Source organism: Pseudoalteromonas obscura, from assembly GCF_030135505.1.
Classification (GTDB): domain Bacteria; phylum Pseudomonadota; class Gammaproteobacteria; order Enterobacterales; family Alteromonadaceae; genus Pseudoalteromonas; species Pseudoalteromonas obscura.
This window is the reverse complement of record NZ_JASJUT010000002.1, coordinates 572,386-630,056: the sequence shown is the minus strand read 5'-3', so window position 1 is coordinate 630,056 and position 57,671 is coordinate 572,386. Positions and strand designations below refer to the sequence as shown.

The 57,671-nt window shown below is 43.3% G+C and carries 43 protein-coding genes and 7 tRNA genes (2 of these 50 only partly in view); 34 read left to right on the top strand and 16 right to left on the bottom strand.

The window, feature by feature from the left end; translation table 11 throughout:
* Positions 1 to 285 carry the 3' portion of an H-NS histone family protein gene (locus QNM18_RS06990; RefSeq protein WP_023400905.1) on the top strand. 21 nt of this gene lie to the left of the window's left edge, so 285 of the gene's 306 nt are visible here — the last part of the coding sequence; the start codon falls outside the window, past its left edge; it ends in the stop codon at positions 283 to 285.
* A 347-nt stretch (positions 286 to 632) separates the two neighbouring features.
* Positions 633 to 2,375 (top strand): DNA repair helicase RadD, encoded by a 1,743-nt coding sequence (locus QNM18_RS06985; protein WP_284136829.1) that lies wholly within the window; start codon positions 633 to 635, stop codon positions 2,373 to 2,375.
* A gap of 48 nt (positions 2,376 to 2,423) precedes the next feature.
* Here QNM18_RS06985 and QNM18_RS06980 read toward each other — a convergent pair whose 3' ends face one another.
* A complete protein-coding gene (locus QNM18_RS06980; RefSeq protein WP_211009887.1) occupies positions 2,424 to 2,753 on the bottom strand; it encodes a ribonuclease E inhibitor RraB in 330 nt (109 codons plus the stop codon).
* A gap of 204 nt (positions 2,754 to 2,957) precedes the next feature.
* Here QNM18_RS06980 and QNM18_RS06975 point away from each other — a divergent pair, with 204 nt between their 5' ends.
* Genes QNM18_RS06975 through QNM18_RS06960 form a run of 4 tightly spaced genes read left to right on the top strand, consistent with a single transcriptional unit; the run spans position 2,958 to position 10,063 of the window.
* Positions 2,958 to 4,643 carry an autotransporter assembly complex protein TamA gene (locus QNM18_RS06975; RefSeq protein ID WP_284136742.1) on the top strand — a complete coding sequence of 562 codons (1,686 nt, stop codon included), beginning with the start codon at positions 2,958 to 2,960 and terminating at the stop codon, positions 4,641 to 4,643.
* Complete coding sequence (locus tag QNM18_RS06970) at positions 4,640 to 8,365, top strand: translocation/assembly module TamB domain-containing protein (protein ID WP_284136741.1); 3,726 nt, start codon at positions 4,640 to 4,642, stop codon at positions 8,363 to 8,365. Before QNM18_RS06975 ends, QNM18_RS06970 begins: the two co-directional genes overlap by 4 nt.
* The gene (locus tag QNM18_RS06965; RefSeq protein WP_284136740.1) at positions 8,365 to 9,198 is read left to right on the top strand and encodes a type 2 periplasmic-binding domain-containing protein; all 834 of its coding nucleotides are present in this window, start codon (positions 8,365 to 8,367) and stop codon (positions 9,196 to 9,198) included. The genes QNM18_RS06970 and QNM18_RS06965 overlap by 1 nt, the downstream gene beginning before the upstream one ends.
* Positions 9,188 to 10,063 (top strand): peptidylprolyl isomerase, encoded by an 876-nt coding sequence (locus QNM18_RS06960; protein ID WP_417714794.1) that lies wholly within the window; start codon positions 9,188 to 9,190, stop codon positions 10,061 to 10,063. The genes QNM18_RS06965 and QNM18_RS06960 overlap by 11 nt, the downstream gene beginning before the upstream one ends.
* 37 nt (positions 10,064 to 10,100) lie before the next feature.
* Here QNM18_RS06960 and queF read toward each other — a convergent pair whose 3' ends face one another.
* Positions 10,101 to 10,946, bottom strand: coding sequence for an NADPH-dependent 7-cyano-7-deazaguanine reductase QueF (gene queF / locus QNM18_RS06955; protein WP_284136738.1), 846 nt, complete (start codon positions 10,944 to 10,946; stop codon positions 10,101 to 10,103).
* 60 nt (positions 10,947 to 11,006) lie between these two features.
* Here queF and syd point away from each other — a divergent pair, with 60 nt between their 5' ends.
* Entirely contained in the window at positions 11,007 to 11,555 is a 549-nt protein-coding gene (gene syd / locus QNM18_RS06950; RefSeq protein ID WP_284136737.1) for a SecY-interacting protein, read from the top strand.
* On the opposite strand, the gene QNM18_RS06945 is transcribed toward syd, so the two are convergent.
* The 3 genes from QNM18_RS06945 to QNM18_RS06935 all read right to left on the bottom strand — a co-directional run bounded on the left by QNM18_RS06945 (position 11,549) and on the right by QNM18_RS06935 (position 12,902).
* Positions 11,549 to 12,322: a Zn-ribbon-containing protein gene (locus QNM18_RS06945; RefSeq protein WP_211009880.1), complete on the bottom strand. Its 774-nt coding sequence runs from the start codon at positions 12,320 to 12,322 to the stop codon at positions 11,549 to 11,551. The two genes, syd and QNM18_RS06945, sit on opposite strands and share 7 nt — an antisense overlap.
* Position 12,323: 1 nt before the next feature.
* The gene (locus tag QNM18_RS06940) at positions 12,324 to 12,587 is read right to left on the bottom strand and encodes a hypothetical protein (protein WP_211009879.1); all 264 of its coding nucleotides are present in this window, start codon (positions 12,585 to 12,587) and stop codon (positions 12,324 to 12,326) included.
* Positions 12,588 to 12,674: 87 nt separating this feature from the next.
* The gene (locus QNM18_RS06935) at positions 12,675 to 12,902 is read right to left on the bottom strand and encodes a DUF2789 domain-containing protein (protein ID WP_211009878.1); all 228 of its coding nucleotides are present in this window, start codon (positions 12,900 to 12,902) and stop codon (positions 12,675 to 12,677) included.
* 138 nt (positions 12,903 to 13,040) lie between these two features.
* Here QNM18_RS06935 and QNM18_RS06930 point away from each other — a divergent pair, with 138 nt between their 5' ends.
* Positions 13,041 to 13,706 carry a GNAT family N-acetyltransferase gene (locus QNM18_RS06930; RefSeq protein ID WP_284136736.1) on the top strand — a complete coding sequence of 222 codons (666 nt, stop codon included), beginning with the start codon at positions 13,041 to 13,043 and terminating at the stop codon, positions 13,704 to 13,706.
* Between the two features lie 1,019 nt (positions 13,707 to 14,725).
* Here the strand turns inward: QNM18_RS06930 and QNM18_RS06925 are convergent.
* Both QNM18_RS06925 and QNM18_RS06920 read right to left on the bottom strand, forming a co-directional pair.
* Positions 14,726 to 15,031 (bottom strand): DUF3301 domain-containing protein, encoded by a 306-nt coding sequence (locus QNM18_RS06925; RefSeq protein ID WP_211009876.1) that lies wholly within the window; start codon positions 15,029 to 15,031, stop codon positions 14,726 to 14,728.
* The gene (locus QNM18_RS06920; protein WP_284136735.1) at positions 15,032 to 16,057 is read right to left on the bottom strand and encodes a DUF3549 family protein; all 1,026 of its coding nucleotides are present in this window, start codon (positions 16,055 to 16,057) and stop codon (positions 15,032 to 15,034) included.
* A gap of 163 nt (positions 16,058 to 16,220) precedes the next feature.
* On the opposite strand from QNM18_RS06920, the gene QNM18_RS06915 reads away from it, so the two are divergent.
* Genes QNM18_RS06915 through QNM18_RS06905 form a run of 3 tightly spaced genes read left to right on the top strand, consistent with a single transcriptional unit; the run spans position 16,221 to position 17,722 of the window.
* Positions 16,221 to 16,541: a YqcC family protein gene (locus tag QNM18_RS06915; protein WP_211009874.1), complete on the top strand. Its 321-nt coding sequence runs from the start codon at positions 16,221 to 16,223 to the stop codon at positions 16,539 to 16,541.
* A 3-nt stretch (positions 16,542 to 16,544) separates the two neighbouring features.
* A complete protein-coding gene (gene truC, locus QNM18_RS06910; protein WP_211009873.1) occupies positions 16,545 to 17,279 on the top strand; it encodes a tRNA pseudouridine(65) synthase TruC in 735 nt (244 codons plus the stop codon).
* Positions 17,279 to 17,722: a flavodoxin gene (locus tag QNM18_RS06905; protein WP_023399624.1), complete on the top strand. Its 444-nt coding sequence runs from the start codon at positions 17,279 to 17,281 to the stop codon at positions 17,720 to 17,722. The genes truC and QNM18_RS06905 overlap by 1 nt, the downstream gene beginning before the upstream one ends.
* A 43-nt stretch (positions 17,723 to 17,765) precedes the next feature.
* On the opposite strand, the gene QNM18_RS06900 is transcribed toward QNM18_RS06905, so the two are convergent.
* Together QNM18_RS06900 and gloB are read right to left on the bottom strand one after the other, a co-directional pair.
* Positions 17,766 to 19,331, bottom strand: a complete 1,566-nt coding sequence (locus QNM18_RS06900; RefSeq protein ID WP_284136734.1) for a lytic transglycosylase — start codon at positions 19,329 to 19,331, stop codon at positions 17,766 to 17,768.
* A 204-nt stretch (positions 19,332 to 19,535) separates the two neighbouring features.
* Positions 19,536 to 20,303 (bottom strand): hydroxyacylglutathione hydrolase, encoded by a 768-nt coding sequence (gene gloB, locus QNM18_RS06895; protein ID WP_284136733.1) that lies wholly within the window; start codon positions 20,301 to 20,303, stop codon positions 19,536 to 19,538.
* Positions 20,304 to 20,355: 52 nt separating this feature from the next.
* On the opposite strand from gloB, the gene QNM18_RS06890 reads away from it, so the two are divergent.
* Positions 20,356 to 21,105: a class I SAM-dependent methyltransferase gene (locus QNM18_RS06890; protein WP_284136732.1), complete on the top strand. Its 750-nt coding sequence runs from the start codon at positions 20,356 to 20,358 to the stop codon at positions 21,103 to 21,105.
* A gap of 4 nt (positions 21,106 to 21,109) precedes the next feature.
* On the opposite strand, the gene rnhA is transcribed toward QNM18_RS06890, so the two are convergent.
* Together rnhA and QNM18_RS06880 are read right to left on the bottom strand one after the other, a co-directional pair.
* Positions 21,110 to 21,580 (bottom strand): ribonuclease HI, encoded by a 471-nt coding sequence (rnhA, locus tag QNM18_RS06885; protein WP_284136731.1) that lies wholly within the window; start codon positions 21,578 to 21,580, stop codon positions 21,110 to 21,112.
* Between the two features lie 166 nt (positions 21,581 to 21,746).
* Positions 21,747 to 23,798 carry a winged helix-turn-helix domain-containing protein gene (locus QNM18_RS06880; RefSeq protein ID WP_284136730.1) on the bottom strand — a complete coding sequence of 684 codons (2,052 nt, stop codon included), beginning with the start codon at positions 23,796 to 23,798 and terminating at the stop codon, positions 21,747 to 21,749.
* A gap of 425 nt (positions 23,799 to 24,223) precedes the next feature.
* On the opposite strand from QNM18_RS06880, the gene QNM18_RS06875 reads away from it, so the two are divergent.
* Complete coding sequence (locus QNM18_RS06875; RefSeq protein ID WP_284136729.1) at positions 24,224 to 25,231, top strand: metallophosphoesterase; 1,008 nt, start codon at positions 24,224 to 24,226, stop codon at positions 25,229 to 25,231.
* A 107-nt stretch (positions 25,232 to 25,338) separates the two neighbouring features.
* Here the strand turns inward: QNM18_RS06875 and QNM18_RS06870 are convergent, their stop codons facing one another.
* A complete protein-coding gene (locus tag QNM18_RS06870; RefSeq protein ID WP_284136728.1) occupies positions 25,339 to 27,891 on the bottom strand; it encodes a PKD domain-containing protein in 2,553 nt (850 codons plus the stop codon).
* A gap of 188 nt (positions 27,892 to 28,079) precedes the next feature.
* Here QNM18_RS06870 and QNM18_RS06865 point away from each other — a divergent pair, with 188 nt between their 5' ends.
* From QNM18_RS06865 to QNM18_RS06820, 10 genes are all read left to right on the top strand, one after another.
* Positions 28,080 to 28,649, top strand: a complete 570-nt coding sequence (locus QNM18_RS06865) for a hypothetical protein (RefSeq protein WP_284136727.1) — start codon at positions 28,080 to 28,082, stop codon at positions 28,647 to 28,649.
* Between the two features lie 270 nt (positions 28,650 to 28,919).
* Positions 28,920 to 29,630: a DNA polymerase III subunit epsilon gene (gene dnaQ, locus QNM18_RS06860; RefSeq protein WP_284136726.1), complete on the top strand. Its 711-nt coding sequence runs from the start codon at positions 28,920 to 28,922 to the stop codon at positions 29,628 to 29,630.
* A 13-nt stretch (positions 29,631 to 29,643) separates the two neighbouring features.
* A complete protein-coding gene (locus QNM18_RS06855; protein ID WP_211009864.1) occupies positions 29,644 to 31,011 on the top strand; it encodes a TIGR03503 family protein in 1,368 nt (455 codons plus the stop codon).
* 221 nt (positions 31,012 to 31,232) lie between these two features.
* Positions 31,233 to 31,309 (top strand) — tRNA-Asp (locus tag QNM18_RS06850).
* A 26-nt stretch (positions 31,310 to 31,335) separates the two neighbouring features.
* Positions 31,336 to 31,412: transfer RNA gene (locus QNM18_RS06845), tRNA-Asp, on the top strand.
* 31 nt (positions 31,413 to 31,443) lie between these two features.
* Positions 31,444 to 31,520, top strand: a tRNA-Asp gene (locus tag QNM18_RS06840).
* A gap of 29 nt (positions 31,521 to 31,549) precedes the next feature.
* Positions 31,550 to 31,626, top strand: a tRNA-Asp gene (locus QNM18_RS06835).
* A 49-nt stretch (positions 31,627 to 31,675) separates the two neighbouring features.
* Positions 31,676 to 31,752 (top strand) — tRNA-Asp (locus QNM18_RS06830).
* 24 nt (positions 31,753 to 31,776) lie between these two features.
* A tRNA-Asp gene (locus QNM18_RS06825) sits at positions 31,777 to 31,853 on the top strand.
* Positions 31,854 to 31,887: 34 nt separating this feature from the next.
* Positions 31,888 to 31,964 (top strand) — tRNA-Asp (locus tag QNM18_RS06820).
* 227 nt (positions 31,965 to 32,191) lie between these two features.
* Here QNM18_RS06820 and QNM18_RS06815 read toward each other — a convergent pair.
* From QNM18_RS06815 to QNM18_RS06805, 3 genes are all read right to left on the bottom strand, one after another.
* Complete coding sequence (locus QNM18_RS06815; RefSeq protein WP_284136725.1) at positions 32,192 to 33,925, bottom strand: HEAT repeat domain-containing protein; 1,734 nt, start codon at positions 33,923 to 33,925, stop codon at positions 32,192 to 32,194.
* An 11-nt stretch (positions 33,926 to 33,936) separates the two neighbouring features.
* A complete protein-coding gene (locus QNM18_RS06810) occupies positions 33,937 to 35,862 on the bottom strand; it encodes a hypothetical protein (RefSeq protein WP_211009862.1) in 1,926 nt (641 codons plus the stop codon).
* A 138-nt stretch (positions 35,863 to 36,000) separates the two neighbouring features.
* On the bottom strand, positions 36,001 to 38,094 hold the full coding sequence (locus QNM18_RS06805; protein ID WP_284136724.1) for a winged helix-turn-helix domain-containing protein: 2,094 nt from the start codon (positions 38,092 to 38,094) through the stop codon (positions 36,001 to 36,003).
* 162 nt (positions 38,095 to 38,256) lie between these two features.
* On the opposite strand from QNM18_RS06805, the gene QNM18_RS06800 reads away from it, so the two are divergent.
* The 4 genes from QNM18_RS06800 to QNM18_RS06785 all read left to right on the top strand — a co-directional run bounded on the left by QNM18_RS06800 (position 38,257) and on the right by QNM18_RS06785 (position 43,251).
* The gene (locus tag QNM18_RS06800; protein WP_284136723.1) at positions 38,257 to 40,506 is read left to right on the top strand and encodes a DUF5916 domain-containing protein; all 2,250 of its coding nucleotides are present in this window, start codon (positions 38,257 to 38,259) and stop codon (positions 40,504 to 40,506) included.
* Positions 40,507 to 40,591: 85 nt separating this feature from the next.
* Complete coding sequence (locus QNM18_RS06795) at positions 40,592 to 41,488, top strand: SMP-30/gluconolactonase/LRE family protein (RefSeq protein ID WP_284136722.1); 897 nt, start codon at positions 40,592 to 40,594, stop codon at positions 41,486 to 41,488.
* Between the two features lie 93 nt (positions 41,489 to 41,581).
* Positions 41,582 to 42,166 (top strand): ABC transporter ATP-binding protein, encoded by a 585-nt coding sequence (locus tag QNM18_RS06790; RefSeq protein ID WP_284136721.1) that lies wholly within the window; start codon positions 41,582 to 41,584, stop codon positions 42,164 to 42,166.
* Between the two features lie 8 nt (positions 42,167 to 42,174).
* On the top strand, positions 42,175 to 43,251 hold the full coding sequence (locus QNM18_RS06785) for a DUF6136 family protein (protein WP_284136720.1): 1,077 nt from the start codon (positions 42,175 to 42,177) through the stop codon (positions 43,249 to 43,251).
* Between the two features lie 51 nt (positions 43,252 to 43,302).
* Here QNM18_RS06785 and fadE read toward each other — a convergent pair whose 3' ends face one another.
* Positions 43,303 to 45,753 (bottom strand): acyl-CoA dehydrogenase FadE, encoded by a 2,451-nt coding sequence (gene fadE / locus QNM18_RS06780; protein WP_284136719.1) that lies wholly within the window; start codon positions 45,751 to 45,753, stop codon positions 43,303 to 43,305.
* Positions 45,754 to 45,954: 201 nt separating this feature from the next.
* On the opposite strand from fadE, the gene QNM18_RS06775 reads away from it, so the two are divergent.
* The 7 genes from QNM18_RS06775 to folC form a co-directional block, all read left to right on the top strand.
* Entirely contained in the window at positions 45,955 to 46,245 is a 291-nt protein-coding gene (locus QNM18_RS06775) for a DUF6419 family natural product biosynthesis protein (RefSeq protein ID WP_211009856.1), read from the top strand.
* A gap of 58 nt (positions 46,246 to 46,303) precedes the next feature.
* On the top strand, positions 46,304 to 47,434 hold the full coding sequence (locus QNM18_RS06770; RefSeq protein WP_211009855.1) for a 4-phosphoerythronate dehydrogenase: 1,131 nt from the start codon (positions 46,304 to 46,306) through the stop codon (positions 47,432 to 47,434).
* Positions 47,435 to 47,436: 2 nt separating this feature from the next.
* On the top strand, positions 47,437 to 48,453 hold the full coding sequence (locus QNM18_RS06765; RefSeq protein WP_023401182.1) for an aspartate-semialdehyde dehydrogenase: 1,017 nt from the start codon (positions 47,437 to 47,439) through the stop codon (positions 48,451 to 48,453).
* Positions 48,454 to 48,720: 267 nt separating this feature from the next.
* Positions 48,721 to 54,900, top strand: a complete 6,180-nt coding sequence (locus QNM18_RS06760; RefSeq protein ID WP_284136718.1) for a FimV/HubP family polar landmark protein — start codon at positions 48,721 to 48,723, stop codon at positions 54,898 to 54,900.
* Between the two features lie 105 nt (positions 54,901 to 55,005).
* Positions 55,006 to 55,806, top strand: a complete 801-nt coding sequence (truA, locus tag QNM18_RS06755; protein ID WP_211009853.1) for a tRNA pseudouridine(38-40) synthase TruA — start codon at positions 55,006 to 55,008, stop codon at positions 55,804 to 55,806.
* Between the two features lie 219 nt (positions 55,807 to 56,025).
* A complete protein-coding gene (accD, locus tag QNM18_RS06750) occupies positions 56,026 to 56,901 on the top strand; it encodes an acetyl-CoA carboxylase, carboxyltransferase subunit beta (protein WP_023397192.1) in 876 nt (291 codons plus the stop codon).
* A gap of 22 nt (positions 56,902 to 56,923) precedes the next feature.
* Positions 56,924 to 57,671, top strand: partial view of a bifunctional tetrahydrofolate synthase/dihydrofolate synthase gene (gene folC, locus QNM18_RS06745; RefSeq protein WP_284136717.1) — the 5' portion only. Its footprint extends 521 nt past the window's final position; 748 of the gene's 1,269 nt are visible here — the first part of the coding sequence; it begins with the start codon at positions 56,924 to 56,926; the stop codon falls past the right edge of the window.

Below are 57,671 nucleotides of genomic sequence, written 5' to 3'. Positions count from 1 at the left end.
ATTAAAAATGCTAGCTTCAGTGAGCTAACTAAAGCACATGAACTACTTCAAGATGCAATTGCTCAACAACAAGAGCAAGCACAAGCTAAAGAAGAAGTACTAGCTCTGCTAAAAGAAAAGGGATTAACGCTAGATGACTTAGTTGGTTCTGGTGCTATGGACAAGCGCAGCAAAGTCAGTCCAAAATATCGAATTGAAATCGATGGTAAAGTCCATGAGTGGACCGGGCGCGGTAAAACACCAAAAGCGTTCGCAAACGTAAATTTAGATGATTATAAGATATAAGTATAAAATATTTTTAATCACTTTCTAAATTGAAAGGAACTATTCGTTTTAGCAGGTGGAGCACTAAATTGCTTCACCTGTTTTTATTTTCAATACAAAACCACGGCTTACCTGCTTCCATTTATATACTTCGATAGAACCTTACTTCTCTTTTATTCTAAAGCTATTTCTTTTTTACTATTGAATTAATTACCTATAATAATTACAAAATATATTGTTGTACCTTATATGGGGTTTTGGGCGATTACATAATTGTGTACTTTTATGTATGGCTATACCTTGGCGTAGCTCCTCGGGAAGATTCAGTGGTATACTTTTCTTTTGCGTAGATTGATTACTTGAGGTGCATTATTTATACGCTAAGACCCTACCAAAAAGAAGCGGTGGAAAACACCATCACACACTTTAGAAAAAGCAACTATCCTGCTGTCATTGTATTACCCACAGGGGCTGGAAAAAGTTTGGTTATTGCTGAGTTAGCGAGGGTTGCAAAGCGGAAAATATTAGTACTGACACATGTCAAAGAGTTGGTAGAGCAAAACGCTCAAAAATATGAGAGTTATGGATTAAAAGCGAGCATATTCTCTGCCGGTTTAAATAAAAAAGAGCTCGATCAGCAGGTCACTTTTGCATCTGTTCAATCATTGGCTCGTAATCTAGAGCAACTAAATACATTTTATTCTTTAGTCATTATCGATGAGTGTCACCGTGTCAGTGGCGACGAAGACAGTCAATATATGCAAGTAATAAACCGTCTGAAAGAATTTAATGCGCAACTAAAGCTACTGGGCTTAACTGCAACGCCTTATCGTCTAGGGCTTGGGTGGATATATCACGAGCATTACCATGGCTTTATAAGAGGTGAAAAAGAGAGCCCTTTTTCAAAGTGTATTTATGAATTGCCATTGCGCTATATGATCAATAATCAGTATTTGACACCGCCAAAGAAAGTTGATCCAGCGACTGAAAATTACGATTTTTCAGCATTAAAGCCAGATAGTTTTGGCAAGTTTAGTGAAAGTGATATGAATAACTTGCTAAGTAACCATACCCGCGCCACTAAAAGTATTATTGAGCATGTATTAAAGGAGTCAGAGTCTCGGCAGGGCGTGATGATATTTGCTGCAACTGTGCTACATGCAAAAGAAATTGCCAGTTATTTGCCGAGTTCAGAGACTGAACTCGTTATCGGTGATACTGAAAACAAACAACGCGATAATATTATCGTTCGATTTAAGAATAAACAGATAAAGTTTTTAGTAAATGTGTCCGTATTAACGACCGGGTTTGACGCGCCCCATGTGGATTTTATCGCGATCCTGAGACCCACTGAATCTGTTAGTTTATATCAACAAATTGTGGGTAGAGGTCTTCGTTTGGATGAGGGTAAACGAGATTGTCTTGTCATTGATTACGCAGGTAACGACTTTGACCTTTTTCACCCAGAAGTCGGCAGTGTTAAACCCAACCCAGACAGTGAACCTGTTCAAGTTCTTTGTCCAGGCTGTGGGTTTGCCAATACATTCTGGGGCAAACTGGATGAGCAAGGTAAAGTTATTGAACATTTTGGCCGCCGTTGCAAAGGCGTTTTAGAGAATGAGGCCGAAGGTGAGTCGGTACAATGCGATTATCGCTTTCGGTTTAAAGAGTGTGATCACTGTGGTGCTGAAAATGACATCGCCGCACGCCAATGCCTCAATTGTGGCGAAGTCATGGCTGATCCAGACGACAAGTTGCGTGACGCACTAAATCTGAAAAATGCGTTAGTCATACGGTGTTGTGGCATGACTGCTGAAGTTATCAAGTCTGAGGTACTTAAAGTCACCTACTTTGATGAAGATGGCGCTGAAGCAAGTGAAGTGTATGACTTCAATGTCAAAGGCAGCAAGTTTTACTTTCATAAGAACTTTGCTAAGCGAGTTAAATCAGGTAATGCGTTGGGTAAATGGGGAAGTGCAAATGACGTTGATATAACAACCTTGACGGCCCCTGATTTTGTCATTGCAAAGCAACATAAGAAGTATGGCTGGCAAATAGTAGAGAAGATTTTTGACTATAAGGGTAATTTTAGAGTTGCAGACAAAAGTTAATACAATTGCAAGCCGCAGTATGTATAAGTCTGCGGCTTCATCAGGGGCTTACTCTTGTGCCATTAAGCCCCAACCATCACCGTATCCTTCATGGCCATTTGCGATGGATTCAAGATATTGCTCTGTTTGAGCGAGCAACTCATGCATTGGAACCATAGTCACGGTAGTTAAAACTTCCCAAACACCAGTGTCTGGACATTTCCCTAACTTAGTTTGCGGTGCTAAATCGTCTTTACTGATGGTTTCAATAAAGCGCTCTGCATTATCCTTTTGCTCAAATAATATGTAGAAATCAATTTTTTGCATTTGCGTAAGATCGACGCCAGCAGCTGCTATCTCAGATAACAGTTGACCATTGTCATCGTTTGGAAATTGCATATCATCACTCAATTAGTAAAATTATGCATATTGTCCGTTATCCTAGCTGAAATAAAAAGCATCGCAGTAAAATATTTGTCGAGAATATGCGGTAGCTTGTGATAGCTTTACCCGTATGTAGCGCTTAAAAAGAATCAAAGCGTTGATAACTTTGCTAAAAGGGTTTGTGTGTCACGTCTAATTTGTTTTTTGATCACTCTCTGTATGTATATTCAACCTGTTTTTGCTAATGAGCAAAAACGAATTTCTGAGATCAAAGTGCACTCCACCAGTGAGCTTGCTGAAGAAAATGCTCAGCTGTATTTAAAAAAGTACCAAAATACTGTTTTCACACACCGTCAAGAGCAGGCTATTTCGGCCGATTTGCAGTTGGCGCTACAGGCTGTGGGTTATTATAACTTTGAAAGTGAACTTACTTATTCCAGCCAAGCGCAGAGTCTCAATATAACCTTGTCATTGGCACCTGCATTGCGTTGGCAATCTGTCGAAGTGCAAATTATGGGCGAAGGCGGCAAAGATCCGGAATTGAGTTTGTTGCTCGATTCCTTACCGATCAAAAAAGGCGAGCAGATCCGTCATGATTTATACAGCGTAGCGAAAAATCAAATTGAGAGTGCATTATTGGAGCGGGGTTATTTTGATTTTGTGTGGGTGCAAAGCACACTGGAGATCCGTCGTACTGTAAAGCAGGGGACTGCAAAGCTTATCGTAGACTCCGGAGCACGTTATCAATTTGGTGAAATGAAACTATCAGGTACTTCAAAAGCTGCACATTTTATTACAGAACTGGCGCCTTTTAGGCCACACACAAAATATGACGCAAAGTTATTGAGCGATTTTAGTCTCGCTTTAAATGAAACTCCCTATTTTGCCAGTGTAAAAGTATACCCTTTACTTAAATCACGTACTGCGGGTCAAGTACCGATCCGAGTGGAGGTGACTGATAAGCCTGCCAACAGCTTTGAAGTAGGAGGCGGTTACAGCACGGATCTTGGCGCAAAGTTTCGCGGTAAATGGAATAAACCATGGGTGAATGATTTTGGTCACTCCTTTAATACTGATTTGAATATCTCTCAGCGCAAACAAGATGTAAGCGCAACCTATACCATCCCAGTTGAAGACCCTAACACTGATGTACTGCGTGTGTTGGGGGGTTATCAACTGCAAGATGATTTAACTGACGGGGTTAAAGTGACAGCATGGAATGTACAATTACAAAGACAGTGGGTTTTGAAAAGCCATTGGGTCAGAACGGCTTTTATAAAACGTGAGCATGAAAGAAGTGAGCAAACTGGACTTATACTTGATACCGAGATGCTACTGCCGGGAGTGAGCTATGCCAAAAAACAGAGCCAAGGGGGAATGACGCCGTATTGGGGAAGTGAACAGCTATTTACTATTGAAGTAGCCCATGAAAGCCTGATCTCTTCAACATCGTTAACAAAAGTGCATTGGAAACAAGCTTGGCTGAGAAGTTTTCAGGAGCGACACTTAATGATACTCAAAGCTGAACTGGGTGCCGTTATTGCAAAAGACTTTGATAAAACTCCACTCAATTTACGTTTTTTTGCCGGAGGCGATCAAAGTATTCGTGGCTTTGCATTTCAATCGATTTCACCCAAAGGTGAGCAGGGGGAATTACTGGGAGCCAAATACTTAGTTACGGCCAGCTCAGAGTATAACTATCAATTTTTGCCAAATTGGCGGGCGGCTGTGTTTGTTGATCTGGGTACTGCAACCAATGACTTTGAAGAGAAGTGGGCTGTGGGAGCTGGATTCGGCGTGCGCTATATTACTCCAATAGGGCCTGTGCGTGTAGATCATGCGTGGGGACTGAGTAAACCAAGCCGCAGTACGCGCTTGAGCATTGTGATAGGGCCAGAAATATGATGAAACAGCGCATATTACTTCTGTTGAAAAGCAAGTGGCTTATGCTGTTACTCGCTGGAATGATAATGCTCACAGTGCTATGTAAAACGCACACAGGAAACCGAATATTGCTCTTAGCAGCAAATTATTGGGTATCGGGACTCAAAGTTGAATTACTATCTGGGCGGTTATTTTCAGGCGGTTTGATTCAATTAGAATATACAGCACAAGGCGCTACTGTTACTGCTAAAAACTTGCATTTGAATCTAAATTGGTTTGATTGCGCAACTCTATGTCTAAGTGTAAGTAGTGGCGAGATAAATGTACACTTAGCAAATTCCTCAGAGGTGAAAAATACGTCATCTTTAGCGCCCACGAGTGCTACTGAGGCCAGTGATGAATATATTAAACTCCCATTTTCAATTGGCATTGAAAGTCTTACGGTCAAATCAATGACGCTGAATACTGGGCAGCAACAGGTATCAGCAGAGAACCTCGGACTTGCCGCTAAAGCTAGCGATGCTCATATTCAAGTGGGCTACCTCAGCGCACAAAAATTGATAGTCGACAATCGGGCAGTGGCAGAAAAAAGTGCTTTTGTGGTGCCCGATAAAATTGCGCCTTTGCAGCTTCCCTCGGTATTCATTCCTCTAGATGTTGACATACAACGATTACATCTAGAAGAGATGGTATACCGGACGCCGAGCGATGCACCAACGATACTGGGTGATATTCGTGCTGATATTAGTGTTGAGCAACAAGTAGCAGAGGTCAATCAGTTTCAGTTTACCTATAAAGACGCAATTGCTCGAATGGACTTGCGGTATGATGTGTCGACCAGCGTTATAAAAGGCGCTTTGAGTTATGGCAATGTGTACTCGACAGCAGTATTGCTAGTTGATGGAGACATGGATAATCTAATTTTACGAGGCCGCGTATCAGGAAAAGCCAGCGGCCTTATTTCCTTACAAGTTTCACCTACAGTGGTTAATTGGCCCTTTAACCTTGATGCTCGCCTGTCAAGTTTAGACATTGACCGAGTGGGCAGAGTGAATCACTTAAACCTATCAGGTAGTGGAGACTTAGATAACTATCAAGCCAATATTGACGCGGTATTTGACAGTTCCGGGCATTATGATGTTGGCGAAGATATCTTGTTAGATATGTCTCTGACAGGGCGTTTGTCGAAGATTAATTTCGAGAAAAGTCGTATCACAGTTGGCGATGCATACTCAGAGTTGTCAGCTCAGGCTTCATGGCAAAGTGGATTGAAAACACAATTGCAGGGTCGGCTACATGCGCTTCCTTTACCACATTTGGGGATTGAGGAGGCGGCAACGTTATCTGGTGAGTATGAGGTACGGTTTTTGTCTGTGCATGATCAGTGGTCAGTTACTATTCCCAAACTAGACTTGAAGGGGAAGGTGGCAGACTTGCCTTTGGAAATTGCGCTTAGCGGAGAAATGGCTGACGATTATATAGGCAAGCTAGAACAAGCCCAGATTAAATATGGTCGCAGCACAGTGATTGCAGCCGGAGTGATTGGCGACAGTGCGGACTTACGTTTCGATGCGAATATAAATCACAGCGCGAATAAAGTGTTACCTTTGGATGCGGTGATGGACGCGCAGCTACACGTAAAAGGTAGCGTTACAAAGCCACAATTAATGCTAAATGCGCAGCTCTCTAAAATTGACTTAGAAGATAAAATATCAATCGCTCAGGGTACATTGTCAGCGCAGCTCGATACACAAAAAGACTATCAGGGACGGATCGAGCTTGATATTTCTGATATCAATGCAGCACAGCTCAATCACGGACAATTACAATTTGTTTTAGATGGAAACCGCCAGTCTCATGCTGCTCACTTGTCATTGCGGAGTGCGCAGTTTGCGTTGATGACAAGCCTGCATGGGCTATTTGATAAAAATATCTGGCGAGGACAGATCTCAAAAGGTGCATTCACAATTGACGATTTAAAAGGAAAGCTTGCAGCACCAGTCGACCTGCAAGTAGGCCAAGATAGTTTCAGTTTGGCAAACACTTGTTGGTTGATCAATGGTGGTAGGGCGTGTGCCTCGGCTATGTTGGCGGAACAACAGGGCGAGATGAGTGTGAATTTAGAGCATATTCCACTAAACAGTGTAAAGAGATGGATAGATAATGGCGTATCTGTTCAAGGCAAGCTGAATGGCGCAGGCAAGGTTTCCATCAAGCATGGAAATGTTGCAGCACTCGATACTAAGCTTTGGGTTAAAGATGCACAGGTGGCGATTGATTTGCCTGCAGAGGTCGAAGTCACCGAGGGTTTACCTATTAATGTGTTGAATGTGCAAGAGTTTGAAGTGTCATTAGCCACAAGCGAGAAAGATATAGAGGCTCAGTGGCATGTAGAGTTTGAGAAACTGGGGTTAATTAAAGGTGGTTTGTCTTTTGCTGATATGCAATTAAGCCAGCAAGCAACGGGATATATCCATATTAATGAGATCAAGCTACATCAATTTACGCCATACGCACGTGCCTATTCTTGGCCTGATATAAGCTTGGATGGTGCGCTAAACGGCACGATCAATTTTTCAGGAGATCTGAGTAACCCATCACTTTTCGGCCAATTACATGCTGAAAACCTGAGTGTTGAGTCGAGTTATTTACCGATGCAAGTAACTGAGTTGACGTTATCGACTGAGTTTGATGAGCGTCAGCTGTCTTTGCAAGGAGGCTTTAAAACATCGCAAGATGGATTAGCACAGGTGTCTGGGCATGTTGATTGGCAATCTGAATTGACACTAGATGCAAGCATTAAGGGGACAAACCTTCATGTCACACCTATGCCTGGGGTAAAAGTGGCTGTGTCACCCGATCTGACAGTCGGTTACGCTAAGAAGTTAATAGATATTCGCGGAGTGGTGTCAGTGCCATTTGCTCGATTCACCTTAGATACACTGCCGGAAGAGGCCATTGTGGTAAGCGATGACCAGATCATTATAGATGACACTGAGTCCGAAAAGGGCCGGGCGCTTATAGACTATCGTGCTGATATTGATATCAAGTTACTGGACGATGTTAGGGTGGTTGCACTTGGACTTGATGCGTATTTGACTGGGGCACTAGATATAGAACGTCAAGTTGGCAATGCTCCTTTGGCTGGTGGAGAAGTATCCTTGCTAGAAGGAAAGTATACGGCGTTTGGACAAGACTTATTAATTGAAACTGGACAACTCGGGTTTAATGGACCATTAGACAAGCCTTATCTAAATATTCGAGCGATTCGCAACCCCGAGACCACAGCTGACGATGTCATCGCAGGCGTATCTGTTACAGGCAGCATAGCTTCTCCGCAATTAACTATTTTTGCAGAACCTGCAATGGATCAGGCTAAAGCATTAGAGTATTTGTTAAATGGCGCGCGGCTGGGTGCTGGAGAAAGTTCGAATAATACCTTATTAGCTCAGTTCCTGCTTGCGAAAAGCATTGATAAAAGTAAAAGATTATTTACAAAAGCTGGAAAAAAGTTAGGATTAAGAGATATAAATTTAGCGGCAAAGGGAAGTGGTGATGATACACAAGTTGAACTTTCAGGTTACATTACACCGAGCGTACAAGTCAGCTATAGAGTTGGTGTATTTGCCTCATTGAGTGAAATAGCAGTACGTTATCGAATATTTTCAAAGCTTTACTTAGAAGCGACGAGTGGTCTCTACGATAGTATTGATCTGTTGTACAAGTTTGATTGGGGTGATTAATGCGCTATTTGAGCTGTTTGCTCGTTGCCTTGTTTTGTTGTTCGACCCTTGCTAAAGAAGCAAAATATGTAAGAGTCACAGATGGGGCGCATCCTTACGTTATTGAATTGATCGAGCTTGCACTATCGTATCAAAGTACACCGTATAAATTACAGTATATAAAAAATATCCCAACTCAGAGTCGTGCGATCCGCCTACTGGGCAAAGACAATGGCATCGATATTTTTTGGTCTGTAACCAGCTTTGAGCGAGAAAACATTGCGCGTGCGATCAGGGTGCCAATTGTAAAAGGGTTACTTGGTTACCGCATTTTACTGATTGACCAGTCTCAACAGCACCGCTTTTCAAATTTGAGCCATATCTCTCAGTTACAGTCTTTTCATTATGGGCTGAGGCATGATTGGCCAGACCATGATATTTTTGTTGACAACAAGCTGTCTGTTAACGCGTTTCACGCTTTACCCGGCGCTTTAAATATGCTGACCTCAAAGCGTTTTGATGCTATTCCCATCAGTATTTTGGAGCTGCCTGACATTTTAAAAACCTATAATGCTTTTGCCGAGCAGCAGCTGCTACTTTACTATCCATCGGCGGTTTATTTTTTCGTTGATAAACAAGATAATGCACTGTATTCAGTGCTAAAAGAAGGCTTAAATAAAGCACTCAAAGATGGCAGTTTTGAACAATTGTTTTCTCGTCACTTTGCCAAGCTTGTCGAAGAGCTTTCACTTGAGCAGCGTACATTGATTGAGCTGAGAAACCGCAGTCTCCCACCGAGTGCGCCGCTTAATAACTCCCAGTTATGGTATAAAAAACAAAATGATAAAAGCTAAATCCGCGTTGCTATGTGCAGTGGTTATGTTGAGCGGTTGCATGCAGCAACCAGACAAGTCCCGTAAAGTTGTGCGTGCACCTTCCGAAATTGTGAATACGGCACCGAGTAGTGCTTGGCGCAGTATTAACAATGACAATGTAATTCGAATTGAACTTGAAACAGGTCATGTCTACGTTGAACTCAATGCCAAATTGGCCCCAAACCATACCAATAATATAAAGCTTTTGGCACGCGAAGGGTTTTATGAGGGCTTGAGTGTATATCGATTTGTTGAAGGTTTTGTTGCGCAAGGTGGAGACCAAACTGGTACTAAGACCCCCGTAAAAGGACAGAAGCGACTCGCAGCGGAGTTATCTTACAAAACAGACAGAGCTTTGAATATTATGGCGTTAGACGGCTCTGATGGTTATGCGATACGCACTGGCTTTTTGGATGGTTTTGCAGTTGGACAAAATAGTGGTGGTACAAAAACTTGGATGACCCATTGTGCTGGTACTTTTGCTATGGCGAGGGGAAATGAGATTAATAGTGGTGGCACTGAGTTTTATATCACACTGGCACCACAGCGGTACTTAGATCGTAACATCACCGTCTTCGGTCGCGTATTGGAGGGGATGCAACATGTTCAGCAGTTGCAAAGAGAGCCTGAAAATGGACGTCCATTTAACCCCATCAAGGGAGTTGAAGTTCTGGGTGACATAGCCTCACAAGACAACAGTGTGTTTGAGTTTTTTGATACTAGTTCGACACATTTTGAGGAGCTAATAGTGGCAAGAACCAATCGACCAGAGCCATGGTTTAAATTTACCCCCAATTTTGTGGATGTGTGTTCTATCGCTGTACCAACAAGAAGAAAAGGTTAAAGAAAGTGCCGTAGTAACGGCACTTTGAAGCGTGTGATTATTGTCTGTTGACACGAATATTAAAGCGGGTTGCATCTTGCTCACTTGAGCGGTAAGGGTTTATATCTAGCCCTCCGCGACGAGTATAACGGGCATAGACTTCCAACTGTTTCGGTTTGAGTGCGCGTTGAATATCACAGTAAATACGTTCAACACACTGTTCATGAAATTCATTGTGGTCGCGAAATGAAATCAAGTATTTCAGAAGTGACTCTTTGCAGATCTGTTGGCCTTGGTAGCGGATCACGATACTTGCCCAATCTGGCTGGGAAGTGATCAAGCAGTTAGATTTCAAAAGATGACTATACAAGGTTTCGGAAACCTCGCTTTGCTCGCCGTGCGCTAATATCCCCTCTTCAGGGCTATAGGCATCAACTTCAATATCTAATTCATCAATGCACTCTCCTGGCAACTGCGTAAATGGTAGACAGTTGTACTCATCAGGGCCGTAAAGTGTCACAGTGACATTACAATTTGCTGCTTCGGAGAGATCGTTGGTTAAGTATTTATGTACTTCTTCCTTAGAGGCAAATCGAGTCTGATTGAAGCTATTCAAATATAACTTAAAAGACTTTGACTCAATAATATGCGAACTTTGGCATGGAAAGACAAAAGTCGCGACTGCAACTTGTGGTTTTCCTTTACTATTTAACCAAGAAAGTTCATAGCCAGTCCAGGTATCCTCACCCTTAAAGGGCAATGCTTGCTCATCGACGGCAATTTGGTCACGGTTGAGCTTTCGCGCAATAGGGTGCAGCAAGGTAGCATCATACTGAGATGCATATTCGGTTGTTTTACCAAGCACTGATGCTTTGAGTTCAGGTGCGTTGTTGTAATCTGTCATGTTTCACCAATAGTGGTTACAATGGCCGGAATTATAGCGAATTAAAATGAGAATGGCAGTATGGCATCTTTAACGACCATGATGGAAACGTTACATCAGCAATATGCGACGACAACGAAACAACAACTCGGGCACCTGCCTCAAATCTCACACGATCCAGACTATCCTAGCGCATGTGAGGTTGGTGAAGCGGATACTTCTGGCAATATCCAGTGGCAAGCGGTTACTCGCCAACCGCAGCAAGGGTTGGAAGATCTTGCTCAAGCATTAGAAGTAGAGTTTCCAGCTGCATTGCATGCCTATTATGGCGCTGTATTTGCGGGTAATATCCGCGCCCAATTTGATGGTAATTATATTGAGTTATTGCAAGTATGGAATGAAGAGGACTTTGTAAATTTACAGCAGAATATTACTGGTCATGTTTTAATGAAGCGACGATTAAAGCAAGATGACACTGTATTTATTGGTTTGACAGACAGAGATGACTTACTGATCTCGGTGAAACTCAATAGTGGTGAAGTATGCTTAGAGTATGTCGGTAAGCCAACACATCATGTGTTGGCTGAGAACATCGAATCGTTTCTAGCAGCTCTAAGCTTTAATCACTGAAAATCCCATGAAATATTCGATACTAAGTGACACTCATCGCATTTAAAATCGAATAGCCCAAACCATGGCTCACTGAGTGCCCAGTCTCCATCGCAACCTGGGCACTTTCTTTGCCTCTCCTTTTCAAGGCTTTCACCGCCAACGCGGTATAGATAATAGTAAACTGGCTTTTTGGTGAGGTAGCGAATACGTTTTGAGAGATCTAAGCCTCTGCGTGATAAGTCACTGGATAAACTAGTTATCTCTTCTAAAGCGGCAAATTCACAGCGCGTGGCTCCATTGATTTGGATTTGGTCACAAGCTTGCCAATCTTCTTGCCATTTTATGAGTGCTTTATAGTCACCATTTGCAATTGCAGGGATGTTGTAAAGCGGCACTGGTTGAAAGTCATCACCACAGTATAACGGGCTACAAGTATGGACATAGGTTGTATAAAGGATATAGCTAGATGGCGCTTGGCACAGGTCAGCGCCATTAGCGTGAATATCTTGACCAATCACTTTGACTTTTGGGGCTAGTAAACCAGCTTGTTGCAGCTGCTCAATTGCATGCTTGACGAAGGGGCTATGATGTAAAGGGTGTAGTGAGTCTTCGAGCGGGCACATGACTCGAGTGACGAAAAAACCATCTTTGAGTACCGTTGGAAATTCATCACCTATGATCTGACCATTAAAACGTAATGCATTCACAAGCTGGTTTATGGCCTGCTCAGCCTTTTCAAGGGTCGTGTCTTGGTAACAGTCAAATGTTAAATCTACAACGAACATATTACTTTTTCTCTTCTAGTAGTGCTAGGAGTCTGTCCAATTTAGCTTCTATTCTGTCTAATTGGTTTTGTGGCTCGGTAGGTTCAGGTGCACTGATTGTTGCAGATTGAGTTATAGCATCTGGGTTATTTTTATATGCTGCTAATGCGGCAATAATAACTGGCATAGGCAGTGGCTCTGTCAACTTAGCTTTGACGGTGGCCACTGTGGGTGTTTTACCTTCGGCAAGTAATATACTGATGGCTTGTTGAGCTGCTGGGTGCATAAGAAAAGACCAAAAAATAAAGCTTAGTTTATCATTTTTATCTTATTTGCCCAAAGAGAGATCTAAGCTTTGAGGTGCATTGGACGCTCATCTTAACAAAGTATCTAACGTATCTATGATTTCACTCCAGTCAGCATCTTCTCTTAAAGACTCTTCAATAAAATGTTTTTGGCCCTGATTCCAAAATGGCGCATCGACCAACAGTGTTTGGCTAGGTAGCTTATTGTTGTTGATAAATTGCGATATTTTCTCATCACTATTTTCTAAGCCTAGTTGGGCAAATAGTGATTTTAGTGAGTGGTAGCTGTTATCCATATGTTCTCCATTGAACAAGAAATACTCTACAACTATAGTAAATTTACGGCTGTTTTATACATCAGATTTAATTCAGTACAGCCAAGCCATTTATATACGACTCTCTATTTTAGAATAAATAATATACAAGGGAATATTATGTCTAATACAGAACAACAGGCGCAACTCCCCGCAATTGGTGCGAAGTTTATTGAGCCAGAAGATATTCATGTTGCAGCTAGCCTGCTATTTCAAGCTTACAGACAAGATCCATTATTGATTCAAATTTTAAATGAGCTAAACCAAAGTAAATATGATGCGAAACTTAGAGCGCTCATACGCCAGGAGTTGTCTCGTTTTAGCAAGTCGGGTCAACCGATATTAGGTATCTATATTGAAGATAACTTAGTGGCGGTAGCATGTGCATTTGCATCACATTGTGAAATAGAGAAGAGCTTTGGTTGGCATTGGAGGTTGACATTGATGATGGGGGCGGGCGTGTTGCAAGCCAAACAAATCATGGAAAAAGAGCGCACAATAAAAGCACATTTAAGCGAAATGGGGGAATACTATTTCCTATCTTTTATTGCTGTAGATCCTCATTATCAAGGGCAAGGTTTCGGTCATTATCTGCTTAGCGCACTGGATACCTTAGTACGTGAAAATGACTTTATGTCTGGTATGGCTGTGTTTGTCACACAGGGTAATCAAGTGAACTTTTTTGAAGAGCATGGCTACCATTTGGTCAAAGAAGTTGTCTTTCGATCGGTTTCTGGCGAGTTACTGTTTAAAGCACGAACAGACGTTTTGGAAAAAACACTGTAAGACTTTTCCTACAAGCTTGTGCGTATTCGTGGGAAGTATTGCGTGTTAGTATCTTTAATATACTCTTAAGTTGTTGTTTTGAATGTGATTAATCTAATGTTTCAATAGTTTTTAAGTTATTTAATTGAGAATATATCCTATTTATTAGCGCTAATGTGCGTAGACTTATTGGTGTTGAAGGACGAAGGGATGCGAAAGCAAAGATTGCTACCAGGAAGGTATCGGAAAAGTTATACACGGGAAGTTCGGAGCGCTTAAGGAACTAAGTGAAGAGGAGCCAAGAGGCTAGGATAAAGCACAGGATGTGCAGACATAGGAAATGTCAAAAAGGATAGGAGCGCCGATGGATTAGGTGAAGAGGAGCCAAGGTGGCAAAGGAGACAGCACAGGATGTGCAGACATAGGACATGTCGAAAAGGATAGGAGCGCCGATGGATTAGGTGAAGAGGAGCCAAGGTGGCAAAGGAGACAGCACAGGATGTGCAGACATAGGACATGTCGAAAAGGATAGGAGCGCCGATGGATTAGGTGAAGAGGAGCCAAGGTGGCAAAGGAGACAGCACAGGATGTGCAGACATAGGACATGTCGAAAAGGATAGGAGCGCCGATGGATTAGGCGAAGCGGAGCCAAGGTGGCAAAGGAGACAGCACAGGATGTGCCGACATAGGACATGTCAAAAGGGATAGGACAGCCTAAGGAAAAGGTAATTAAGGAACAAGTTAATACTTGGACATAGGATGTACGGGCATAGGATGTGCCAAGGGAATTAATTGGAGCGCACAAGGATACTGCGTAAGAGGAATGAGTGTAGGATACACGTTGGATGAAGGCAGGGAAGAAGATCGGGTGTGATTGGATGTATACCCGTTCAGGGGATGATGAATGTTGGCGGCTTGCTTGTATGTTGTAGGCAGAGGTAGCGGATACCTCAAATGGATATCGTCGGATTGGGGCGTGACAAAAAGGGTTGCGCCTTAGTTTCCTTATTTTATCTCAGTATATCAGTATTATCTTTTCATTAATCTACGATTCTGTGCGGTGGCACATCTACCTTAACCAGCATTTGATTTTCTAAGTACAGTGTACCTTTGTATGCATTGTCCCTATCTGAGCTGAACTCAAATAGGAATTCACTTTTTATACCTAGTTGACCATTCTTAAGTACGCCCAAGCGACGCTTTTGGCAAGCGACGCTGAGTAATTGCACATTTAGCTTTTCACTTTGTTGAGCTGCGTGCTCACGGGCAGCCTCGGCTATTTGCCGACTGAACCAAAAAAAGCCACATGTAGAAATAATAAGTATAAATAGCCAGAGTGTTATCATTTATGAAAATAACCTACCAATTGCCCGTGACAGTGTTTCGCTGCGATTTTGCGCACGAAGTAAACCTAATACATGAGGACGAAGCATTGGAATTGCAACCAAGTCTGTGAAAATACTTTCAAAAATTCCTTCAACCTGATTGTTTTGGGCTGCTTTGTCCATAAACATATACAGCCTATCTGGATCGGTTAACGTTTCCCAACCGCGCCCCGCTATCGTCAATAATATGTCTGCTTCAGTGCTTAGCTCAGATTGCAGCAAGCTATCTACAGCTTGTGCGATCAGGCCTAAACCGTGGCTTCCCGACATAGCTCTGAAGTTATTAACAGCCCCGTAAAGTTGTTTGTTTGATACGCTTTTGTCTAGATCTCGCAGTAGGTTTTCAGTCAGTTCCGTAGAGATACTGACATGTTCAATCATTGCGGCAAGTGGGCTCTGGACTTGCTCAGGTAAATTTGGCCACAAGGCGATTAAATTAGCTTGGTTTTGACTATGAGGCAATCGCATTGCAAAATCAGCAAGCCCTTGTAATGCAAGACCTTGCCAATCTGTTTTTCCTTGTGTTGTGAAGTAGTGCTCCACTGATTCATAGTATTTAGAAGCGGGGCGTTTTAGCTCACACTTCATCAGAGCGTTAAATGCAGCAAGTTTGTTGGCATTAGGTGTATACACATACGGATTGTTATCAAGCTTACCCTGAGCCGCCTCACCTGTCAGCTGCGTGCCTAACGCTTCAAGTACCATAGATGCAAAGTGATCTCGGCTGGCAATGTTGAGTTTGCTTTGCTCATCAAGTGGGAATTTTAAAAACCACACATAGGGATCGAGTGTGGCTTGGTTGTCCCAAAATTGGATTGCAAGCAAAGCATGACCTCCTAACGGGTAGGGATATGGCACCTGAGTATTTTCGATTTGGTCAAATTGCTTTTTGTCTATTTTCGTAATACGACGACCAATGTCATATACACGCCATTGCGTGCCTGCTGAAGTTAAAAGTTCACCTAGGGTAGAGATATGTGTCGTCATTGTTTGCTCACGAAAGATTACAGTGGCGCAATTATAACGGTATTTAGAGCAAGGAGTAAGGGGGATAGCTGCAGATAGACGTGCAATCGTCACAATGATAAATGTGCTTAACCTTGAGCAATGATATACTCCGGGTTTAGATAATAAAAGTGGGAGCTTAAAAGTGAGCCAAGCGGTTTTACAACACCTTGCTGAATTAGAACAACAGCTAAAACAATCTCACCTTTGGCAAACTGAGCCTGTTGACAGTCAAGCATTGGCTTCGGTGCAGCCATTTTGTTGTGATACATTGCGCTTTGAGCAGTGGCTACAATTTGTATTTATTCCAAAGATCCACGAGATGGTCGTCAATCGCCAGCCGCTGCCTACAAATATCGCCATATCACCTATGTGTGATATTGCTTTTACGGGTCACCCACGACAACAGGCTCTATTTAATTGCCTCAATAAGCTAGATGTTTTGATAGCAAATGGAGCGCAGTAACGTATGTTGGAGATCATCTATCAAGACGAAAATTATGTTGCTATTAATAAGCCTTCTGGTTTACTGGTTCACCGTTCATTCTTGGATAAACGAGAAACACAGTTTGCAATGCAAATGCTCAGAGATCAATTAGGGCAACATGTATTTCCTGTACATCGCTTAGATAGACCCACCAGTGGCGTGTTACTGTTTGCTCTGAGTTCTGAAGCTGCAAGAGATATGAACCAGGTTTTCATAGATGGCGCTATCCAAAAGCGCTACCTCGCGTTAGTCCGTGGTTTTAGTCGAGATGAGGTTTTTGTTGATAAGCCACTTAAAGAGCAATTGGACAAAATTGCTGACAAGTTTGCAGATCAAGATAAAGCACCTCAAGAAGCACAAACTTTAGTACGGTGTTTGCACCAAGCAAGTTTAGATATTCCGTTTGGTAAGTATCCGAGTATTCGTTACTCGCTGGTGGAGTGCTACCCTAAAACTGGGCGAAAACATCAGATCCGTCGCCATTTAAACCACTTATCGACACCCATTATTGGCGACGTTAATCACGGTGATAATAAACACAATCACTTTTTTCGTGATCATTTTAAACTACAGAGACTGATGTTATTTGCAACTGAGCTAAAGTTTCTTCATCCTTATACTGAACAACCTATTTTAATTCGAGCCAATCTAGGTGAGGAGATGTTGGATATCTGCCATCAACTAGGCTGGCCATCAACCGAGAAGGATTATCAGTAATGGCATCAATCACCTTATTCGTAGGCAGTGTATATGGCAATGCAGAAAACTTGGCTACGCAAATCGAGACACATTTAACTGCGCAGGGTCATCGAGTTAACATAGCAGATCCAGCCACCATTGATGAGGTTAAATCTGCGGAGCACGCGTTATTCGTTTCGTCTACTACCGGACAAGGTGATATACCTGATAACCTTTATCCTCTGTTTATTCAAATGCAAGCACAAATGCCAATGTTAACGAATAAAAATGTAGGTGTTGTTGCTTTGGGAGACAGCAGCTATGGAGATACTTATTGCGGTGCCGGGCGTCAAATTGATGCCTTGATCCAAGAGCTAAATGCGCGCATTGTGCAACCTCGTCTTGATGTGGATGCCGGTGAGTACTTTGAACCTTGGGAAGCCGTAGAGCCTTGGCTGACAAAGTGGGTTGCAGCATTGTAATTTAAATTAAAAAGGGCCCTGCATTAGGCCCTTTTTAACTATTCTAGCTACGTTTGACGTCAACTTTTAACTTGAGCTTCTGACCGGGATGAAGGTATTTTTGGCCCGCAATATCATTCCACTTAATAATATTTTTAATCGAGACATTAAACTTGTTTGCGATACGCGCCAAAGAGTCGCCTTTGCGGACTTTATAAGTAATCGTGCGCTCAGTGCTTTGCAGCCCTGAGTTTTTTTGTTTTGGCTGAGACTTATAAATGTTCAGCTGTTGGCCTAGTTTCAGTACAGAACTCGTTTTTAGCTTGTTCCATGCGGCCAACTGCTTGATTGTCACATCATGTTCGCGACTAATATCCCAAAGAGTATCACCACTTTTTACAGTATGTGTGTACTTACTTTGCTGTGATTTGTTGGCTACTTTCCTAACTGATGCTGGTAGGTGCTCACTTTTCAGCTCACCTTCGCTCAGCGGTACAAGCAGCTTTTGTCCAACTCGAATGATATGGCTGTTTAGTTTATTAAGCGTTTGAATTGCAGATGGACTTGTATCGAATTTACTCGCAATTACAGAGAGGCTATCACCGCGATTCACGGTATAGTATTGCCAGCGCAATCTCTCTTGCATCGGAGTACTGGCAAGTTTTGTTTTGAACTGGGCGATTTTATCGGTAGGCAGCAATAAGCTGTGAGGACCTTTTGGATCCGTAGCCCAACGATTGAAACCAGGGTTGAGACGATATAGTTCGGTCAACGAAATTCCTGCCATATCAGCCGCTAGTGCCAAGTCAATTTGTGTCCCGACTTCCACTGTATCGACAACCTGCGCATTGATAATTTTATTCCATGTCACCTTAAACTCCTCTTGGCGCATCAATAGATCAGACAGTGCGAGTAGCTTCGGCACATATGCAGTGGTTTCACGTGGTAGATCTAAAGACCAAAAGTCAGTTGGTAAGTGCTTTTTACGGTTTTTCCTAATTGCGCGCATAACACGACCTTCGCCAGAGTTGTAAGCAGCAATGGCATTGAGCCAGTCACCATCTAGTGTTTTATGAAGGTAAGTTAAGTACTCTAAGGCTGCGCGGGTTGATTGTACGATGTCACGTCTTCCGTCATACCACCAATTTTGCTTGAGGTCGAATCGCTCTCCAGTTTGCGGCATAAACTGCCAAATTCCAGATGCGCTTCGGTGGGAGTAACCAAAAGGATCAAAAGCACTCTCTACAATAGGTAGTAATGCAATTTCGATAGGCATTTGGCGCTTTTCTACCTCTTCGACAATAAAGTATAAATAGGGCTCTGCACGCTTCGATATGCGGTCTAAATAGGCTTGATGGCGTTGGTAATAGTTTCTCTCTGCCACAACAGGTCGGTTTTGAGGCACTGGGATCGACAACTGATAGCGGATCCGCTCCCACACATCGTCGAATACTGGCGGAGGTTCATCAGCTTCAATAGGAATTTGAATTGCATGAGATAACACATCACTGATCTGTGAAGGGCTGGCGTGATCTCGTATTTCAGTTTGTGGGGGTTGCGTTTGAGTTTGCGTTATTTCACAGCCTGTTATTAAGCTCAAAATCGCAATTATCAGCAGTGGCTTTTTCATAAATCTCTTTTTGTCGGGCAAAAACCCGTCAATTTTAACCTTATCTGAGGCAATTGCAAAGCGAACGTATTTTTGTCCATAGTAATGTTATGCTATTTGCAATAGTTGGGCCGTACGCGGTTATTATTTTATAGGGAGTAAACCGCTTCAGTATCTGTCACAGTTGAGGTATTGAGCGCCTTTTTACTGTGACAGTGATGAGCTTTAAAAATTGTCTTTCCACAGTCTCAGATTTGCAAATTTTTGCCAGGTAGTATCGGTGGGACCTTGGAAGTTTTTAGGTAAATGGTCCAAGATCGTCTCGTGCTCAGCCCTTAAAAATGGATTTATTTGGCGTTCGATCCCCATGTTTGTTGGTAATGTTGGTAAATCTTGGCCCCGCTGTTGTTGACACCATGAAATATGTTTTTCAAGAAACTTGTTGTTTGGCTCTACGGCGTGAGCAAACGCCAAATTAGCTAGCGTATATTCATGGGTGCAATAAATCTGGCATGAATCAGGTAATTTTAGTAGTGACTGTAAAGAGTGCCACATTTGCTCAGCAGTCCCTTCAAACAGACGACCACACCCACCGCTGAAGAGCGTATCCCCAGTGAAGGCCAGCTGCTCGTTGACATAACAGATGTGATCCAGTGTATGACCTGGGGTGTGTACTATTTTAAAAGTGATATCTGCTATAGTTAGCGTATCGTCAGGCGACAGGGCGTGAGTTATCCCGGTAAATTTTGAGTCTTTTGGACCATAAACAGGAATATCAGGAAATTGTAATAGTAACTCTGCAACGCCATCAGTATGATCCCAATGGTGATGAGTGATCAAGATACCTGAAAGAGGACGGTTTTGGGTGGTTAAAAACTCGATAACGGGCTGACTTTGCCCAGGATCAACGACCCAAGTTTCTGGACTATGTGTATTGCATATCGCCCAGATATAATTGTCGTTGAAGGCCTTGATAGGTTCAACTTGCGCCATAACTCATTGCTCTATAAAGTGAAGGTGTCAACAAGTATAACGAGCGTACGGGATGAAACCAGCATTAAGTTTTCAGCAAGGGCCTAAACCCCAATCTTGGCAAGATTTTCCACATGGAGAATATCTCAAAGCAGGTATTGAACGTCGCATGGCGCGCTGGTTGCCTCGCATGTTTGGCTACCATATGCTTAAGCTAGGTTGTTTAAGTGGTCAGCTTGATACATCGGATAGCATGATAGATCACCAAGTCTGCATTTCGCCCAGTGGTCCGCACGCTGGCGTAATAGCCGAGATTGATGAATTGCCTTTTTATGAGCACAGTGTTGATGCGTGTATTTTATCTCATGGCTTAGAGTATCACTCGGATCCACATCATATATTGCGAGAGGCGCATCGAACTTTAATTCCAGGTGGCTACATCGTGATAACGGGATTCAATCCCTTTAGCTTATGCGGATTGGCACACATGCTACCATTTAGTGGTGAAAAACTACCTTGGTCTGGGCGCTTCTTTACACCCTCAAGGGTCAAAGATTGGTTGAATTTATTGGGATTTGAAATAATTGCTGATGAGCGCTTTATCCACGCTTCTTTAGCGAGGGGATCAAGGTTATCTCGATTTGCGCCATGGCGGAGGTTTTGTCGTCACTATTTAAAGCCAATGGGGAGCGTTTATATGTTGGTTGCGCGTAAGCGTGTCGCCCCCTTAACACCGATCAAGCCAAAGTGGCATGCAAGGCCAAAGTGGACGCCAGCAGTCAAAGGCGCGAGGTTAAAACACTCCCGAAGTCAGCAAGATTAATGTCTTAATCCAGTGGCTTATAGCCCATATCTTCAAGTAATTTGTCTTGTGATGCAGCATCTCGCGCTAAGTCGTCAACCAGTTCATTGTACTTGTTGCCCGCATGACCTTTAACCCAGCGCCAGTCAATGGTGTGCCTTTGACTTGCTTCGTCTAAGCGTTGCCATAGGTCGACGTTTTTGACAGGCTGTTTAGCGGCGGTTTGCCAATTGCGTTTTTTCCAGTTTGCAAGCCAAGACTCAATACCTTGTTTAACATACTGGCTGTCGGTATAAAGGGTAACTTGGCAGGGACGCTTGAGTGTTTCTAACGCAACTATCGCGGCCAGCATTTCCATACGGTTGTTGGTGGTCAATTGGTAACCTTGGCTCAATTGCTTTTCATGGCCTTGGTAACTCATATAGATGCCATATCCCCCAGGTCCGGGGTTACCAAGGCAAGAGCCATCAGTATAAATTTCTACGATTTTTTGCACGAATTTGCCTGTATAGTGTCGCTTGGGCTGATAGGCGCTAACCTTAACAAAGTTAGGCTGTAAGCGATATGATTAAAAATAAAAATCAGCTTCTTCAACTCATCGAGATGCGTATCGTGTAGGGCATTGACTTAAAACTGAGGATGCAAAAATACTGACTCTGTCTTTATTGGTCATTGGAAGCTAAGTCTGACAGCCAAAAATCGCTCTGAGTGATCACTTCATGTGTTCCGACAAAACCATAGAGACGCGATTGTGGTCTATATTTAGGAGAAAATGCGCCTATGCGACTTACAATTTTTTTGTCTATCTCGTTGCTTATATTGTAGTAATTTAACTGTCCATTTGAACCAATATAATAGACGCCATATGAGTCAATATCCCAGTTTCTATCTAATTTCATATTGTAAGGGACTGAAATTGCTTTGAGGTTATTTTTGAAGTCCCATTTCCAGAGAGTTTGCTTGTGTGCATCTATGTAAATCAGATACTGTTTGTTGGGGGTAAATCTCGCCTGGTAAACCTGTTTGGTTGGGTGTTCGATAATTGTTTTTTTAATAGGGTCAAATTTGGTTAAAGCCCAATTGCTGCCTTGTAGTTTTGAGTACCAAATGTGATTATTACTATCCCAACCTACCACATGTAAAGGGGAAGTATTGCGCCAGTATACAATTAGCTTTTGTGTACTGATGTCATAAAACATCACCCCATATTGATTATTGCGCTTTACAGATGCTGCTAATTGCTGGCTGTTTTTTGACCATGTTAAGTCGTAAATATCATTAAAATTGGAGTCTTTGACGCTATGTAGTTGATTATTGTATCTCAGCCACAAGGCTTTGTTGCCCTTGCGGGTTGAGGCAAAAGCCATTCTGGTGGCGTCTGGGCTGATTGCAAACTCACTGTCCGAACCATTAGATAAAGTAACAGGTAGCGCTTTATCTCCGACAGTGCTGTCAATAACTTGCCCAATAGAACTGCTACTTTGAAAAGAAAGTAATAACTTACTTACGTCTGTTGCCACTTGTGCGAATGCAACTTGCTGATTGGGTATAGGGGTTAGTAACTTATGAGTATCGCCAGATGCGGTAACAGAATATAGTCCTTGTTCATTGCTGTACAGCAAGCTGTCATTATTGAACCAATCGAAAGAGGTGATATTGCTTTGATATTCAGTAATCTGTGTTTCTTGTCCATCTAAATTGACAGTAAAAATCGCATGTTCGGTAGGGGCTTTAGTTCGAATAAAGGCCACCTTTTGACCCGAAGGCGAAAATATAGGTTGTCTATCTGAAAAGCCATTAGGTGGTGAAGACAGTGGTTTATTCGAGGAGTATAAAGGGTCAAATAGGGTTATTCGATGTGTGGAAAAAGGAATTTGTCTTTGAGTAAACACGATTGATTTGCTTTGAATATGGTGACTTAGCCCTAAACTTTCACTGCTCAATTCAACAAGTCGCTTCATCGCTTTTTTGTCAAAGTCAATTAATGCGATCGCATAGGGTTTAGCTTCGTTTGTATGTTTTATAACTGCTAACACTGAGTTTGCTTGGGGCGCGACGACCGGAAATGAAAACTCGGTATCTGCGCTGTTATAATAGGCTCTGGTATTGCTTTTCACTGACATCAAAACCAGTGTATTCGTGGCCTTTTTATTCGATTCTATGTAGGTTAATTGTGTGGCATCTTCGCTAAGGTGCGGCGTCAATTTTACTCTGGTACTGTAAGTTAGTCGTTTGAACTCCCCATTTAAGAGGGGCTTAATCGGCTGCTTGGGCCGAAAAGAGTAACTCGATGTGAGTATAGCAATCAGCAGCAAACTACATAGCACAATCGATACCCCTGCTATTTTTTTTGTCCTGTTGTGCTGCAAAGGCGGGGCAATATGTTTTACATCAGCGACTAGACGGTATCCGGACTTGCGTATTGTTGCTATATAGTGCGGCTCTGTAGAGTTATCGTTGAGTGTTTTTCTTAATGTAGAAATGACGCGATTTAGAGCATCTTCGGTTACGACTTGGTTGGGCCAAAATGTATTGAATAGCTCTTCCCTGCTAATTATCTCACCTGGACGAGCTGCCATGTATTGCAAGATCAGCGCAGCTTTTGGCTCTAGCCTTACCTTTTTTTGTGCACGTGTTGCGGTTAGTCTTTTGCAATCTATAGCCCAATCATTGACTTTAAAGTGATCGAGAATAGTGTGTCTATGATGTGCCATAACCAGCTGAAATAATTATTTTAATCGAATATTGAGCTTATCATAATTAGACGGTAATTGATTGCCATTGAAAATATGCTTTGGCAGCCGAACTTGGTCTAGGCTAATTTTTTATAGTCTTTATGTAACCTACAATTTTTTATAGATTATTGTTTTTCAGTTAATTTGTTTCCCTATGCTGTGAATTACTCCATGATATTACATGATAGAACCTAATGCCCTTTTAATTTATTGATTTTTATGGTTATATTTTTCAGATCGAGAAGCCGATATTCTAGTGATTCAATTCGTTAGCTGGTACTTTAAGTGTGCCTTTTGTATGAGTTTTAAAAAGCAAATAACTCAGTAAGTTCAATACCCATATCAATGACGAGAGAAATATGTATCACAAAAGCAATCCACTTTTGGTTATTTTAAGCGTGTTAATGTCCTTTACGGCGTTCGCTGGATTTAATGATGGCCCGTATATCTACCCTGATAAAAACGGTTATCGCGCGGATTTAATTTGCCAAGGAAAAAAACGAACGTTTGTCATAAAAGAGCACAAAGCAATCGACTTCTGTGGCCGAAGTATGAAATTAAACCTAGTGTCTAACGCGCCAACAGAAACTGTGTATTCAGGTGCGTTTCCTGTTGTTGCATTGAGCGATATTCACGGTCAGCATGCGCTGATGATGCAGCTATTAAAAGCAAATAAAATAATAGACCAAAATGGCAACTGGATATTTGGCAAAGGCCATTTGGTTATTACCGGAGATATTTTTGACCGGGGAAGTCAAGTAACAGAATCTTTGTGGTATATCAAATGGTTAGAAAATGAAGCGGCAAAGTTTGGTGGGGCAGTGCACTTTTTGCTGGGTAACCATGAAGTTATGGTGCTCAATGGCGATTTAAGGTATTTACATAAAAAATATGAACAGACGGCATCGTTAATGAATAAGCCATTTAATCAACTATTTTCAAAGGATAGTGTGCTGGGGCAGTGGTTGCGCTCCAAAAATGTAGTGATAAAAATCAATAACAATGTATTTTTACACGGTGGCTTCCATCACGAAACTTTAAAATATGATATTGGCTTGAAAGACATCAATAAAATTTTTAGAGAAGAGCTGGTAGAGCAAGAGCTCAGCTCAAAAAAACGCTCGGAGTTAGGGCAGTTTTTACATGGCAGAAAAGGTCCGATCTGGCACAGAGGTTTTTTCTCAGAAGAACAGAAAGCACAATTAGCACCGCTGTTGGCGCGTTTTTCTGCTAGTCGCTTTATTGTTGGACACACTTCGCATAAAACGGTGATTAGTCGCTACAATGGCAAAGTGATTGGGGTAGATAGCAGCATCAAGCTGGGTCATAAAGGTGAATTATTATTTATTGAAGAAGATGGGTATTGGCGTGCAGATATGCAGGGAAAAAGAACACCATTGTTTGCTAAGTAACAAGCCAAGGCCTCGCCAGTCCATCATGGCAGCTGTGTGCAGCACTTGTTTGATAAGCCTGAGTGCGATGAGTCTAGTGTAATCACTAGACTCTTTGCTTATCTCATTTAGTGTATAGACAGATTCAATGACACTCCTTGAAAGCTTTCCTCAGTGGTGATGTGAATGTAGTGCCAGCCTTTTTGAATAGCTTTAATTTTCAACTCAGTGGCATTGCCGGGATTTGTGTCACGGGCATCCCATTGTTGTTGATCGGGACGCTTTGCATATCTGTAGAGTGGATCTGCATTGCCACTACCATGTCCCATTTTAATAAGTAGATCTTTACCTACATCTTGGTCATTGACATAGAATTGATATTGCAATTGTCCTGTACGGTTTTGCTCTTCTAAACAGTAAGTTTGATTGAGCAAAAGTCTGCCTTCGGCTTGGGGAGTCGTGCCTTGTGCACAGCTATCAACTAGGTCAGTGTGGGCTAAAACGTGTGCTGATGTGGTATCTGAGTTGCTGATCCCCTGAGTGTTCGACACGGTAAGTGACACTGCATACTCTCCAATTTGATCATAAGTGTGGGTCGGTGATGCCAATGTGCTGCTATTTCCATCTCCAAAATCCCAGCTGTAAGTCAATTCACTTTGATTGGGATCTGTGCTGCCGGCACTGCTAAAGTGGACTGGTGTGCCAAGTGCCGTCTGGTAAGGCCCATTGGCATCCGCACTAGGGGTAGGAGCTGAAGTTTGATCTTGAGTTGCCGTTAGAGCTACATCTGTAAATGATTTATGGCCGTAGAGCATCACATAGTAAAGGCCTGTGCGTATGTCTGTTATTTCACATGACTCGGCGTTGCCGTTTTTGTAGGGGCGACAGTCAAACTCAGTATTGGTAGGGTGCACAGCCCTTCTGACATACAGATCCGCATCACCTTGTCCGCCAGAAATAGAGATTGTCAGTGACTTTTCAGTATTTTTAACCTCATAGAAAAAGTATATAGCCTCCTTTGCGTCACCTGAAACTTTTATTGGCTGGTTAAGTTTGAGTTCTGTATCTGATGATGGGAGTACAGAAATACGACTATTTGTACTTGAGCTAATGCCTTGGTTATCAGTTATAGTCAGGCTGACTGCATAATCTCCTGCGCGACTATATTGATGGTTGGTATTGGCCAAAGAGCTACTATTTCCATCTCCAAATTGCCACAAGTAATCGGCAATTCTGCCATCACTATCGAAGGAACCTTCACTGGAGAAATGACCTGACTCAAAAACAGACAGCTGGGTGGGTATCTGCATCTTCACTTGTGGAGGGTTATTGATTGGGTCTTCACCATTATTATGTCTCAGTGTGAAATAATCGACAATATCGCCCTGTGGACCGATCACGTTTGCGGTGAGCATTGTGTCTTCAATATCCAATACAATTGAACCTCGGCCACCATAGATGTAGTCAGTAGGATGGCGTTTCCCTTCAGTAATTTCATCTGTTCGAACTAGTCTTGCATATCCTCGGCCACTTCCTGCACCAGCCCCATGGGTAATGAATATCGCCCCTTTTTGGCCGCGTTTTTTGGTATAGGCCCCTTCTTTATCTAGTTGGCCGCTGCCACCTTGGATGACGTGCTTTGACGGGTCGTAGCTATTTGACATGCCATAGTGATCGGCCATTAGCACAGAGCGCGTGTAAAAGTGATTGTGGCCAGCCATTATTAAGTCAACGCCGTACTCTTCAAGTATGGGTAAAAATCGCTCTCGCATGTATATCATGTTTTCTGCTTCATCGGAGTCATGACCGCTTTTTCCATAGACAGGGTGGTGAAAAGTGGCGATGAGCCACTCGCTGTTGTTAGCTGCTAAGTCCTGCTTTAGCCACTCCAGCATGGCATCTGATTCTTTATAATGCTCTCGGTCTGATGAGTTCAAAACAACCACGTGAATATTGCCATAGTCAAATGAGTAATACGCTTCATGTGAAGATGCAATACCGCCAGATTGTCCTTGTGTTGGCAACGTAAATAAGTCGTAAAATCCACCATTTTGGGTGTCTACATCGGCAGAGCGGTTGTCATGGTTTCCCATAATTGGCCACAGTGGAGATTGTTTTAATAGGGTAGGGTACTGAGCAAAGACTGCGTGATCATATTCGACAATGGTACCGTCATTGTATGCGTTATCTCCAAGCATCAACCAAAAGTCCGGCGCTTGGTTCGCAGAGAAGGTTAAAAAGCCATCTCGAACAATTTTCTGAGCATTGGTGTCGGGGTCAGTTCCCGCTCGTCCAGGATCACCTAGCACCCATATCCGGGTTTTCTTTTTAGTATTTTTTACCGGAGCCGTATGAAAATAGGTATGCTCATCTGCGCCACTTAACAGCTTTTCGCCGTCATAAATTGCATAGAAGTACTTTTGGTCAGGCTCTAAGTTTTGCAGTGTAATTTCATGATTTTTAGTTGCTAGGTTTTCACTGGTGACGACATTCAGTGTATCTAATGATTTGCCATAGCGAAGTGTTGTTGATGAATTTTGATCCGTGTTCCAACGAATGGTGACGTGGTCCTCCCCCGTCATTTGCAAGTATGGCCCTCGGGTTAAATTTTTCGCGACAGTAGTTATTGGTATACACAATAAACTCGCAGTAAAAATGATATTCTTCAATGTTGTTTTCATCTTAATTGAACCTGTAATGTTGTTTGTTATGCAATGGGCGAATAACGAGCCCATCACTACTTTGTTCGAAAAGTTGAAACATTGCTGGTGATAAAGGTAGATATAACATGATATAAACTAATGAGCTTTTTTATTTATTAATATCAATTGGGTAGAGTGTAGGTACCAAACTGCAAAGTAATATGCGTATGAAAAATACTTGTAAATTCCTCGTGATGCTTTGGTTTGGCTTGTTTTTTTCGACAGCCAACGCTCAAAGTGTTGTCATACCGGTCAATTCAGTTTGGAAATATTACGATCGCCCCCAAGCACTTGCCAGTAATTGGGCGAGCATTGAATTTGATGACTCAAGTTGGGCGTTAGGAAAAGCGCAAATTGGCTTTGGTGAAGGGGATGAGCATACGCTTATTGCCAAAGAACATAATGGTCAGCCTATTCTTGTGCATTACTTTCGACATAAATTTAGCTGGGATACACAGCGAGCTTTAACTAGCGTCGCATTACGTTTGTTAGTGGATGATGGCGCACGCGTTTATCTTAACAACCAAGAAGTGCACCGGCAGTTTTTGCCAAAAGCGTCACACCCAGAAACTCAGCTCGCATTAGGCTCTCTTATTGAGCACAGCTGGTATGAAGTGGCACTCAAAGGTCAAATTGAGTTGAAACGTGAAAATATTTTAGCTGTGGAGGTAAGGCAAGTATCGACCACCAGTAGCGATTTGAGCTTCAATCTAGAGTTGATCATTGAAGAGAATTGAGGGCGCTTGCGGGTGTAGGTATGTTGATGTGATACATCAATTGATAGAAAACTACTTGGGTTGTCGAGACAATTAGTAGAATGTGCTTTGAGCGCACAGTCTGTAAAAGTGACCGTTACTCATCGCTTGAGATTACTTGGCCAAGTGTTTTATGCCTAACTCGCTACGTTTTCCCTGTATATAGTTATACCTTGAGGGCTATGTAATAAACCTAAAAGTGGGTTAATATGGGCACTTGAACTGAGAAATGAATTACAGAGATCATAAACCATGGTAAACCGTCAGATAGTTCTGGATACAGAAACCACCGGCATCGATCCCAAGGCCGGACATAGGATCATCGAAATTGGATGTGTTGAATTGGTTAACAGGCGTCTTACGGGCAATAATTTTCATGTCTATATCAATCCGCAAAGAGACATCGAAGAAGAAGCCATTGATGTTCACGGTATTACAAATGAATTTTTGCGTGGTAAACCATACTTTCACCAAGTTGCTCAAGAGTTTCTAGACTATATTGAAGGGGCTGAGTTAGTCATTCACAATGCTCCGTTCGACGTCGGTTTTATGGATCACGAATTTGCGATGTTGAATCAAGGGTTTCCTACCACAAATGATGTATGTGAAGTGCTTGATACATTAGTAATGGCGCGTAAGTTGCATCCTGGTCAAAAGAACAGTCTTGATGCCTTATGTCGACGTTATGATATAGATAACTCAAAGCGTACTCTTCACGGCGCATTGCTGGATTCTGAGATTTTATCAGATGTTTATTTAGCAATGACTGGTGGGCAGAAAAAGCTCAATCTTGCTCAGCAACTTGAAGGCGGGCAACAGGAAAATTCAGGTGGGATCCGGCGACTGGCCGCAGATAGGCCTAAGTTGCGCGTGATCCATGCAAGTGAAGAAGAAGAGCTGGCACATCGAGATAGGATGGAAATCGTCAACAAGGCATGTGGACAAAGCCTATGGCAACAATAACGAGGTAACATAAATGCGAATTTGCTTAGCAGTGTTGTTAATAATTGTAGGTTGGCAAGCTTACGCTGAAACACCAGATATAACCGTACTTAAACGCGATGGTGTATCAAATGAAATTCCACTGCTAGACAATCGATTTCGAATTGACCACAATGTCGACAAAATTACATTACTTTTCTTTCGCGCTCCTGGCGCCCCCGCTGTTGTGCTGGTTCGGCCTGATGGCAGCAAGATTTATTCTATTCATGCCGTTAAGGATGAGGCATTGGAGTGGTACGACGAAATCAGCTATGACCTCATCATTATAGATAAACCTATGCCTGGCCCTTGGCAGGTACTAGGGCAGATCCTAAAAGATAGCCGGATCATGGTGCTTGGAGAGATTGAGCTGGCTGTAGAACCTTTACCACCTATGTTGTTTCGCGGTGAAATGCTAAAGGTGAACGGGCGGGTAACCAATGATGGTAAGCCAATTGATGTCGGATATTTTCGCGATGTTGTCACTCTATACGTTGAATTTGTAAGTACCAATAACGAGCAGTATGCTAATTTTGGCGCGGGTACTCAAAGTGTCACTGAATTTAAAGATGATGGCCGCGATTTCGACGAACGCCCTCTTGATGGGGTATTTACTGGCGAATTTAAGCTGGTTTTTCCAGCTGGGGAATGGCAACCCGAGTTTTTTATTGAAACTCCCATTTTAAAAAGGCGAGTTGTTAAAGACCCAATTGTCATTGCAGAGCCACCATTTAGCTTTGAGCTGCAATTGGCCGATGACGAAGAGTTCGAGCATGAACTGCTTATCAAATTAGACCGAGAAATTGTTAAGCCAGAAACCGTTATTTTGCAGGGAAAAATTTTATACCCAAATGGTGAAGAGCAATTGTTTACCCTCAATGAAGCTGAACGCTTTTATCGTCAGTTGCAAATAAAAAACTATGATTGGGGTCGTTACAGCATTCAATTGTCTGCGTTTGGGGAAAATATCAATGGTCGTGAGTTTATGGCGGCGATCCCTGATTATAACTTTGAGATTGAACGCCCCATCGAAAAGGTACCTGAGCTGACGAAGCCCATTTCACCTGCTGAGCTTTTGGGTGAACCAGAGCCGAAAGAGCCAGAAACCAATACGGGCTTAATCGTCTCAATTGTATTGGTTGGCAATTTGTTGGTGTTATTGCTTGGTTGGTTGGCAATTCGAGTATTAGTGCAAAAGAAACCGATCAAATTCTCGATTCCATTACCTACTTCAATTCCGTTTTTAAAGAAGAAGCCACAAATGGATATTGATGAGTTAGATGAAGAAGAGCAAAAGGCTGCGGATAAAGATTCTGATTCAGGCGATGTGTTAAATTTATCTATGTCTGAAGACAAACGATAAATAGATACAAATTATTGCGGCAATGCTATGTGAGCATATATCGCAAGGTTACATTTTTGATTGAGTTCTATACAAGGTGACGTAATTTTCATCGAGTAACGGCATTTCTCGTTAAAAATACAGTTTTTTTCAAAAAAATAGTTGACTCTGAAAGGGGTCATTCGTATTATTCACGCCGCTGTCAGGGAGCACACCTTGTCAGTGAGATACAAAGTTATCGCGGAGTGGTAGTTCAGTTGGTTAGAATACCGGCCTGTCACGCCGGGGGTCGCGGGTTCGAGTCCCGTCCACTCCGCCATTTAATTTTGTATTGCGATGTAAGCTGGAGTGGTAGTTCAGTTGGTTAGAATACCGGCCTGTCACGCCGGGGGTCGCGGGTTCGAGTCCCGTCCACTCCGCCAACCGCTTACACACTATGTGCATTGCTTCTTTGGAGTGGTAGTTCAGTTGGTTAGAATACCGGCCTGTCACGCCGGGGGTCGCGGGTTCGAGTCCCGTCCACTCCGCCATTTAATTAAAGAAGCAAGCTAAATCACTTGGAGTGGTAGTTCAGTTGGTTAGAATACCGGCCTGTCACGCCGGGGGTCGCGGGTTCGAGTCCCGTCCACTCCGCCATTTGGCTTTATAGTGTTTTAGCAAAAAAATATGACAATACGCTTACTGCGGAGTGGTAGTTCAGTTGGTTAGAATACCGGCCTGTCACGCCGGGGGTCGCGGGTTCGAGTCCCGTCCACTCCGCCATTTAGCGTAAAAAGATATCTCTGCGGAGTGGTAGTTCAGTTGGTTAGAATACCGGCCTGTCACGCCGGGGGTCGCGGGTTCGAGTCCCGTCCACTCCGCCATTTGATATCTTAAAGAACATATACATACCACTGCGGAGTGGTAGTTCAGTTGGTTAGAATACCGGCCTGTCACGCCGGGGGTCGCGGGTTCGAGTCCCGTCCACTCCGCCATTTATGTCTCAATGCATTCTCTATTTCTTCTTATAAATATCTGAATTTCTTGCTCCCTTTTTTATTTTTCCAGATCACTTTTTCCTAATCTATATATTTGATTTTTGATTTTTGATTTTTGATTTTTGATTTTATTTTTACTATTTACCAGTAGATTGGTTTTCGTTGGCCTTAAAGGGTGATTGGTGAGGGCTAAGAGAAAAAGAGCATCCATGCCCTTTGTTGTATTAGTTATTACCGTGAATCGCGCTCATAAGCGCTCTGAGCACTTGTTGGTCACGCTCCTGCTTAAGTAGTGGCTTGAGTTTGTCGACTACGTCTTGATTGTGGCCAATTTGTTTCGCAGCAGCATTGATTGCAGCGACGCGGACAGTGTTGTCTTGCTGTTTTTGCGCAAACAGAATCACTTTGTTAACTTGAGTTTCATTTAGCTGATTATTACCCATTGCAGATAGCAATGCTTGCTGTGTCTGCTGATCAGATTCTCTTTGCAGTGACTTTTCTAAGTAACCCAAACTGATCTCATTGGGCATATTGCCCAGGGCTTGTGCTGCCGTTGCACGGAGCTTAGCATCATCGCTGCGCAAAAACTTTGAGATGCTTTCTTGGTGTGTTGGATCGGCACTGTTCCCCAGTGCAGTTAACAAGGTTGCCTGCTTTTTATTATCTCGTGTGGTGATGAGTCTATCAGCCAATGATTCAGTCAGTGATTGCGCAAACTCACTGCCCGTTTGATTGCTCGCTATTACGCCGAGCACCATCAGCGCTGTGCGCGCGAGTTTTTCATCGATTGCGGTTAACTCGGAACTATCGATGTGGCTGTAAAGCTTATCTACCAGCTCAGCCGACAGAGGTTGTTCACTGTATTTGAGCGCCATTAAACTGCGAAAGCGCTGGTTGGCATCCAGTTCTGTGTCGAGATATAGATCCGTCAGTAATTGATGGGCATAGTCAAAGTCGCTCTTTCCTATCATTAGCAATAAACGACTCAGCTGTTTGTCTGCAAATGCCCCTTGTTTGATCAAATTGTGCAGCGTGCTCAAGTAAATTTGATTGTCATATAGCAACTGTAAGAGGGCGTCGCTTGATAGAGCTTGCAGATCTTTTTGTAACAATAACTGGGTAAATATCTTAGCATTATCTAGTGGCACTGGACGTGGTTTTGGATAAACACTATTTAGTGGCAATATCGGCCATTTAGCTGGTGAAAGTGGCAAAGACATTAAAGCAATGTTGGTGGGGATAGGAGCTTGTTTCTGCATATAGCGAATGGTTTGAGAAACATTGATATTGATATCGCCCTTATCACTTTCAACGACGGTATTATTATACCCTTGCAGTTCACTTATCCAGCACTTTGAGGTCTTGAAGGTGAATAAATCTTGTTTTATTTTCGGCTTCTTAAATGCAAATAGCTGGGTGCCTTGGGTAGTTAGAGTGTAATCGAGTTTTTGTTTTTGCACGGCGCTGTTAGCAAGCGTCTGATATCGAACTCGATAGCGACCTAAATTGTCACTTTCTTGAATAATTTTTGGTGACTGCAAGTCATATTTCTGGAGATGTTCAATATGAAACTGTTGGTAAATTGCCACCAGTTTTTGTTCATCTTCTGGTTTAAGCTTGGCACCAAAGTGGTAATCTAAAATATCACCGGATGTTGCAGCAATTTTGACTGCAAAAGGAACGCGATAGTATTGAGCTTGAATTGGGGTGTTGTCCAACTGTAATTCAGCAGACGACAGCTGCAAGCCTAGCCAATAAAATTTTTCGTCTTTGAGCAGTGGTCTGAAGACCAGATCGCCGGTAACAGAGAGCTTATTTTGACTTGGTGCATTGAGAGTGGTCATATTTGTACTTGCATGCGTAGAAAATTCGCCCCAGCGCGCGCACTCTTGGCTGGCATTAACACTGCCAAATGGCAGTGTTAATGTGCAAAGTAATAAAGGGGTTGCCCGTTTCATACTTTACTCGGTTAAAATTTAAAACTGTCGCTATAGTCCAGCATTTGCCATGTTTTATTATACAAAGCTCCTGTGTCATAGAGGGTTTTTGTTGCTGTTTTGGTTGGGAATGAACAACAGAATTCATAGCCTGGATATTTAACCCACAGGTAGAGTTCACCTTCGATGGCTTTCATGTGATTGCTGACATCAATGCCGTAGGTTATCTCTGAATCGCTGATAGCTTTGCTGATGTCTGTGTAGGCAGTGGCAGACAGAGTCTCTGAAATAATTAAAAAGTCGATGCCGATGCCACCACTGGCAATCAACAAATCTATGCCAGCTGTAGCATAGGCGTCTAAGCTTGCAGTAAGTATATCGCCGCCTATGCTAAAGCGTTGATCTGCATATTTTAGCTCCGTACCAACACCAACTTCTCCCTTGATACCAGCGGACACGCTGACAGGAACAATGGCTATGGTAAAGGTGGTCGAAAATAGTTTCTGTTCCTCGCTCCAGTCATGTTTAAAGCTTTCATCCAAAGCTGTAACAGAGTCTGATTCAGCAATTAAAGACTTGCCTAATAGAGATACACCCATTGAGTAGCTAAGAGTGCCATTTGCCCCGTCGGCAATACCACTGGCTCCAGCGGAAAATAGACTGACGCTGTCATCAAACATGTACAAATCGAAACCACCACCAGATGATGCCCATGCATACCCTCCGTCAGTAGCTTTTAGAATGATAAGTGACAAGAAACTAGGCACAACGGCAACTTTGGACTTATCACCATAGGTGTTGCCAAACAGGTCTAGAAGCACAAACTGATCTGAGGTTTGTTGACTGATGGTCAGCCCCATTTCATCTGTAGGAGCGCTACGAGCGGCGCGATTTGATGCTGTGGTGTTGGTTGGTAAATTATGCTTTTTGAGCAGCTCATCACTTGGCGTTGTATCTTGGTACAGGCTATATGGGACTTCAAGTGTGAAGGAGTTATTGCTGGTATCAGCTTCATCAAATTCTGAGGTATCGTGGAGTGTAAAGCGAATATCCAAGGTATTCTCGCTCGAATTTGGATCAAATGCCTGCTGGATTTTATGTAAAAGAGCACCATTGATGGCAATGTCATATGGGAAGTAATGGCTTTGCTCAAATTGGGCAAATGTAATACGCATTTTTTCAGCGTAATGCTCTTTGCCTTCTTGCCAAAAGTGCGCGGTGTACGCTTGGTCTTCAATGATGATTTCAGCGCTCACATCGGCTGCATTTGCAGTGTTACCAAATTTGCTGGCGTCGATATGACCGATGATATCAGAGTGTTTTTGGCTAGGGTTACCTTCAGACTCAGTTTCGCGCTGCCCTATATCTGGAAACATCGCAAAGCCGTCACCAACAGTGGCTTTATCGAGGACGAAGTCATGATAATGAGCGGCATCCATGGTGATTTGAGCATAGGTGACTAAATCATTGTCTGCATGGCCGCGTGAGCGGTTGTCGTCTAGGTTTGCTTCATCGACAATTATCTTTGCACTGTCGACATACGCACCGATTAAGTATTCTCCACTTGGCATTTGCTGGTTTGGAAACATTAAAGATGCAGTGAAGCTTTGTGCACCTGACTCTAGTTGAGCAATGTGATGAACTCCAAGGTTAAAACCTTCGGGTTTATCTTCTGTTTCAAGCTGCGCGACTTTGTCTTTTGGAATTGCCATAAAGGTAACACCAATGTTTTGAGTCTCTAACAACTCTGAGCTAATTGAATAGTCCAGTGAGATAGGTTGGCCTGGTTGGTAAAGAGTATGTTGGGGTGTTTTGATCTCAGTTAACGCGACATTAGGCACTGTGTCGACTTGCACGGTTTCTTCGGGCGTTATGATATCGAGTCGGTTGTCACTGCTATCTAAACAGGCAGTGAGCAAAAATGGCATGGATAATACCAAATACTTAGAGCGCATCATGTATATTTCACTATTTTTAATTATATCGCGATATTTTTATCATGAAAAAGTGGAATGATTGTGGAGAATGGGATTGGATTATACTGATTTGTAAGTTTATCAAGCCAGCTGATTGCAGCTGGCTTAAAGGTTTTTTTGTCAGGTTTTTTTCGGTTGAGGTTTAATGCGTTTTATATCCGCTTCAACAGACTCCATTTTAGCAACTCTTAGTGCGCCATCCGGAGCAATATCATAGTGCCAAATTAGAGGCTCCTGCTTTAATTTTGTGACTTGGTGTGGTGCCGTTAACGGCAATTTCCAGATGATGTCTGTTTTTGACCAAGTAGATTGCCAATAAAGCGTATCATTAATCAACCGTGGGTTTTTAATCATGTGCACGGCATCACTGGGTAGCTCTGATACAAGTCGTTTATGCGCGTTGAAGTTGGTCAGCGATTGTGATTGAAATAGTGTGTTGCCCTGTAGCACTATCCAGAGCTGTTGTTTGGTATCAAAAATTAAAAAATCAGAAGCAAACTTGGTTTTTCTCAGCAGATCTCCATCCAAGTTAAAGGTGTGTACAAACTCTGTATCACTGGACCAAATATTTTGCGCGTCAAGCCAGCCAAATTGATGGGGAGCGCTGGTATGCTGACTGTCAAAGCTAACTAGGACATCTTCTCGATTATAAAGTACTAATTCGTTGTCTCGATTTGAAAGGATCTTACTAAATAGCGGATCCCAGGCTAAAAAGTTAACGTATTTGTATCCCTTATGGAAAGAAAGTTGCTTTACTTGGTTGTTCGCATGCAAGTAAATCTCACATTGACCTGTTCGACGTGACATAAAGACGGTTTCACCTAATGGATTCGTCACTGGGAGAAAGTCATGACTGGAGCTAGAAAAAATGGGCAGGTTATCTTGATCTCGAATATTCACTTGCCAGGTTTCCGCTGCTGTATATATGTCTCCATTTTTATCAATAGACAAATTTGTAAACATCCCTTGCGATGTAGCAAAAACAGGGTAAGTTTGGCCGCTTCTCAATTTCGCGACTAAATTATGGTGAGCGCTACCATCGTTACTGACAATACTTTGTTTGGCTGGATCGAAGTTAAATAACCAAAGAGGGTAAGGCCAAGTCATATGAATGTTGCCATCCAAGCTGACCAGCCGAGAATGATGGTCGGCATCGACAATGACATAGTAAACTTGATCTTCCCAGGCGCGGATTGCGCCAATATAGCTCTCATCTGACTTTTGGGGTAAGGGGATTTTGACTAGCTGTTGTTGTTCAATACGATATAAGTAAGCGCTGTTACCTGTTTTGTCACTAACGGTTAAGATCAATTCGTTATCAGATTGCCAAACAGGTGGGCGAATCAAGTGACATGGGATGGGCGAGCTGCTGTGTATACTGCGTGCTTGTTCATCATTGATATGCAAAACGCACATATCATTTTGATACTGCCAAAATGCCAACTTTGTTTTATCCGGGTGCCAAGTTGGGTGTGCAATACGGGTATCAAAAGTTTGAGAATATTGATTTTGGCCTGCTTTGGTCGTGATTTTTAAGGTATTAAATTGCTCAATATAAGCTAGCAAATCATGTTGCATATGTGCGGCGACATTAAACTCGACACCTAATTCATAGGTAATATCTTCACGCTCATATTGTGTTGGTTCTATTGTATCCGGTGCGGAAGATAAAAATGCAATGGTGCTAAAGCAGGCACCTGCACACAGTGTCAGTGCCCAGTTGCGCTTTTTTGCCATCAGTAACTGCATAGATTTGTATAGGTTTGTTTTTGAGCTAGGTATCTGACTCGTGGTAACCAAATTTTGAGTGGCAACCAGTGTCGCTTGCTCCAATGTCTCTATCGGTGACACAGAAGGTAAAAACAAGTAACCTTTTTTAGGTACGGTTTTAATGTACTTTGGGTTCTTGGCATTGTCCTGCAACTCTTTTCTGAGTTTGGTTAACAATTGATAAAGGCTATTGGCTTCTACAATGGTATCTGGCCATAACAACTTGTTCAGTGTTTCCTTGGTAAGGACTTGGCCCTGCTGTGCGATCAAGAGAGTCAACAGGCGGGCAACTTGTGGCTCTAATTTAGTCACAGACTGTGCTTGCATATCATGCAGTTCATCTTTGTCATTAAAAAATTGCCAATGGGCAAATTGAAAGCGGGTGGTTGTTTGTGTACTAGCATGTATTGGGCTGTCATCAACAGCAGTGTTTTCACGATCCATCTTTCAACCTTGTTGTCATATTCGGCTCAACCCAAAGGTAACCATGTTCAGGTTAAAGTCAATCTTGTTCAGCCAATTAAAACTATTTTTCAGAAAACCATAAGCTTTTAAACGCAAAATATTTGCTTATATAACAGCCTTCTATACAAAAGGGGAAATTGCATGAGGGCGTTTAACTGGGGTTTAGGGGCTTTGCTTATTGGTGCAAATATTTCTGTAAGCAATGCAAGCTCACTGATTATAGATGGCAAACTTGATGAGCCGGTTTGGCAAACAGCGCAGCACATTGAAACTTTTTTTCAGGTGGTGCCGGCAACTCACGAGGCATATCAGAATAAAGTCAGTGCAAAAATAACTGTGGATCAAGCCGGAATTTACATTGGCATTGTCAACTACCAAGATCAACAAAGTCGCAAAAAACAGTTCAATTTACAAGATGGTTTTATGCAGGCTGAGTTCAACCGAATTTACCTAGATTTTTCTGGTGATGGTAGCAGTGCATACTTATTTGCAACTACGCTTGGAGGTGGCAGACAGGATGCTGTGGTGACCGCACAGCGAACGACGGATCATGACTGGGATGGCGACTGGGAAAGTGCCTATTATGAATATGAAACTTATTGGAGTAACGAAGTGTTTATTCCTTGGCACAGTGTCTCCTTTTCTCCCAATAGGGAGCACTCAGGCCTTGCGTCAATTGGTGTTGGGATCCAACTGTATGAATTAAAGTCTAACCAGATATATGCAAATCAAAAACAGACGCTCGGTAACAGTGACTTTTTTCTAAATATGCCCAAGTTTAAGGTACACATACCCGCACAAACACAACTGAGCTTTGTTCCCTATGTGACACATCAACATCACTTTACTGAGCGTCAAAATAAACAGCGTGAGTCAGATGCTGGGTTTGATTTATTTTATAAACCGTCCCACAACCAAACTCTATCAGTGGCTGTTAACCCAGATTTTGCACAAGTAGACAGTGATGATGTGGATGTGAATTACTCGGCGGTAGAGACTTTAAGAACAGATAAAAGGCCTTTTTTCACTCAAGATATTAGCGTATTTAATGTCGATGTTTTGCAAGACACTAAGTTGATCCATACCAGAAGAATTGGTGCTGGCAGTGACGATGGTACAGAGCTGATCACGCCAATTGATGGCGCAGTCCGGTTTGTTCATCAAGGTACACACAATCAGTGGGGAGCTTTTGCAGTAAGAGAAAATAGTTTAGATAACGCAGTAGGTAAGCACTTTTATGCAGGGAGGTATAGTTATCGCACTGCAAATTGGCGTACTGGTATTTTAGCGACGCATGTAGAGCGGCCTTGGCTCAACAGGCAGGCACAAAGCATGGCATGGGATAGTCAATATCAAAGCCAGCGGTGGTCGATTCAAAGTGCATTGTTGCTCAGTCAAACCGATGAACAAGCGCGACAGACAGGACATGGCGGCTCTCTCAATATTGGCTACCAGTTTTCGCCAAACACCAGTATGTCCGGGCAATATCTACGCTTAAATCAGCAGTTTAATAACCGAGATATGGGTTATATGAAACGTAATGATTGGCAGTATGCCAGGCTGCAATTGAGTCATGCAAAGAATATTGGCAATGATTGGTTAACTCGAGTTAAGCACACCCTTGAGGTGTCTTATGAAGCCAATGCGAATGGTTTAAAACTACCTGCCAAACAAGGGTATAGAACAGAGTTCATGATGGCGAATGGGGCGCAATGGACTGTGCATCTTGACTATCTTGATACTGGTTGGCAAGACAATATTGGCGCGCAAAGTGAGGCTTTTATGCAACCTGATGCGGTTGAAGGTCGAGTTTTGTACCAAAGCCCGTACATTGGAGATTTTAGTTGGGCAGCGAGTATTGAATACGACCAAGAGGGGTTATCTGGGCACGCACAGCAGTATGCACTTGATATGACATGGATGCCCCATGAAAACTGGAATTTAAAATTTAATAACTTTTTCCGTCGCGGCGATGGGTGGTTAGTCGCAAATGAGCGCAATCAAATCACACAATACGATCGTACATATTTTGTTAACTCTATAGAGGTGAGTGCATTGCTGGCAAATAACTTGGAATTATCAACGAATTTGCAGTGGTCAGTATTAGAGGCAATGAGCAAAGATGTCTTTATGATACAAGAGGGCATGTTGCATAAGCGTGATCAAGTAGACACCAGTTTTGAGGATAAACGATTGATGTCTCAGTTTAAGTTACGCTACCGATTAGGGGCCTATTCTGATATTTATTTGGTTTATCGCCGAGGTGGGCGTGATATAACATCATTAGATCGCACGCAAATCGGTCAACAAGCTTGGCTTGAGGGCGTTAAACAAAATTGGACCAAGCCCGATGAAGACAGCGTGATATTTAAAGTGCGATATTTATTCTAAATAGCAAGCGAACTGCGTGAAGAAATCTCAATTCACAATGCTAGGCACAGGTTGCATACTGAATTTTTTGGACAAGGAACGAGAGATGAAGGCGATAGTAAGCTGTGCAATGTTGATGCTGGCTTTGGTTGGTTGCCAAAGTACCGAACAAGCGAAATTACCATTATATCAAGCGCAAGATTGGGTTGATGATGGCGTCTTTACTACTGGGATTGAGGGGCCAGCTGTCGATAAACAGGGGGGGCTTTATGCCGTTAACTATGCCGAGCAAGGCACCATAGGACAAGTTGTTGCGCAAAACCAAGCGTCCTTGTACGTCAACCTGCCTAATGGCAGCGTCGGCAATGGGATCCGTTTTGACAGACGTGGCAACATGTATGTTGCGGATTACAAGCAGCATAATATTTTGCAAATAACACCAGACAAAAAAGTGTCTGTGTTTGCCCATGAGCCAGAGATGAACCAGCCAAATGACATCGCAATCACAGATGATGGCACCTTGTATGCGAGCGACCCCAATTGGCAAGAGGGTAATGGCCAGGTCTGGCGCATTCGCACTAATGGTCAAGTCGAGCGATTAAAAGCGAATATGGGTACCACTAATGGCATAGAGGTGAGTCCTGACAACGCGGTGCTCTATGTAAATGAAAGTGTGCAAAGGCGCATTTGGGCATTTGCCATCTTGCAAAACGGGCAATTGGGAGAGGCTAAGCTGTTCTATCAATTTGATGACCATGGTCTCGACGGTATGCGCACGGATGAGCGCGGAAATCTCTATATCGCACGTTATGGCGCAGGTGAAGTGGTGATCCTATCACCGCAAGGCAAAATGGTTAACACCGTAAAACTAAAAGGCCAGTTTCCGACTAATATCGCATTTGGGGGGGAGTCTGGGCGTCAGGTCTTCGTCACAATGCAAAAACGTGGCGCGATAGAGACGTTTTATAGTGAGCACGTGGGCAGAGCGATGAACACATTGTAACTTTACCAGCCTGATATGTTTTGCAACACTTTTTTGTTCCTACATTGGTGAGGTGCTTGTTAGTATTTGCTAAAAAGAACAAGTAGCTCACATATGATTCAGATAGAAAATTTAACCAAAGTTTTTATTCATAAACCCATTTTTGAAAACTATCAGGCTCAATTTGAAGCTCAAAAAGTTTGTCTAGAAGCACCCAATGGGTTGGGGAAAAGCACGCTATTTACATTGATTGCAGGCATCGACCGAGCTTATAAAGGGACAATTCTTTATGATGGTAGCCTCATCGAGTCGCCCCAAACTAAAGTTGCATTGGCATCTGATGCTATCGCATACCCAGAATTTTTAACCGCTAGACAGCTGTTGTCCATGACACAAAAGAGTTGGCAATGCACTTTTCCTGAAGCGCTAATAGAAATGTTGCAATTTACACCATTCCTAGATACATCCTATGCAGCTCTGTCTTCAGGTAATCAAAAAAAGTTGCAGTTGATCAATGCGCTGATGCGCCAAACTCCTTATATGATTTTAGATGAACCCAGCGCGGCTCTCGATCATCAAAGCCTTAAAAAACTATTGACCTATTTACACAGTTATCAAGGGCAACTGTTGATCAGCTGCCACGAACCGGCGCCATTTTGGGATATTGGCTTTGTGTCTCAACCCTTGTTTGCTAGTTAGGGGGAAACTTGATTCACTATTATCGATATCGTTTAAATGCATTTCGGGTTGAACTAAAAGCACTTCGCCAGCAGTTGGCAGAATTTTCACTCTTGCTTGGCACGCTGTTTTTCATATATGTGCCGAGTTTGGCAATGGGTGTGTTTTTCGCGTTGGGGAAAATTGTTCAATACGAAACGGATTCAGAGGTGATACGGGTCACTTTTGGTTTTTTGTTGCTACAGAGTTTACTACTGCAAACTTTAAAAAGCGCAGTATTGGATACCGCACACCGAAACTATCATAGTTCGATATTAACCTCACGGCTTCATAAGTGGATTGCTGATCAAGGGCTACTGTTAATGTGTCATGTGCTATTTTTAGCTGCACTTGCAATGGCGCTAGCGATGGGTTGGCAAAATGTGATGCAAGTTCCTCATTTACTACTTTTTTTGGCGGCACAACTTGCTCTTGCAATGACGCTCTTGTATCGGCCAATATCTCTGTTTGCGGTGTTAGTTAGCGCATTTGGAATGGCGTTGTTTATCGAGCAGATCACAGTGTATTACGCTGGATTGTTTACAATGCTCTTGCTTTCTTTGTTTCTACCAAGCAATTATCAAGGAGTTAAGCTTAAGCGAATATCAACCTACACATACTGGTTACAGTGGGCTATGGAGCAGCCATGGGTTCTGATCTGGCGATTTGGACTGACGATACTCACTTATTGGTGCACATGGGTAATCGTCACTGAGCGCCCAGACTTAAAGAGCTACTATGTGATTATGGCACAACTATTTGCGGTACTCTGGTGGGGGACGTTATTGATTGATACCAATAAACAGGTGCTTCAGTTTAGTCGGTTTTGGTCTAGCATATCGAAATTAGACAGCATGCAACGCAGCCAATGTGTTGTTGTGTTTAGTGTTACGTTCACAATTTGGCTCAGTGGAGTCGGTATCTTTGGCGCAGGGCTTTTCGAGCTACTAACGATTTTGGTTACGCCACTGCTGATATGGGTCATTCTGCGCTTTTCCCGATACCTCGCGTTAGTTTGGGCCGTTTCTGTGGTTGCCATTATGCTTGCGAAAGTGCTGGTGAGCTAAATATAAAAAAGGCCGGCGATACCGGCCTTTTATTAGATTGTAACTTAATGGCTAGGCTGCATCGGCGTTTTTATCCAATATACGCGCTTTGCCAGCCAGTAACTCGGCCGGGTCGAAATCATCGACATTAATCACAGCCAATCGCTTAGCTTCAACAGCGGCGAGGCTGTCTGCTTCTTGCTGCGTTAATATGCCACTTTCCAATCCCATTTGGGCGATTTTATCTAGCTGCATAAATGGCAGCTTTTGTCCTTTGGCACGACATACTTTGTCGAAAATAGGCTCTACAGCTAAGATGTCTTTAAGTGTCTGCTCTTGTTTGCCAATTAGATTTAGCGGTTCATCAGTGGTGTAGATGTAATTGGCAAGGCGATCACGTGTCTCATTTGGTGTTTGCAATAGTTTTGCGATGTCATGTTCCATTTCGTCGGTTGGCTTACGCACCGGACGGCCGAATGGAAATAAAACCAGCTTGAGCGCAGCGCGCAATGCCATTGACGGCATATTGTTGATAAGATCAGCTAAGGCACGCTGACAGAGGTATAAGTGTTCCTGACACGCCCACTTAACCAGAGGCAGATCTTCTTTTTTACGACCTTCATCGTTGTATCGTTTCAGTGTGGCAGATACAAGGTATAAATAACTCAACAAATCTCCAAGTCGCGCAGAAATACGCTCTTTGCGTTTCAGAGAACCGCCAAATACAGCCATACAGATATCTGACATCAATGCCAATGATGCACTGTAACGAGCGGCGTTTCGATAGTAATCAGCTGTTTCGTCATTAAACGGTACGCTTGTAAAGCGCCCACCAGTTAATGCTAACCATTTGGTGCGTACTAAATTAGAAATAGTAAACCCAATATGGCCCATCAAGGCTTTGTCAAAGCTGTCTAGTGCTTCTTGCTTATCTTTGATATTACAGGCGTTTAGTTCAGCAAGTACAAACGGGTGGCAGCGTATCGCACCTTGACCATAGATGATCATGTTACGCGTAAGAATATTAGCCCCTTCTACGGTAATCGCGATAGGCGCACCCTGATAGCCTCTGCCAAGGTAGTTATTTGGCCCTAAGCAAATGCCCTTGCCACCATGAATATCCATAGCATGAATTGTGGAAGCACGCATTTGCTCTGTTAAATGGTATTTAAGAATGGCAGAAATAACAGACGGCTTTTCACCTGAATCAACAGCCCCTGTCGACATACTTAGTGCAGCATCACTACTGTAGGCATAGCCTCCAAGCTTAGATAGAGCTTCTTCGATGCCTTCCATTTTTCCAATTGGTAACTTAAATTGGCGACGGATACGGCTGTACGCACCGCTGGCGAGCGCTAGTGTTTTAATGCCACCAGTGGAGTTAGAAGGAAGTGTAATAACACGGCCAACGGATAAACATTCGACCAGCATACGCCAGCCTTGTCCTGCCATTTTAGGTCCGCCAATTATAAAATCGAGTGGCACAAATACGTCTTTTCCGCGTGTCGGTCCATTTTGGAAAGGCACGTTTAATGGAAAATGACGACGGCCAATTTCAACGCCAGGCATAGAGGTTGGAATAAGTGCACAGGTGATACCTATGTCTTCCTTATCACCAAGCAAACCATCTGGATCTTGCATTTTAAAAGCGAGACCAAGTACGGTTGATACTGGTGCGAGCGTAATATAACGCTTGTTCCACGTTAAACGGATACCCAGTGTCTCTTTACCTTCCCATTCGCCTTTACATACCACACCGAAATCCGGAATAGATGAAGCGTCCGAACCAGCTTCTGGCGATGTTAATGCAAAGCAAGGGATCTCGTCTCCCGCAGCTAGACGTGGCAAATAGTGGTCTTTTTGCTCTTGTGTTCCATAGTGTTGTAATAGTTCGCCAGGGCCGAGTGAATTAGGCACGCCCACAATCGATGAAAGCAATAATGATTTACTGGTTAACTTTTGTAACACACAGGATTGTGCATAAGCTGAAAATTCGAGGCCGCCATACTGCTTTTTGATAATCATGGCAAAGAACTTATTGTCTTTTAAATACTGCCATACCTCTTGCGGTAAATCGGTTAACTCGTGCGTAGCTTCCCAGTCATCTAGCATGGCACATACTTCCTCAACAGGGCCGTTTAAGAAAGCTTGCTCCTCTGCTGTGAGTCTTGGTTTTGCAAATTGATGTAATTTATTCCAATTTGGATTGCCGCAAAATAAATCTGCTTCCCACCAAGTTGTCCCCGCATCGATTGCTGATTTCTCAGTTTCAGACATGGTTGGCGTCACTTTTTTAAACGCCTTGAACAGGGGGGTAACTATATATTGTTGACGGATGTTGGTGACTGAAAATGGAATTGCAATGGCCAAGAAGATAAGCCAAGACAAAGCCCCAAAAGCGTCGGCAAAAGTACCAACGAGCAGCGTTGTTGCTGCAACACCTAGGCAGGTATTCCAGCTGGCGCGATGATAACAGGCCGCGCTGACCAGTGCTATCAAAGCGATAGTGAATAAAAGTGTCATGTTGTTCTTCCTTATTAGAGGTCTGACCACATGATTAGGCTAGCTTGTCTGACCAGCTATTTCAAGCAAAAAAGCCTTCCATTTAACATTTTAGAAGCCAAGTTTTGACCATACCAGTGCAATGTTGGACTTAAAAATTGTTCAATTGCCAATTTTGTAAACTTATCTATATTACAAAAAAGACCTAAGGAGAGGTTACTTATGCAATTGGGGAATATATGTATCATTGTCATTACTTTTACTTCGATGTTATTGAGTGTGGAAGCTTTTGAGTACGCTATTTTTATTAACTGTCTTAGTAGTGTAGTTTGCGCGTGTTACGCCTATGGCGGTGCGCTGTACACGGCATTTTTCTTGGCTTGGTGTAATGTTCAAGCTTTTGTGTTTAGCCCTTTGGTGAATGTCGCAGAACAACCAAGTGTAAAACTATTGGTGTTGTTTTTACTCTGCTTGATGTTTGTCGCGCTAGGCATAGGCGCAAGGCGGAACTAGGGTCTGTGCGACAGGTGGGTTACAATATAGCTCCGTGCGATGTTTAGGAATAATTTAAATGAAGATCTTGGCTGATCAAAATATGCCTTTGGTGGAAGAGTTTTTCTCAAGCTTTGGTGAAGTAGTGCGCTTTGATGGGCGTAATATTGCTGCAGAGCAAGTGCAAGAAGCAGATGTGTTGTTAACTCGTTCAATTACGCAAGTTGACCAGCAATTACTAAGCAAAGCGAACAAGCTTAAGTTTGTTGGTACAGCTACGATAGGCGTTGATCACATCGATCAGGCATACCTAGCTGAGCGGGAAATTGCTTTTTCGAGTGCACCAGGGTGCAATGCTGTCGCTGTTGCCGAATACGTTATAAGCGCTTTATATGCATATAGCCAAGATCGTGATGTTGAGTTACGTGGCAAAAAGTTAGCGATTGTCGGGGTGGGTAATATTGGGAACTGTTTGCGAGAAAAATTAGCACACAGTGGTATCGAGTTAATTTTGTGCGACCCTATTCGCGCAGAACAGGGAACCCTGCCAGAGCATGTTAATATTGATTCCGCGCTTGAATCAGCGGATTTTGTTACATTTCATGTGCCACTAATAAAAACGGGCGCACATCAAACCAAACATTTACTAAACGTTGACAGAATTAAAAAGCTTAAACCCGGCATGCTAATTATTAATGCGAGTCGCGGAGATGTTATTGATAATCAGGCCCTGCTAAATGCAAAGACGTCAGGTCAAGCACTGGAGTTGGTACTCGATGTATGGGAAAACGAGCCAAATATTCTGACCGAACTGATACCTTACTGCTTGTATACGTCGGTTCATATTGCTGGGCATACCCTAGAAGGCAAAGCGCGTGGTACGCAAATGCTTTATCAGGCATTGTGTAAAACATTGGGTGTTAGCGCGACAAAACGGCTGGAAGCATTTTTACCAATACCAGCTCTAAGTCAATGCCATCTCAACAGTACATTTAGCCAAAGAGATTATGGCCGTATTGTCCATATGATCTATGATATTCGCCGTGATAATGGTTTAATGCGAGCCAATTTAGAAAGTCAGGGGTTTGACGTGTTACGCAAACAATACCCTCCGAGAAGAGAGTTCTCAACATTGAAGGTATCGACGCCATTGGCACATACGCAGAGATTGCAACAACTCGGCTTTCAAGTAGAAATGAATGAGGAATAAAAATGTCGCAGAAATTTAACGTGGCGGTACTGGGTGCAACAGGCCTAGTTGGTAAGCAAATCATTGAAACATTGGCGGAAAGAAAGTTTCCAGTCGATAAGCTCTATCCCCTTGCTAGTAGTCGCAGTGCAGGTGAAGAAATCGATTTTATGGGCGAAAAAGTCACAGTTTTAGATGTGGAAGAGTTTGACTTTGCGCAAGCACATATAGGTTTGTTCTCAGCTGGTGGGAGCGTTTCCGAAAAATACGCGCCGATAGCAGCCGAAGCAGGCTGTGTAGTGATAGATAATACGTCGCATTTTAGATATGACTATGACGTGCCACTTGTGGTGCCTGAAGTAAATGCAGCTAGCCTTGCTGATTTCAGGAATCGCAATATTATCGCCAATCCAAATTGTTCAACAATTCAAATGCTGGTGGCATTAAAGCCGATTTATGATGCGTATGGCATTGACCGTATAAATGTTTCAACATACCAAGCTGTTTCGGGCGCAGGAAAAGAAGCGGTAGATGAATTGGCAAAACAAACAGCGAACCTTATGAATGCAAGACCAATGGAAAACGAAGTTTTTCCGAAACAAATTGCATTCAATGTGATCCCACAAATTGATGCTTTTCAGGAAAATGGCTACACCAAAGAAGAAATGAAAATGGTTTGGGAAACGCAAAAAATATTGGGTGATAGCAGCGTGATGGTTAATCCAACCGCTGTGCGAGTTCCTGTGTTTTTTGGTCATGCCGAAGCGATCCACTTAGAAACTCGTATGCCGTACGATTTAGAGCATATTAAACAATTACTTACTGATGCACCGGGTATTGAGCTGATTGAAGGTGAAGAAGATTATCCAACGCCTGTGAGTGATGCGAGTGGTAATGATACGGTTTACGTGGGTCGATTACGCGCGGATATCTCACATCCAATGGGACTAAATTTGTGGGTTGTATCTGACAACACTCGTAAAGGTGCGGCAACAAACAGTGTGCAAATAGCAGAAGAACTCGTTGCAAACTATCTTTAGTAATACTCAGAGGCAAAATGCGATGGCAGCGTTTTGCCTCACTGGTTACACAAATCCTTCTTTTACCACCTCCCTGATTTATAAAACAATTTCATTCTAATTATAAAGTATTAGTACGATGTTAAGAATCAATACACAGACAATGGATATTCCCTTATAACTGGTTTATAGTTTGCAATTGGAATAGAGCTTGCAAAAAGCAAAGATGAGCAAATTTATTATTCACTTACTGGTTGAGTAAGTGGTCACCTTAAACAAAGGAACAGCATGCGCGGTTTAGCCTTATTTTGTATCCTAGCATTGGCTTTCATAACATCTCCTGCACACACTCAAGATGGCACAGTGTTGAAGGGTCCCAAGGGTGTTGATTATGGGTTAGAGGGACGTTCAGTTGGTCCTATTAGACCTTCAGATACTTTGTGGCGCCTAGCGCAAAAGATTAGACCTGATGACTCTGTGACTATTTATCAGGTAATGAAAGCCCTCTATGACAAAAATCCAAGCGCATTTTTAGACCAAAACCTCAACCATATGCGAGATGGGGCGTATCTGCGTATTCCAACTCTTGCAGAAATTAGACGAGTCAACCCTAGCATAGCAAAACAAAAGTCAGATCAAGATGATGCGTTATGGGAGCGCAAGAAAAATGGCACCTTGAGCCAGTCTGATATCAATGATGCCCAAAAGCGGGTGACTCAGGCGCGTAAAGTCGATGTAGAACAGGCTCAAAAAGCACTTACTAATCAGTTAAGAAACCTGCGAATGGAGCAGGATTCCAAGCTATTGGACTTGCAGAACCAATTTAAGTCTTCAGTCAAAAATGTAGAAGACATATTGGAAGAGAATAACCAACTTAGAAAGCAGCTCAGTGATATTTCAGACGAATTGCAAAATGTCCGTGATCAACTTGGCAAAGACAGCGAAATTCAACAGCAGTTGAAAGTTGTAATTGATATGCAAAGCGAAATGATCGCACAGCAAGAAGCTGACAAAATGGCTGAGCAAGAGTCGAGCTTAAGCAAAACGTTATCAAACCCCATCGTAATTGCCTTACTCGCAACAATTCCTGCGTTGTTAGTTATTGGCGGGTTGGTGTTCTTTATGCGTAAACGCAAACAGGCAGCTGAATCGAGTGCTGAAGACGATGAATTCTTACCTCAAGCGCCAGTTGCAGCTGCAGCAGCTACGGGAGCTGCTGCCGCGGCGGCAGACCCTCTTGATCTTGACATGCCAGTCACAGATGATGTTGCACCGCTAGATGAAAGTATCCAGCTTGATGATGATATTTTACCTGAAGACGATGATATCGTTTTTGATTCTTTAGATGATGACGATGACGGGTTTGAGACGGGAAGCAGTACGCTCGATCAGGACGAGCTGGACAGTTTGTTAAATGATGACATTGTGTTCGATGACGAGTCGTCTTCGGAAGAATCGTCAGACGATATAGATGATTTCTTACAGCAGAGCTTTGATTCAACTGATGATGCACTGGGTGATGAAGTCACACTAGACGTAGAAGATGCAGCCTCAGACAGTGATGACATTCTTAGTGCCGATGATATAGATGACCTATTCAATGAAGTTGGTGACGAGCAAGATGATACGCTGGATGTAAGTGACGATGCACTAGCTGCACTAAGTGAAGAGCTGGCTGAAGAGCCAGAATCAGAGCCTGCGGGTGATGATGAGCTAGATTTAGATGACATTGATAGCTTAATTGAAGAGACGGAAACAGAAACTCCGGCTACTGAAGAAACAGTTGATAATGATAGCATCTTAAGTGCTGATGATATTGACGACCTACTGGATGGTGCGTTAGATGAAGATGATCTAGGTATCGAAGAAGATGGTTTGGAAATAGATGATGTTGATGGTTTGCTTGAAGATGCGCAGCAGCAAGTAAGTGAAGAGCAGCAAGATATTGATGATTTAATATCTCAAGCTGAACAAGAAAGTGAGCTTGCAGGTGAAGAAGATATTGATGCGCTTTTAGCTCAGGCGAGCAGCGAAACTGAATTTTCAGAGCCTGCAGATGAAGACGATCTAGGGGACGTTGACGATCTGTTGGCAGATATTGGTGAAGAAGCGCCGAGCTTAGAGGCCGACACAGAGTTTTCAGAGCCAGAAGGTGAAGATGACTTTGGTAATGTTGATGACCTTTTAGCAGACATTGGCGAAGAAACACCGAGTTTAGAGGCCGACACAGAGTTTGCAGAGCTAGAAGGTGAAGATGACCTTGGAGATGTTGACGACCTTTTAGCTGACATTGGCGAAGAAACACCGAGCCTAGAAGCTGACAGTGAGCTGACAGAATTAGCGACCGAAGGCGATCTTGGTGACGTTGACGACCTGTTAGCAGACATTGGCGAAGAAGCACCAAGCTTAGATACTGACACAGAGTTTGCAGAACCAGAAGGTGAAGATGATCTTGGTGATGTTGATGACCTTTTAGCAGACATTGGCGAAGAAACACCAAGCTTAGAGGCCGACACAGAGTTTGCAGAGCCAGAAGGTGAAGATGACCTTGGTGATGTTGACGACCTTTTAGCAGACATTGGCGAAGAAACACCGAGCCTAGAAGCTGACAGTGAGCTGACAGAATTAGCGACCGAAGGCGATCTTGGTGACGTTGACGACCTGTTAGCAGATATTGACGAAGAAGCACCAAGCTTAGATACTGACACAGAGTTTGCAGAGCCAGAAGGTGAAGATGATCTTGGTGACGTTGACGACCTGTTAGCAGACATTGGCGAAGAAGTACCAAGCTTAGATACTGACACAGAGTTTGCAGAGCTAGAAGGTGAAGATGACCTTGGTGATGTTGACGACCTTTTAGCAGATATTGACGAAGAAGCACCGAGCTTAGAGGCCGACACAGAGTTTTCAGAGCCAGAAGGTGAAGATGACCTTGGTGATGTTGAGGACCTTTTAGCAGATATTGGCGAAGAAGCGCCGAGCTTAGAGGCCGACACAGAGTTTGCAGAGCCAGAAGGTGAAGATGACCTTGGTGATGTTGACGACCTGTTAGCAGACATTGGCGAAGAAGCGCCGAGCTTAGAGGCCGACACAGAGTTTGCAGAGCCAGAAGGTGAAGATGACCTTGGTGATGTTGACGACCTTTTAGCAGACATTGGCGAAGAAGCGCCGAGCTTAGAGGCCGACACAGAGTTTTCAGAGCCAGAAGGTGAAGATGACCTTGGTGATGTTGAGGACCTGTTAGCAGACATTGGCGAAGAAGCACCAAGCTTAGATACTGACACAGAGTTTGCAGAGCTAGAAGGTGAAGATGACCTTGATCAGGAAGGGTCAATTATCACCTCAAATGTTGAAGTAGGCCATTTGGATGGCATGCTAGGTGAAGATGAAAATGTCCCTGAGGCGAAAGGCGCTCCACTTGCTGAAGCTGAGCCAGAACTAGAAGCAGAGTCAGAACTAGAAGCAGAGCCAGAGCTAGAAGCAGAGCCAGAGCTAGAAGCAGAGCCAGAACTAGCAGCTGAGCCAGAACTAGAAGCTGAGCCAGAACTAGCAGCTGAGCCAGAACTAGCAGCTGAGCCAGAACTAGAAGATGAGCTTGAACTAGAAGCAGAGCCAGAACTAGAAGATGAGCTTGAACTAGCAGCAGAGCCAGAACTCGAAGCAGAGCCAGAACTCGAAGCAGAGCCAGAACTCGAAGCAGAGCCAGAACTCGAAGCAGAGCCAGAACTCGAAGCAGAGCCAGAACTAGAAGCAGAGCCAGAACTAGAAGCTGAGCCAGAACTAGCAGCTGAGCCAGAACTAGCAGATGAGCCAGAACTAGCAGATGAGCCAGAACTAGCAGCAGAGCCAGAACTAGCAGCAGAGCCAGAACTAGAAGCTGAGCCAGAACTAGAAGCTGAGCCAGAACTAGAAGCAGAGCCAGAGCCAGAGCTAGAAGCAGAGCCAGAACTAGCAGCTGAGCCAGAACTAGAAGCTGAGCCAGAACTCGAAGCTGAGCCAGAACTAGAAGCTGAGCCAGAACTAGAAGCTGAGCCAGAACTAGAAGCTGAGCCAGAACTAGCAGCTGAGCCAGAACTAGAAGATGAGCTTGAACTAGAAGCAGAGCCAGAACTAGAAGATGAGCTTGAACTAGCAGCAGAGCCAGAACTCGAAGCAGAGCCAGAACTCGAAGCAGAGCCAGAACTCGAAGCAGAGCCAGAACTCGAAGCAGAGCCAGAACTCGAAGCTGAGCCAGAACTCGAAGCTGAGCCAGAACTCGAAGCTGAGCCAGAACTCGAAGCTGAGCCAGAACTAGCAGCAGAGCCAGAACTAGCAGCAGAGCCAGAACTCGAAGCTGAGCCAGAACTCGAAGCTGAGCCAGAACTCGAAGCAGAGCCGGAACTCGAAGCTGAGCCAGAACTCGAAGCTGAGCCAGAACTCGAAGCTGAGCCAGAACTCGAAGCTGAGCCAGAACTCGAAGCTGAGCCAGAACTCGAAGCTGAGCCAGAACTCGAAGCTGAGCCAGAACTAGCAGATGAGCCAGAACTAGCAGCAGAGCCAGAACTAGAACCAGAGCCAGAACTCGAAGCAGAGCCAGAACTCGAAGCAGAGCCAGAACTCGAAGCAGAGCCAGAACTAGCAGCAGAGCCAGAACTCGAAGCAGAGCCAGAACTAGCAGCAGAGCCAGAACTCGAAGCTGAGCCAGAACTCGAAGCTGAGCCAGAACTCGAAGCTGAGCTTGAACTAGAAGCAGAGCCGGAACTAGAAGATGAGCTTGAACTAGAAGCTGAACCAGAACTCGAAGCTGAGCCAGAACTCGAAACAGAGCCGGAACTAGCAGCTGAGCCGGAACTAGCAGCTGAGCCGGAACTAGCAGCTGAGCCAGAACTAGAAGCTGAGCCAGAACTAGCAGCAGAGCCAGAACTCGAAGCTGAGCCAGAATTCGAAGCTGAGCCAGAGCTCGAAGCTGAACCAGAACTCGAAGCTGAGCCAGAACTAGAAGCTGAGCCAGAACTCGAAGATGAGCCAGAACTCGAAGATGAGCCAGAACTAGAAGCTGAGTCAGAACTCGAAGCAGAGCTAGACCTGGAAATCGAGCCGAGCGAACTTTTACAAGACATCGAAAGTACCGAACCACAAAATGTCGACGACATGTTAGATGCGTTGGAGGCTGAAGCAGAGCTTGCTTCTCTCGATGAAGAGCTGATGGCTGAAGATGTTGAGATCGACTTAGGTGATGATCCTCTTGGTGATGAAGTAGATTTACTTGCGGAGGAATCTCTTCCAGAGGAAGATTTTGTAACACCAAGTGCGCAGTTAGAAAGTTACCCTGAGCTTGAATTAGAAGAAGTTGGTGAGCCGGAAATTTCATTAGATGATGGGCCTCTACCAGAGGGAATGAGTGAAACTGAGCGCCAATTAGCACAGAGCTTAGATAGCCAACGTGACTTAAATGCAAACATTGAAGGCGATTTAGAAGAGTCTTTTGGTGATGAACTAGATGATTTATTCGATGACTTTGATGAAGCTCCAAGTGCTATCTCTGAAAGTAATATTAGTGATGATGCGACGCAGACTCCTGTTACAGAGAGTGGTGAGAGTGAGCTATCTCCCGTAGCTGAAGATGAATTGGGTGACTTGGGCATAGATCTAGATACGCCTTTTGATGAAGATGCGGCGCTAGCTGCAATGGATGAGGAATTACCGAGTAGTGAAGCTCCTCAAAGTACAGATCTTCCAATGGCTGAACAAGAGTTGGAAATCGATCTAGAGACGCCTTTTGATGAGTCTGCTGCATTGGCCTCTTTAGAAGCTGAAAGCTCAGAAACGTATTCATCGAATGAAAATGATGAAATAGCGACGTTAGAATCAGCAACCGCTCAAGAAACCAGCATTAACCCAGATGCATTTTTAGCGGAATTAGAAGAAGTTGCAGAAGCGGGCAACGATGAGCAAGAAAGTTCGATAGATATTGATGAAAGTGCCATCGAAGATGAATTTATGGCAGATTTAGAAGGTACGGATTTTGATGCTTTATTGGATGAATATGCCGAGCCAGAAGATCTGGCTGGAAATGAACAAGAGCCAGAATTGGAAGTCGACTTTGATGCATTGTTAAGTGAAGACTTAGATGAACAGTTCGAGATTGAAGAAGATTTAGAGCAAAACCACGAACAATCAATGCCGGAAGACTTTGTGGAAATTGAAGACTTGATTGCACAAAGCGATGATGTTCTTACCACAGAGGAGCCTTATCAAGAACCAAATATGGATGTCGGTCTAGATGACTTTGAAGATTTACTAGCGGGAGATAACCCTAAAGATGTTGATCTAGAAGAAGATGGCTTCTCAGCAAAGCTAGACTTAGCACGGGCATATCTTGAAATAGAAGACTTTGACTCGGCAGTTTCAGCCTTGGAGGAAGTCATGGAGAATGGTCCTGAGTCGGTACAAGCGGAAGCCCGATTGCTAAAAGAGCAAATAAAATAGTGTTGGATAATTAACAAAGGGGGCGATATCGCCCCCTTTGCTTTTCTTCCCCTTGCCAATAGCATAAAATGCCCGGCTATAATTTAGTGAAGAGTTTGCAAGTGTATGCGTGTAGTACTAGGTATCGAGTATAACGGTGGCAACTACTCAGGTTGGCAGCGTCAAAGTCATGTAAGTAGTGTCCAAGAAGAAATTGAAACAGCGCTTTCGCGGATCTGTAACCATCCCGTCGAAATTGTTTGCGCAGGTCGAACGGATGCTGGTGTACATGCCACTGGGCAATTAGTACATTTTGATACCGATGCCGAGCGCGAAATGAGTGCATTTACACTTGGTATGAACTCGCAATTACCGGACGACATTGCGGTACGATTTGCCCAACAGGTTGATGACGAATTCCATGCACGCTTTAGTGCCACAGCAAGGCGATATCGTTATGTGATATACAACCATACTTATCGCCCTGGTATTTTAAGGAATGGGGTAACGCACTTTCACTATCCCCTAGATGTTGAAAGAATGCAGGCTGCATGTCCACATATGCTGGGTGAACAAGATTTTACCTCTTTCAGAGCAGTACATTGCCAGTCAAATACACCGTTTAGAAATATTCACCACCTTCAGGTCAACAGGTTTGGTGACTATGTCGTCATAGACATCAAAGCGAATGCATTTTTACACCATATGGTTAGAAATATCACAGGGTGCTTGCTAGATATTGGAATTGGTGAGCAGTCGCCAGAGTGGATGGCTGAATTGTTGGCGGTAAAAGATAGAACACAGGCCAGTGCGACAGCAAAACCTAATGGTCTATACCTAGTTGATGTTGATTACCCAGAAAAGTGGGGGATCCCGAAAATGTCTGTGGGCCCGCTATTTTTGCCAGAAGTCGAGATTAAAAAATAAAAATTACTGAGAAGCTGGTAGTCCTGCATAAGCTATTTAAATTTAGCAAGTAGCTGTCTGTGTTGTGTACATTAAAATATCAGTTCCTCATACGTCTATTACTTGTTAAGACTACTAAGACCAGTTTTTTATACCGCTGTTGCCTTAAACATGTTTTAATTGGGAAAATCTGTCTGTGTGCACAGACTAATATACAGAATAAAGACAAGAGAGTTGCCAATGAGTTGGTTAGAAAAAATCTTGCCTAAAGCTGCTAAATCGGCAGGTAAGAAAGAGGTACCGGAAGGTGTCTGGGCAAAGTGTACGGCCTGTGATTCCATCTTATATAAAGCTGAACTAGAAAAGTCGCTATATGTATGCCCTAAATGTGATCATCATATGCGTATTTCAGCTCGTGAACGTCTAACACGTTTCCTAGATGATGGTGAGCTAGTTGAATTAGGTACACAATTTGAGCCTCAAGATGTGCTCAAATTTAAAGATTCTAAAAAGTACTCAGACCGTATCACCGCAGCACAAAAAGTCAGCGGTGAAAAAGATGCTTTGATCGCGATGAAAGGTCGCTTGAAAGGCATGCCAGTTGCTGCTGTTGCATTTGAATTCTCATTCATGGGCGGCTCTATGGCATCTGTTGTAGGTGCGCGTTTTGTAGCAGCCGTCAATGAGTGTCTTGAGCATAATATGCCTTTAATTTGTTTCTCTGCATCAGGCGGTGCACGAATGCAAGAAGCGTTATTCTCACTAATGCAAATGGCTAAAACCAGTGCTGCACTTGCAAAAATGAGCGAGCAGGGCCTACCGTTTATCTCTGTGTTAACCAACCCAACTATGGGTGGTGTATCAGCTTCATTAGCAATGCTAGGTGACATCAACGTGGGTGAACCAAAAGCATTGATCGGTTTTGCTGGCCCTCGTGTTATCGAGCAAACAGTACGTGAAACCTTACCTGAAGGGTTCCAGCGCAGTGAATTTTTACTAGAGCACGGTGCTATTGATGTGATTATTGACCGTCGTGAAATGCGTGACTCTCTAGCACGTATGATTTCTAAGTTTATGGACTTGCCTTCTACAGAACAAGAGCATAGAGTAGCGTAAATTTTTCGAAATTGAGCTAGCTATGTCACACATCAAACCTAGCCAATCATCGAGTTTAGATGATTGGCTTTGTTATTTAGAGCAACTACACCCGGCCAACATTGAGATGGGGTTAGAACGTGTTGCTCAAGTCGCCAATAATATTCACTTACTAGACACACCCAGTAAAATCATCTTAATTGGTGGAACCAATGGCAAGGGCACAACCGCGCGCTGTTTGGAAGCGATGCTGTTAGCTCAAGGCTATTCAGTTGGTACATACGCATCCCCTCATCTTATTCGTTATAACGAACGAGTTCGTATCAATGGCCAAGAATTAGCGGATCAAGATCACGTAGATGCTTTTTATCAGTTAGAACAGGGTAGAGGCGAGACGCAGTTGACGTACTTTGAATATGGTACATTAGGTGCGCTTGCACTTTTTAAGCGCTACGAAGTGGACTATGTGTTACTTGAAGTGGGCCTAGGTGGTCGATACGACGCAACCAATATTGTCACACCATATGCCAGTATTATCACGACGATAGATCTTGATCATAAAGAGTATTTGGGCGATACACGCGAACTGGTTGGTTATGATAAAGCCGGTATTTTCAGAACCAACACACCTGCAATTGTAGGCGATTTGAATATTCCCCATACTGTGACGGATTACGGTTTAGAAATTGAGGCTGAAATGGTTTTATCCAAGCGCGATTTCTATTTTACCCCTCTTGAAAGTGGCCTGCGTTGGCAGTATCTAGATTATGATCTTACGCTTTCTCAACCTG

Coding starts and splice junctions, on each gene's coding strand:
- QNM18_RS06925 (WP_211009876.1), bottom strand. CDS start 15,031: ATGATAACACTCTGGCTATTTATACTTATTATTTCTACATGTGGCTTT.
- QNM18_RS06765 (WP_023401182.1), top strand. CDS start 47,437: ATGTCGCAGAAATTTAACGTGGCGGTACTGGGTGCAACAGGCCTAGTT.
- queF (WP_284136738.1), bottom strand. CDS start 10,946: ATGACAGATTACAACAACGCACCTGAACTCAAAGCATCAGTGCTTGGT.
- QNM18_RS06760 (WP_284136718.1), top strand. CDS start 48,721: ATGCGCGGTTTAGCCTTATTTTGTATCCTAGCATTGGCTTTCATAACA.
- QNM18_RS06855 (WP_211009864.1), top strand. CDS start 29,644: ATGCGAATTTGCTTAGCAGTGTTGTTAATAATTGTAGGTTGGCAAGCT.
- QNM18_RS06920 (WP_284136735.1), bottom strand. CDS start 16,057: ATGACGACACATATCTCTACCCTAGGTGAACTTTTAACTTCAGCAGGC.
- QNM18_RS06810 (WP_211009862.1), bottom strand. CDS start 35,862: ATGATGCGCTCTAAGTATTTGGTATTATCCATGCCATTTTTGCTCACT.
- QNM18_RS06975 (WP_284136742.1), top strand. CDS start 2,958: ATGTATATTCAACCTGTTTTTGCTAATGAGCAAAAACGAATTTCTGAG.
- QNM18_RS06870 (WP_284136728.1), bottom strand. CDS start 27,891: ATGAAAACAACATTGAAGAATATCATTTTTACTGCGAGTTTATTGTGT.
- dnaQ (WP_284136726.1), top strand. CDS start 28,920: ATGGTAAACCGTCAGATAGTTCTGGATACAGAAACCACCGGCATCGAT.
- gloB (WP_284136733.1), bottom strand. CDS start 20,303: ATGGCGCAAGTTGAACCTATCAAGGCCTTCAACGACAATTATATCTGG.
- QNM18_RS06800 (WP_284136723.1), top strand. CDS start 38,257: ATGAGGGCGTTTAACTGGGGTTTAGGGGCTTTGCTTATTGGTGCAAAT.
- fadE (WP_284136719.1), bottom strand. CDS start 45,753: ATGACACTTTTATTCACTATCGCTTTGATAGCACTGGTCAGCGCGGCC.
- QNM18_RS06970 (WP_284136741.1), top strand. CDS start 4,640: ATGATGAAACAGCGCATATTACTTCTGTTGAAAAGCAAGTGGCTTATG.
- syd (WP_284136737.1), top strand. CDS start 11,007: ATGGCATCTTTAACGACCATGATGGAAACGTTACATCAGCAATATGCG.
- QNM18_RS06980 (WP_211009887.1), bottom strand. CDS start 2,753: ATGCAATTTCCAAACGATGACAATGGTCAACTGTTATCTGAGATAGCA.
- QNM18_RS06815 (WP_284136725.1), bottom strand. CDS start 33,925: ATGAAACGGGCAACCCCTTTATTACTTTGCACATTAACACTGCCATTT.
- QNM18_RS06890 (WP_284136732.1), top strand. CDS start 20,356: ATGAAACCAGCATTAAGTTTTCAGCAAGGGCCTAAACCCCAATCTTGG.
- QNM18_RS06940 (WP_211009879.1), bottom strand. CDS start 12,587: ATGCACCCAGCAGCTCAACAAGCCATCAGTATATTACTTGCCGAAGGT.
- QNM18_RS06900 (WP_284136734.1), bottom strand. CDS start 19,331: ATGAAAAAGCCACTGCTGATAATTGCGATTTTGAGCTTAATAACAGGC.
- truC (WP_211009873.1), top strand. CDS start 16,545: ATGTTGGAGATCATCTATCAAGACGAAAATTATGTTGCTATTAATAAG.
- truA (WP_211009853.1), top strand. CDS start 55,006: ATGCGTGTAGTACTAGGTATCGAGTATAACGGTGGCAACTACTCAGGT.
- QNM18_RS06880 (WP_284136730.1), bottom strand. CDS start 23,798: ATGGCACATCATAGACACACTATTCTCGATCACTTTAAAGTCAATGAT.
- QNM18_RS06775 (WP_211009856.1), top strand. CDS start 45,955: ATGCAATTGGGGAATATATGTATCATTGTCATTACTTTTACTTCGATG.
- QNM18_RS06930 (WP_284136736.1), top strand. CDS start 13,041: ATGTCTAATACAGAACAACAGGCGCAACTCCCCGCAATTGGTGCGAAG.
- QNM18_RS06770 (WP_211009855.1), top strand. CDS start 46,304: ATGAAGATCTTGGCTGATCAAAATATGCCTTTGGTGGAAGAGTTTTTC.
- QNM18_RS06790 (WP_284136721.1), top strand. CDS start 41,582: ATGATTCAGATAGAAAATTTAACCAAAGTTTTTATTCATAAACCCATT.
- QNM18_RS06935 (WP_211009878.1), bottom strand. CDS start 12,902: ATGGATAACAGCTACCACTCACTAAAATCACTATTTGCCCAACTAGGC.
- accD (WP_023397192.1), top strand. CDS start 56,026: ATGAGTTGGTTAGAAAAAATCTTGCCTAAAGCTGCTAAATCGGCAGGT.
- QNM18_RS06965 (WP_284136740.1), top strand. CDS start 8,365: ATGCGCTATTTGAGCTGTTTGCTCGTTGCCTTGTTTTGTTGTTCGACC.
- QNM18_RS06805 (WP_284136724.1), bottom strand. CDS start 38,094: ATGGATCGTGAAAACACTGCTGTTGATGACAGCCCAATACATGCTAGT.
- QNM18_RS06875 (WP_284136729.1), top strand. CDS start 24,224: ATGTCCTTTACGGCGTTCGCTGGATTTAATGATGGCCCGTATATCTAC.
- QNM18_RS06865 (WP_284136727.1), top strand. CDS start 28,080: ATGAAAAATACTTGTAAATTCCTCGTGATGCTTTGGTTTGGCTTGTTT.
- QNM18_RS06945 (WP_211009880.1), bottom strand. CDS start 12,322: ATGTTCGTTGTAGATTTAACATTTGACTGTTACCAAGACACGACCCTT.
- QNM18_RS06795 (WP_284136722.1), top strand. CDS start 40,592: ATGAAGGCGATAGTAAGCTGTGCAATGTTGATGCTGGCTTTGGTTGGT.
- QNM18_RS06905 (WP_023399624.1), top strand. CDS start 17,279: ATGGCATCAATCACCTTATTCGTAGGCAGTGTATATGGCAATGCAGAA.